We start from the raw sequence: 57,671 nt of genomic DNA on the forward strand, positions 1-57,671 counted from the left end.
TTCCCTTTAGTTCAACAACCATTGTTTCCTGTAGCTTAAGTGGTAACAACTCCTCCTTATTCCCACCCCTAGAAACAATCTGTTGAATAGCAAGTAAGATTAAAATGCTGATAAATTCTAAGAATCGAAGAATAGGATAAAGGTCAGGATTTCATAGATTTCAATCATTACTATAACAGTGATTATTATTTCAGCAATAGCAATAAAATACATTGATTTATTTAATCTTTTCTTATGAACCAAGTACAATAGAAAAGCAATCAATACTGAAATTATAAGTGAAACAATTGACGGAAAAATTAGAAACTTACCAAATTGTAAACTAAAATTTAAATTACCAATTAGAAAAAAATAAAAGAAGATATAATTTACAAAAGAAATAAATACTATAAATTTCATCTTAAAAAAATTATCTAATATTTTCATCTGTTCCCCTCCTTTTAAATAAAAAATAATAAACTGCCTTTTTTATATAATCTTAGAAAATTGACCAGTAGAATAACTGGCCAACTAGAAAAAGCTATATTTAATAAACGACCTCTCTAATCTTAACCTTGTTCAACTATCCTTACCCTTTAGCTCAATAAGTGAATCAAACAAAAAGGTGCATTAATCCTGCTCTTGGACAACGCACCAAATTAGTTAATGAGACAAAGTTCATACTAATTCCGTTATAAATATCTTGGAAAATTCACTCTCAAGGATTATTCGGCTTAACTTCTATAAAAATCATCAACGATCCCATATCAATTCTAATACTCGCAAATTCCCTAACAAAAATAAAAATAGAGATTGGTAAGTTAATCATTCCACTCCATTTTCTAAAATGGTGAAAGTCCTTTTTTCACAATTAATTTCTGCCTTTGAGCCATATGGCAATATAAATTTCGGTTCGGTATGACCAAAATTTAAGTTATAAAGAATTGGCAGATCTTCCAGACCAAATTCCTTCATGACATTTAGAATTTCTTCTTTATACTCGTCATAATACTTCTCATCTTTTGGTTTACCAAAAATGATTCCATTTGCTTTTCTTAGAATGCCTTGTACAGCATAATTTCTTAGCCAATACTTAATTAGATCGGGTTCTGGTTTGTCTTCCGAAGTTTCAAAGAAAAGTATGCTATTTTCCCAATATTTCTCTTCTGGCCAAAGTTCTGTTCCTTTTGCAAACTCTAAGACTTCAATACAACCACCTATCAATTGTCCTTGTGCCACACCTGATCCTTGAAGTACCTCGTAACCTGAATTTTTTCTCATCGTCCGTCGGAGTTCCTTATTCTCTTCTATCCATTCTAATCGCTCACTAGTCCATTCATTAGCCGGATGAATTTCGCCAATAATCTCATTTGAAAAAATCGTTCGATTTACCATTTCAATCGTATATGGATTCATTTCCACGTTTTCAGCAAAATCGGTTAATATTGCTGGTCCATAAAAAGAAGAAATTCCTGCTTTATGACAAAATAAATGAGAAACAGTCACATCAGAATAACCCATAAAGATTTTCGGATTTTTACGTATCACATCGAAATCAATATACGGAAGTAAACGAATACTATCTTCTCCGCCAATATTTGCGATGATTCCTTTAATACTCTCATCCTTAAATGCCGTCATCAAATCTTCAGCACGAGCTTTTGGATTTTTATAAAGATATTCTCCTCCTTTCATACTATTTGGCATTGGGATAACCTTCAGACCAAAAATTTCCTCTAATCTATTCACTCCTTGTTCATATCTCCATCTTAGTTCCGGTTCACCCGCTCCTCCCCAAGAAGGACTTACTGTTGCAACACGATCTCCCGGCTGCAATTTTTTCGGCTTAATTAACACATTAACTCCCCCCTTATAAACTCTATTATTTATGTATGTACTATGGATTTAATTTCTATATAATCTTCAAATTACCTGCTGCTATACTAGTATATGACATGATTTTGTGTAATGTAATTAAAGGACTTCTTTTCAACTAAGCATACCCGTTAGTCGAAATAAATTACTTTTAAACAACGATGCCAACAATACGTCTTATACGTTTCTTGCTATATTTATCTCACACTTTTATTACTGACTGATCCATCTCCCAATCTTGCTTATTTAATTCTCTTATTATGAAAGCTGCTTCTATTTTTTATTTCTGAGTCATTTCTTCTCGTTCAATAAATATAAATTCCTCACCAAGTTCCTCTGGGAAAAGGTACCTCCACCATTCAGTTCATCGTGGTAATTTTTTAAGTAGTATAAAAATGTCTCGATACTCATAAAGGTCTTCTTTGCTATGTTCAATATTCGAGGGGAGAGTATTTTAATTTTCATCGTAGTTAATAAAGGTGCTTTTTAATAATGCACAGTTTCTTCGTAATGCTTTATAAATTAAATTTCACATAAAAATTTAGAGTTATGCCAACCTATATCCAAGGAGGTGAGATACTTATGAATAATAAAGTAGATAAATCAATTGAATTATCAGCATGGATCATAACGTTGCTATTATTAATTAAATATGTTCCTAAAAACAGAATACGGGAAGCTCATATATCCTTTTTGTTTAAACAAGTCATTACATGGCTTTTCGGTTTACTTGTAGTTGAAAAAAATCTAATTTCTTATCCTAATCGTCTATTCTTTAAAAAAGCAATCAAATCTAGCTTTACATTTGAATACTTTGTTTATCCTGCCTTATGTTCATTATTCAATTTATATTATCCAGAAAAGAGTAATAACGTTGCAAAACTAATTTATTTCTTTATCCATACATCAATAATCACAGGTTTCGAAATAATTGCTGTTAAATACACTAATATAATTAAGTATAACAATTGGAAATGGTATTGGAGCTTTATTACAATATGGTTAACTTATTACATATCACGTATTTACCACAGATGGTTTTATAAAGATAAATCTAAAAACAAAAGAGTTTTTTACAATATTTTAAAATAATTAAAGGAGTAGACCGTAAATTTAAAATTTCCTACTCTTTTTTTGTTGTACCATATGAGTCTACTACGTAATAAGAAATGACGAGTTCTCATTGCACCATCCTTATCCTTTAATGAAATAAGCGAGCTATGATTAGCATAAAAACTAATTAAGAAATCAGAGAAACAGTTAATTATTACGAGTTAGTCAAATTAGAACGAAAAAGCCATATCATTGATATGACATCCATTTAGTTCTTGCTTCAATACTGCTAATCGTTATTTCCACTAGCCCATCTCGTGTTTCCCTTCCTTACTTCTTCATATGTTCTATCAATTCAAAACCATTCATATTTCTAATTGATACGATTTTGCCATTGTCATCTATATTAATTCTTCCAGTTATAATCTCCGTATTAGTTTGATCATCTTTGCTGTATTCCACTTTAACTTCGAAGTCGTATGCTTTATTTTGGCTTTCTGCCTTTTGAATTTCAATTTGTAATGGTTTTAATTGATACCCATTCGCAGTTGCTTCTCTTAGCCAAATTAAAACGAGATTAGATCTAATTAATCTATCTAAGTCTGTAACGAGTGGCTTATAATTCTCTTCTAAGTACGATTGTAATTCAGGCGGATATGCACTTTCTTGCTCAAGTGCATTTATTAGTTCATCATTAGGTCCTGTGAATTCATTTTCCAAATAAGTTTGGATTGTTTTCACATTCCTATCACTTTCTTCCGAATAACCTGCAATAAAGATAAAGACGGATATTAAAACAGCGATACTAAAAATCCCAATTTTCCTCATATATGCACCCCCTTTTATAATTCTCACTAATAATCTACGAACTAGATAAGAATAAGTTTCATTCCAATATAGTTAAGCTCATAATAGTATTGTACATAGGAAATATATGCTTCTTTATTAAGTTATCCTTCCCCTTTAGTTGAACAGATTCTATAAATATAGCGTCAATCCCATCCAGGTCAATGTTATAAATGAGAACTTCTATTTTCTAGTTTTGAATAAGAAAAGGGACCATATAGGTCCCTTTCTCTGCATTTTATTACTACACATTTATATATTTGATAACAGCCATTTCTTTTCCAAACCTGTCACCATTATCAATAAATCCTAAACTGGAATATAACTGGTGAGCTCCCTTATTTTCCGGATGATAACCAACTGCAATTTTTTTGGCATTAGGTAATTTACCTATTTCAGAAATCATTAACTCGGTTGCCACTTTACCTACGCCTTTACCTTGGAAATTCTTATCAATCATTATTCGATATACCCAATAAGAATCAAGTTCTTCTTTTACTGAATTATACATTAAAAAGCCTACTACCTTATCTTCAAAATAAATAGCATAAGGTTTTAAGGTAGGTTCGAACTTTGATTGAGAAATCGAAATTGCATTTGATTCTATATACTCTTTTTGCTCATTTAATAATTCTAATTTACAACATTCATACCAGTTTTCTACATTCACTTCTAAAAGTTTGATATTAGTTTTTTTCACAGATTTTCCCCTTTCAAATATGGGGACACTAAACAATCCTGTTACTTAGCGTTATCCCCTATAAACTTAACGATAAGAACTCTTGTTTTGTTTGTCATAATGACCGCCTCCATAAACAAAATTGTCTGTTAATAATACTACATTTATCATAATACCATAAATTATCGTAAAAAAATTTGTTTATTCCCTGTTAAAATAACATTCTCCTTTAATTCAATAAGAATATTCACTATTCCTCTTTCAATTAGATGTCCTTTTTCAACAATTCTTCACGTTACTACAATGGATATGTTTGATTTATTGCACGTTTAAAGACGAATAGAGCCATAATGATGTCGACCATCAAATAGAAACGCAATGATACTCTCATAATATGGTATAAATTTTTTTAATTCGATTAGCTTTATGATTTCCTCTTTAGAAGCCCATTTGGCTGCTTGTACCTCTTCTTCCTGTAACGTCAATTCATTTAAATTAATATCATATTCAATTAAATAAAAATCATCAAAACCACGTTCAAAATTAATAGTGAACTGTGGACGAATCTTTTCAAAGTTATAATGAATCCCCAACTCCTCGAATAACTCTCTTGAAGCAGCCTGCTGACTTGTATCGCCTGCAACCGCACTACCACCACAAGTTATATCCCAAAGGTTCGGCCATCCTTGCTTAAAGGGCTGACGTTGCTGAATGAGCATTTCACCTTTTGAATTAAATATACATACGTGTACTACTAAATGAAACTCGTCTGGTGTCATTTCATCTCCACGAGTTATTTGTTTCTCTATTTTATTACGATGCTTATCAAATAAATCCCACTTTTCCATTGCTAAACTCCTTATGTATACTTTTGTAACAAGATTTCTAGTATACTATATAATTATTTATATTAATGAGTTTCATAGTAAATATTTAACTAATTTGGAATATGTAGATAAATCTTTCCTGTTACTTTAATAAGAACATTGTGACAGTATTGCAAATCCTATGATGATTATTAATACCGTAAAAATTTTAGTGAGACAGCCACCTTTTACTAATACTAAAGGATCTCCAATCATTGAACTGTTAATTGCATCAGAGTAATTGCCCATAGGATTGTTTTCAAGCTCTTTTCTCCGCATTTTTTCTTGGTCATCTATACTCACTAAACCATCCCCTTCGATATTCACCTTTAATATGAATTATTAAATGAAAATGTTTTTGTTTCACTATACATGCCCTTATGTAAAAACAAGCGTTAATCTCTAAGAGATCAACGCACTGATTAATAACCTAATTTTAGAAATGCCCTCCACCACTACCTTTGTTATCTCCCATTACATAATTCGAATCTTCACCAGGCTTGGCATTTGGATTAGTTGGTATGTGAGGATTATTCTTAATTTTTTTATTTCGCTTGTCTATAAGAAATGCAATCAACAAAACCGCAAGAATGAACAATAAAATAAACCACATTATTAACTTCACTCCTTCACCCTTTAAGTTAAATTTTAACATTAACTCAAGCGAAGTGACATAAGATTCTGATTTTAACTAAAACATCCGTTACTTTAAGTATAATTCTTCACAAGCAACCCTTCTGGTTAACAAGAAATTGTTACTAAATAACTTAGAATAGATTAAAATCTTACTTAGAGTTGTTTTTAGAATATTTACTGAGGTTTTGAAATTGATCTTACCTTCCATAAAAGAATACCCATTGACGCTATGATTAAAATTACTCCAAAAGTTAAAAATGTATAACCTGTTGCCATTGCATCTGTCCAATGGACACCATCATCATTAAATTGAATGCCTAAAAAGGTTATTGCAATACCTTCTCCATCTAATATTGGAAATCCATTTTCACGAGATTGAAACATTGAATATAATCTTTCAACCGCTCTAAATTCATAAATTGCTGCTACACCTATGACTAATAATATATTCTGAATTAACACTGTTTTAAGTTTCATACTATCCCCCTCAGTTATGGTCTTACAATGTTAAACAATCCTGTCCATTAGCTCATTATATAAATTCAATAAGTAGGTGGATTTAATCCTTATAAAATTAATCCACCAAATGTTTTTAATTATGAATCAAAGATATAAATATTACTAAATTTATTATTAAAGGCATCTTTTATTCTTTTTATGTTCCAGGGATGAATTTGAGTCGGTAATTCATTTCTATTAAAGAAGGCTAATTTTTCAATTTCTTGATTTGGTCTCCATTTTATTTGATCTATTAATTTAACTTTGAATAACAGTACCAAATCATCTTTTAATGGTGAAGAATAAACGCATATTAGGTTTTCTACCTCTACTATACATCCAGTTTCCTCGAACACTTCTCGAATAACACCTTCGATTGGTGACTCGTTCTTTTCTAAATGTCCTCCGGGTAGTGTCCAATTTCCTGACCCATAATTAATCTTTGTTAATAATATTCGTTCATCATTATCAAATATAGCAGCAAATACTCCAACTGTTGGCATTTTTTATCTTCACCTCTATATTTAATATTAAACAAACTAAACGTTATTCCTTCTTCCACTAAACTTACCGTTAATTTAATAAGAAGTACTTATAAATTGATTTATTATTGGTAAATCAGGTGGACTAATGTTTGAAGGAAGTTCGATGACCTTAAAAAACTTCAATTCTTGTACTTCACTTTCTTCTTTTTTCAATAGACCATTATAATCACTACATACATAGGCAGCTACTACATTATATACTTCATCCCCATGTGGATACTTATAGTAAAATTCAGCTCCAGAGTAGACATTAAATAATTTTATTTTTTTTGCAATTAGCCCTGTTTCTTCAAATAGTTCTCTCTTCGCAACTTGTTCAAGTGTCTCACCTATTTCCAAGGAACCACCAGATAACCCCCAACAATTATTATCTTTGCGAAGTTGTAATAGTATCTCGTTATTTTTATTAATTAGGATCACACAAGCCCCAGCCATTATTAGAGGACGGCTACCAACCAACTTTCTTAATTCCATTATATAGCCCATATTTATCCTCCATCTTTATCTAGTTTACTATTTTACGTTACTTCTTTACCTTAACCTTACATATTAATAATTCATCAATGTTATTTCTTTCTGGGTATCGAAGTTGTAATATAATCTTTGTTGAGCTTCATTTTTCCAATGTATAAAATCTGTCCGAGATGTTCCGAAAAATGAGTAGAACATTGTAACAAAACATCCAAAACAGTTACATTATTGTTTCGAACTTTTTGTAGCCTTAATAGGCCCTCGCAAGTTAACTTCTTAATTGTTACTTCCAGGAAGTGAAAATTTCTTTGTATTAGTTCTATCACTTCCTTTTTACTTAAAGTTTGATTAACATCAAACTCTCCATCTCTATCTCTATTATCTTCAAGACCTAAGATTCCAGCCTCAATCCTTTGATGTATATTGCCCGAAATATGCAACACCAAGTTTGCTATGCTATTACTTTCCTCATTCGGCCTCCAATTTAATTTTTCATCATTAAGTTGCTCGATAACGAATAACATTCTGCTTTTAATTTGGTCAAATTTTAATAAAAGATTATTTAATACTATTTGGTTTACGTCCAATTTTATACTCCTTTGCGATTATGTTATTCTGCTAGTCTATGTAAGTCATTAGTAATCCATTTAACTGCTTCCACTAAATCTACTGCAATATGATCTGGTTCAACGTCTTTCCATTTATCGCGATGTGTAGTGAGGGAATGCTCTCCCCATCCCGTTTTTACTAAGACTTTTTTTGTCCCTGCAAGGTTAGCAGCTATCATATCTGAACTACCTGTATCACCTACAACATAACACTTACTAAGATTTAAATTGTATTTTTCTTGTGCTTTTAACAATAGACCTATATTAGGTTTTTGACATTCACAACCATCTTCAGGCTTATGAGGACAATAGAATATATCATCCAAATAGGCAGCATGCTTTGCTAACTCATCTTTCATCATCTCAAAACCTTGTAATAATTCTTCTTCAGTAAAATAACCTCTTCCTACTCTAGTTTGGTTTGTAAAAAGGAACACCTTTATTCCTAATTCATTTAGCTGTCTTATGGATCTTGCAGAGAATTCATACATTAAAAATTCAAATGGATGTACGCCACCACCAGTACCACCAATTGTCCCATCACGATCAAGAAATACAGCTTTCATACTCAGCACCTCTTTCTACCCTTAATTAACCTTCGAGATTACAGGAAACTAAAGCAAATTATATTTTTGTAATAATTCTAGTACATTCATTTTATCTCTCTTCAGGTGAATTTTACTATATTAAGGAACCAAATAGTTAATATTTTCAATAACTTTTATAGCCTTAGACTTTGACAAGTTTATGTACTCAACTATATCTTTGAAATTATAAACTTCGAGTTTGCAATCTATATTTTCTTCTATAATTTCGAAGTCTACATACATTTCTTCTATAAACTTTTGTAGATCTTCTTGGGTTATGTCGTCTATTAATCTTGGGAGAGCATCAATTTTCAACCAATCCTTTAGGTAGATCATATTATAATGGCAAAGTAATTTGGTATTCATCTTTCTAAAATCGGAATACCATCTTTGTAGAAAATTAGGATCTAAATTTTGCTTCTGTTTCACCTCATATGGGTAGTAGATATATTCCATCCACATGCTGTCCGAAATTAAATGAGTTAAGTATCCTAATGAATAATCATCTATTTTTTCTGATATGTATGTATCAATGTATCTTTGGTAGTTTACTTGTCTAGTTCCTTCAACTACATTTCCTTCAAAATAGTGAGTACTCACTTTTCTTTCAAATGAGAAAGCAGCATCAGGAGCTATTGAACCAATTAAAAATTCCCCTTTGTTTCTTAGAAAAGTAAGTTCAGAAGCCACTAACTCGCCAATTATTAAATGCATCAATCTAGAACCCATACAACCCCTCCTTAATAAATAGCACTTTATTTTATTTTCAACAAAAAAGCTCCATTTCCTTTATTCTGGAAATAGAGCAAAAACAAACCTTCCCTATACTTCAAAAAGAACGTTCGAAAATCCTTATTGATCATCACTTCATTTATTTAAGTGGAATCCTCTTTCACAAAGTTTACTTTATTATTGAATAAATACAAGTGTCAGTTAGCTTGCTACCATCTGCGGATAAATCATCATTTCTTAAGGTTCCTTCTAGTTCAAAACCTAGTTTTTCTGGGATCGAACGACTTTTATATTGACCCAACTTTTACTATCTTTTGTGGAATTTAATATAAAGCGACATAGTACATCAAATATTTCATGTCTAATTGTTCAACCGATATTAAATGTGCATTCTCTCGAGAATTAACCTCCAGAATATTTACCATACTTTTATAAATCCTGTTCTTTGTTAATTGCCCGTGCAGCATAATAACCACTAAGTGATGCTGACAATGTACCTGGGGCAGGAAAAACTTGTTCTCCAACAATATAAAATCCAGGTAGACGAGAACGTACGCCTTTTGGCTTTAAGATGGCATTCTTTACGGTTAACGGAAAACCACCTACCCCCATCTTACCGATAAACCTTTCATACGTTCGTGGTGAGCCCGATTCGGAATATAGAAGGTGTTTCTTAACGGGAATGATTCGGTCAACTTCATGTATAATGAAGTTCGTCAGTTGTTCTTTTTTCACCTTGTAATCTTCTTTCGAATGAGATTTCCATACGTCAGCATGCGTATGAACCGATATCGTCATGGTTACTTCTTGCTCAACTTTATTACCGTGTGTATCTTTTGTAGGATGAAATGTAACGTAAATAGGACTGTGAATTGAATACTCCTCTTTCATGTGCTTCGGAACAATTTGATAAGCAAACGGAAGTTTTCGATTCTTTAAACTTTCATGTTTGATAGTTTCTGACAAAATAGAATCCACTCGAAATGCTCCCCATGTAAACTCTCCTGTCTCTGCATAGCTGGTACCACTCCAAATGAAACTCCGGAGTTGTTAATTATATAGTTAAAGGACGCTGTACATTTCTTACTTTCAACACGCCATTTTTTCTGTTGCTCATCAAAATGTATGTTTTGTACAGGTGACGCTAACACAACCTTTCCACCCAATTCCTCAATTTTTTCAGCCAAAGCTTTACACAGTTGTCCTAATCCACATTCTAGTGAAAAGCTGCCCTTTCGATAAATAGATAAAGCAACGCTTGATGGCAGCATGGCCGCTTTTTTCACGTCAATCTGTACAGCATCAAGCAGCTGCGCATTTAATAACTCTCTTAAAGGTTCATATGAATTCAACTTAAATTTCCTCATGAAGTCTTCAACTGTCCATGTAGCGTATCGTGCTAAACGAAAAATAGAAGCAGGGTTATGAATCGCATATCGTGGAAGTTTGCCAAAATCATATACTCTCCGAATTGGCAATGATACCCCACTTTCCGTGACCGCTAATACATCCTGACTAAGTTTATGTAATTCGTCCCAAAAAGCGATAACCTCACTCTTTTTTTCAGGAAATGCCTGCTGTAGCTCTCTTTCCCACTGGTGTCCATCCTTATAGATGGAAACTTTCCTATCTGATAATATAACATCCATTGGATGTACTAGTTCATCAACAGGAAGGGTAATTTGTAACTCATTCAGCATCCTTCGAAGTAATCCTTGCTCTTCTAATCCGAACGCTATAGTTGCTCCGGTAGGAACCTTCTTCCTTTTCGAACATACCAGCCTGCAGATCCACCAACAGTTGTCGCCTTTTCTACTACCGTTACATCGAAACCCGCTTTTCCTAAATATGCTCCTGCTGTTAATCCGCCAATCCCTGCACCTATGATGCAAACCAAATTAGACATCTGTAATTCCCCTCTTCTTCACTCGTATCGTCAAGCAACCCGGCAACCTATTAAATTCATCCTCAGTGTAACCTTTATTAAATTGGAATAGTATTTATAATGTGTTGTCTCCTATATTAATTCCGTTGAAACGAACACTAGCTATACAAAAAAATAAGCATGACCCTTTTCGGACACATGCTCACTTACACTAGAATGATAAAATTAAGAAATAATCCTATGATAAAGCAATAAATAGACATAATATGAAAGTAAAACCAGCTAATGGTGTCATAATATATCTTTCTTTCTTACTTCGAGATAGTAGATTTGCTATAGTATTTAAACCGAGGAAAATTGTAATAACCCATACTAATATATTTGTAGATAAAAAGTCTAAACCATTAATGATATTCGTATGTTGTAGAAATACAAAGCCTATAAATATGAGAATCAAAGCATTAACAACACTCACTATACGGAACTTATTAGGTAAAACCTTATAATATCCACCCATTGCAAATTCACCATAGGGAAATCCAAGTGAAAGTAACACCTGAAACACTGCTATTGACACGCAAAAAACCGCAATAATGATTGAAGATATGTTGATTAAATCCAATTCCATTCATTAACCTCCTACTATTAATTACTTCTTTTGTTTTCCTTACCAGATAATTCTTTTAACAATAATCATTTAGATTCTCATAAATTTGAAAACAAGACTGGATAGTATAAACGATACTACTATTATTAATGGTGTAACAACAAAGGCAGCCAACAAATTTGTTTTGTAGTTGAGTGGAACAAATGCATCCCATATCTCAGCTACTACTTTCCACAAAACACATAATATTAAAAAGGTTATGCCTAAATAAATAGCTTTTTCAATGATAATTTTCATCAATTCTTCATTTCCCTTTTATTTACTTTACTAGTTAATTCTATATTTAGTTCTATTTTCCTCTTCAATATGAGAAGGAGATCCATGCTCCCTTTACTTGAATAGCGTTCTTTATCTCTTGACGAATGACCATATAAATAAAAACCATAGAATAATAGCAATAGCCAGAACAAATAATTTCAAAACAGCAAGTTCGCCTAAAATCATTAAAACCACAATTACACTAAATAAAATTGCTAGTAGTAAGGAGGTTTTTACTTTCTTTTTTTTCGCTAAGAAAAACTGCCAAATACAAACTACAATTCCAATAACAATCAATAAATTATACATAGCTTTTAAACTCCCTTTAACCTTTTCGAAGAAACCTAGATACAAGTACAATTGAATACATAAGTAATAATTCCAGAACAACTGCTATTAATATCTTAGTCTCTAACACTTTGATTACATGTATTTTCCTACTAAAATACTTCTTCACAATAAAAATCCTCAGTCCTACGATCGCAACAAATCAGCATATAATTCAACTTAATCCTTTACGATTCAACGCCCCTAATAGCTAACCTCACTTTAGTCCAACATTACGTAGATACCTTCTTATAAAAATACCTTATTACAAGTAAATAGATTGGAAATAGGATAAGTACAAATGAGATATTGAATAACCAGGGGATGGTACCCATATATGCTTCTCTTGAAACTTGATCAAACCAACGTATGATTGCAAATAAGCTTATTATGCTTAATACACATAAGACATTGAATCCAATAGTAAATTTCTTAGTTATCTTAGCCAACAAAAATCCTAATACTCCGCAGCATAGTGCTGCAGCTACTAAAAATAAAGTATACCAATTTAAGATTTCTTGAATCTCCATTTGATTTGCAAACTCTCCAATTTCTTCAAACTCCACTTTCCTTCTCTCCCTATCAACGACAATGTAATTACTATTATTCTACAGAAAAGAACACTATCCTTTAGGATAAGTAGTTCAGTTTTGGAGTACAAAATAAGAAATATCAACACTTTTACCATACGAATTCCTAACATTATTCGTATGCTATTATTTTTTATTGATTTAAAGGCACTTCCTTCAATAATTCATTGTTTTTCATAGTTAAATTAGCATACCTTTTTACCAGAATGAAATATATTTTGTAGTCTTGTTATTTTAGGCGCAATTTAACTTACAAAATCATATAAAAAAGCCAAAATGAATTATTTATTCATTACGGCTTTTCAACTAAATGTTTACTTTCTTAGTTGAGTCGTACTGTCTCATATAAGAGACCCGAAAGTAACATCCTAAAATGGGGTTTTAAGCTGATATGATTGTCCAATCAAAACAAAAACTTTTTAGTATACTATCTTGAACGTAAATTTATATGACAGGATGGTGATAAAATGGGTATAATGATGAATTGTTGTCCTAAATACTTTTTTAATCAAGAAAGATTACCTATCGATATACCACCAGGTTCCCCTGGTGTAGAAATTATACAAGTAAGCGTTACTACAGTTTTACCTAATGAACGAGTAAGACTAGATTCTATGGCTTATACTTCAATTAGTACGGTTGGTGAGGGTGAAAGATATGGTTATCAGCTAGTATATGATTTATTTAGAGATACAACTGTAATATCGGAAATCTCTTTAACTCACACCAATCAGGTGAAACAAGAATTGACTACCGCTCCTTTTATTGAAGATACTCCCAATATAACCTGGACGGATGTACCTGGTTTACCGGGCACATATATTTACCGCATTATAGTTCAACGGCTTGGAACTGAAGAAAATATTGCCGACGTAACTGTATTTGATAGGTCAATTGATGCAATCGTGTTCCCGCCAGTAAATCCTTAGAGATGATAAAAAGTTGTGCTTATTGGATTAGGGCACAACTTTTTTTCCAATCTCACATACGAACGCCGTATAGTTAACGATAGTGCGTAGTTTAGGTCTATTGTTCGTTATCCTTCTAATTTGATTATAAGGTATTTTTAAAATAATGTGTTATTTCTCTTGTTAATTTACTAACGGTTTGGGATACGAACTACAACGTAAAAAGCAGTTCAATTTTTGATGCGAATTTGAATTTTGAACCTCAAAACTGAACTACTATCCTTTAGGAATAGTGCTTTTTAAAAAATTTTCTTCTTGTAAACTCCCCTGATAGCAATTCATGAAGGGAAAAGGTTAAGGCTTCACCACAGAAAATGAAAATGGCCTTAAGCTGTCTAAAGGCAATCCTGTCAACTAACAGATTTATAGTTTTTTGTATTGTGGATCACTTCATTTTTTTACTAATTCGTATATTTTTGCTTTGTTCAACGTTCGTGTGGAGAGTATATTCATTTTCATGGTAGTAGAGGAACATCAGATAAGTCCTTGTCCAGTATTCTTTTATAATCATTGGCTAGCATGATTAAGAAAAGCATTACTGTATATCAATTTGCTCCGGAAACTCAAATACTTGACGCAGTTCAATCTGACCTTCCCCATGTCCTTGTGGGTCCGGCATCTGCATTGCCCATTCGATGGCTTCTTCCCTCGACTTCACATCAATCAGAATGAAACCGGCAATCAATTCATTTGTGTCGTAAATGGACCATCCGTAACCACCGGCTTTTCTCCTTGTTTTGGATACGAAAGGCGAATTCCATTTGAACTTGGATGAAGTCCTTTAGCCATAACCCGCACGCCAGCCTTCCCTAATTCCTCATTGTACTTCGTCATGGCTTCTCTCAGCTCTGAGCTAGGAAGATTTCCGGCTTCCGAATTCTTCGAGGCTTTGACAATAATCATAAACAGCATAAAAGTTCCTCCTTAGTTACAACGAATCGATATCACCGATCCAATCCCCTTTTTCCACTAACCTCATCCAATATGTAAAGAATACAATTATTACAAACTATCACTTTTATTACCATCAGTAAGGTTAACCAAGAGAAATATCTTTAAATTCTTTAAAGGATAATTCCTTTGTTAGTGTACTTTTCATTTTAGTTCCACACTTCTCACTACATAGAGCAAATATTCCATCGGTACCTTCATTTTTAGCATCAGAACCTTTTGCCGTGACAATCATTGGGACACTCGTATTCCTAGTACGAAGACCTACTTGTATAATCGTTCCTTCTGACTCAGTGTAGTCTATACCATCTGCAAACTTAACACTTAATCCAAAGACTGGTTTATCATCTTTAATCTTTTTCATACACCAAGCACATCTCAACACATAAATCACACCTTCATAGTTATTAAAATATTACTACCATTACCAAACTATCTTTCCCTTTAATCGAATGTAACATAACATAATAATCTATCGAAAGAATTGATCTCAGAATATGGTATTATTTCGGTATCATTTTGGATTCTATGGTTGAACCATATACCCTTTATATTTATATATTTGACATCGATTTATCTATACCTTACACTTCAAGTAATTTTACTATAGTAAACGAAAGGATGATAAAGTTGGATCCTATTAATCTAAAAGAGAAAGCCGTTTCCTTTTTACAACTCGTAGCATCTGGAAAAGTTCGAGAAGCATATGAACGATACATAAGTGGAGAATTTCGCCACCACAATCCCTATTTCAAGGGAGATTCCGAATCTCTCATGATGGCGATGGAAGACAATGCACTTGCAAGTCCTAACAAAGTATTGGATGTTAAATTGGCTATTCAAGAGGGAAATACGGTTTCCGTCTACTCTCATGTGAAGCAAAATCCTGATGACCTTGGAGGAGCCGTTGTGCATATCTTTCAATTCCACCATGACAAAATTGTTGAAATGTGGGATGTTGGACAAGCGATACCAGAAGATTCACCAAATGAAAATGGCATGTTTTAAAAAGCAAACAACCTCTCTAGTCGAACTAAGAGAGGTTGTTTTATATTTATTTCATTGATTCAATATTTTTCCGTATTTTCTGAAGGGCATACCGTCTCCATGATTTAACCGTTTCTTGCCCTACTTGCTCTATCGAAGCGATCTCCTTCTGCCCTCTCCCTTCAACAAAGTACAAAATGACCCATTTTTTCTGAGTTTCTGTTAATCCCTCACAATATAAGAGAATCGTTTCTATTTCGAGCGGGAAGTCAGGATTAGGATCTTCTGTTAGTTCAACCATGGCATCTGTTAGTGTTGCTTGTCTGTCTTCATATTTCTTTGCTTTTAATAAAAGTGTCAGCATCTTCCCTCGTACCGTTCGATACGCAAATGTTCGGAAGGTCACGCCTCTCGATGGATCAAATCTTTTGTATGCTTCCCATAAGCCGATAAGTCCTACCTGGTAAAATTCATCTTTGTTTTTGAAAATGTGTAACTGTTTGATGCAATAGTGGAGTAGCCACTCCTCTGTATCGAGTACTTCTTGAAAAGTTAATTCCTTTGTTTCCAAAACAAATTCCTTCCAAAAAGCGCGCCTTTTTCATGTATTCCGCGGTACTTTAATGGTAAGGAATTGTTTCGATTTTTTCATATCGTCTTTCTATGAGTATAGAAGTTTAGTAGTTGCTTAAACTATCAGTTTTCCTTAAGTGAAACCGACAGTTTAAGGATACCCACAGACGGGGAATTATGAGATAAGGTGAAAATTGGATAAATAAAATAGCCGCATCCCTTATTAGAGAAATGCGACTTTTCCTTCAACTATCTTAACATCTTACGTATTTGCGTTTGAATCCAATCCTTCCTCTATCCACTTCTTTTTGAATCGTATCAGAAGCGAGCAGAATACTGCTTTTCTTATCAGCCTTCTTCATTTCAACTGGACCAACTGCTTTCGCAATTTCAACTGCCTTTTCATGTAGAGGCAAATATGAAATTCCGACTGTATATATAAAATTGTTCATCGCCGATTTTGCTCGGTCTGGAGCATGATGAATCGTTTGTAATGCTAGATCTAGCATACGGCTAATCTTGTCTGTCTCAAATTCAGAGTCCTTGCGATTCCCAAGCAACCAGCAATAACAACTCCAACCTGCCGACATTTTTAACTCTTCACCACTAGCAATCCATTTATCTGCCACTTCCTGCGCAATATCAGTTTCCGCTAATGTTACCGCCACCACATAATCAGAAATCATATAAAAATATGCTCCGTCTATCCAACGGTCAAAATCAGCTTCAGTCATTGCTTGTGGGTCTGCAATGACTCCTGCAAAATACATCGCATCATAATTCCCAGTAGCGTATAGTTGCTCTGCTAAGGCCTGATTTTTCTTGATTTTCTTTGCAATCGGCTTCATTGCCCCTGTTGCCACACCGAAAAGTGGTTCATGAGCTCCATTGCTCATGTACATTTTTTTGGAGCGTTCTTTGCCAAGTGCTTCGAGCTCCTGCATGACTGTTTCAAGATCCATAGTACCATACTTCCTTTCTGGTAAAACATTATGCCTTCATTATATCATTAACTACTAGTTTGAGCTTATTATCGCCAAGTAGTGCTATTGTTCAGTCTTGTAATGATCGTCTTCTTTACTTCTGTATTCTAAAAGATCGCCTGGCTGACAATCCAATGCCTTACAAATTGCCTCTAACGTTGATAATCGAATCGCTTTTGCCTTTCCATTTTTTAATATAGAAAGGTTCGCCATCGTGATTCCAACTCTCTCCGAAAGTTCAGTTACACTCATTTTCCGCTTCGCCAGCATTACATCAATATTAATTATTATCGCCATGTTATTCACCTCAGACCGTTAAATCATTTTCTGATTTTATATCAATTGCTTGTTTAAGAAGTCTTTGAAGAACTGCGGCAAAAACTCCAACAACCATAGATGCTCCCACAATGACCATTCCAATTAATACAAGACCTGGTGCGTCATCCCACTCTGCGACGATAAAGATGAATGGCAGGGCAATCACAAACAAAACACTGATTACAATAGCACAGTTTTTAATTTTCTTAAGTGCCATTACTGATAATTCTGAGAATGCCAGGTTTTTGTCGATGTAACTTAATAACTTAAACGCTTGATACAAAGCAAAGTAAAACGGAATAGCCGATACATACATGATCCCTAGTATTCCAAGTATGATATAACCTAATTGAGCACCTTCCTTTGCATGCACAAATGCTTCCATCACGATTTGCGGCAGTAAAAATATACACAAAGCAAGTACTGGAAGACCAATTAATATAACAGAGATCTTTAAAAAGAGTGTTGATCCATGTTTCATATAAGACACCTCACTAATTTATTGTCTATTAAAATTTAACATATATTTTATCGTAATTCAATAAATAATTATTAAATTTTATAGTTTATTTATTGTTAAGTTAAAACGGAATACATTTATCCCCGAGGAATTACTCAGTGATTAACGGACACAAAAAAATAGACCTGCTTCTATGCAGGTCTACCTTACCTTATTTTACAGTTTAAACGAACTCTTCAACGAAACAACCAAATTAAACACGATGTTATCTTTAGTCGTATGTTTCGGATCGACATTAAAGTATCCATGTCTAAAGAATTGTAGCTTCGTTTGCGGCTCGATATCCTTTAAGTTCGGTTCTATAAAGCCATTAATGATTTCCAGTGAGTTCGGATTGATTTGGTCTAGGAACGTTTTTTCTACAACTTCTGTTTCCTCTGTAGACGTTTCTTCGCTTTCATCCGTTAGTAACGGCTCATATAATCTGAATTCAGCCGGTACAGCTTGAGTTGCTTCTACCCAGTGCAGTGTTCCTTTTACTTTACGACCAGTAAAGCCTGTTCCGCTTTTCGTTTCTGGATCGTACGTGCAATGAATTTCTACTACATTTCCGTCTTCGTCCTTAATTACTTCTTCACACTTGATGAAATAAGCGTGCTTTAAACGCACTTCATTGCCAGGGAATAGACGGAAGTATTTCTTTGGTGGGTCTTCCATGAAATCGTCTTGCTCAATGTAAATTTCTCTTGAAAATGGAATTTGTCTCATTCCCATCTCAGGAACTTCAGGATTGATCTCTGCATCCAGCATTTCCACTTGTCCTTCTGGATAGTTCGTGATTACAACTTTCAATGGACGTAATACGCCCATTGTTCGTGGTGCTTTTAGTTTTAAATCCTCACGAACAAAATGATCTAGCATTTGAGAATCAACAAATCCAGATCCCTTAGAGATACCTGTTTCTCTAACGAATTCACGAATTGCTTCTGGTGTATACCCTCTTCTTCGTAAGCCGGAAATCGTCGGCATACGCGGATCATCCCAGCCGTCAACAATTCCTTCTTCCACTAGTTGCTTCAGCTTACGCTTACTCATTACAGCGTTTGTAATGTTTAAACGACCAAATTCAATTTGTTGTGGAGTAGTAGTCATTTCACATTCTTCCACTACCCAGTTGTATAATGGACGTTGATCTTCAAACTCCGTTGTACAAATCGAATGTGTTACATCCTCGATTGCATCCTCTAACGGATGAGCAAATGCATACATCGGGTAAATGCACCATTGATCGCCCGTGTTATGATGAGTGGCATGAGAAATACGGTAAATAACAGGATCACGTAAGTTAATGTTAGGAGAGCTCATATCAATCTTCGCTCGTAATACCTTCTCTCCGTTTCCAAACTCGCCTTTACGCATGCGGTCAAACAGGTCTAAGTTTTCCTCGATTGAACGGTTACGATATGGACTTTCCTTTCCAGGCTCCTTTAACGTACCACGATATTCACGAATTTCATCTGCAGATAAATCATCCACATACGCTTTGCCCTTCTTAATTAACAGGACTGCTTTTTCATACATTTCTTGGAAATAGTCCGATGCAAAAAACAACCCATCCCAGTCATAACCAAGCCATTTTATATCCTCTTTAATCGCGTTGACAAACTCAATATCTTCCTTAACCGGGTTGGTGTCATCAAAACGAAGATTCGTCTTACCATTAAATTCATCAGCCAGGTCAAAGTTAATCACGATTGATTTCGCATGACCAATATGTAGGTATCCATTCGGTTCTGGTGGGAAACGTGTCGTCACATGTGTTCGTTTACCAGTCTCTAAATCGTTTACGATGATATTTCGAATAAAATTGGAGGAATTATGTTCCACTCTTTCTCAACCTTTCTGGGTCTTATATTTATGCCTATTTAATATGGAAGGCTATGTAATAGTCACTATTTTACCATAAAACTTTAAATAGAAAATAGAGTCTTATAAAAAGCTGCCTGAACCGTTTGTACTAGTACTAGCTCATTGTCACATATATTAGTAACTCAAACAATCTCTATCCATCAGCAACAAATATAAGACACAATATGATATACTATTTACAGAATTATCTAAATTTATTTCAAGGAGGAGTCTATGTATCAATTAAGCGAAAAAGAAATGATATTTATTTACACAGGTCCAGATGGATCAGGAAGAAAAACGTTAGCCAACATGGTGTCCACTACTTTTGACATGGAGACCGTCCCATCGTTCACCACTCGTTCCCCACGCCCTTATGAAACGAACGGCAAGGATTATCACTTTATAAAAGAAGAAACCTTTCTCCAAATGAAAGAGCAAGATGAATTTATTGAGAGCGTCAATATACATGGCTACTATTACGGAATTCGTGAAATTGATATCCGAAGAATTTTTGAAAAACATAAAGTCATTTATTTAACGTTGAATATAGAGGGTGCACAGTTACTAAAAGATTTGTATAAAGATCAGGTTGTCAGACTGTTCATCTCCGCTAATCGAGACACGGTCATTCAAAGACAAAAAGAACGTGGCGACGATGAAGAAGCCATCAACTACCATATGGCATACTACGATAAAACGATGTCCTATAAAAAACAATGTGAACATGTATTCGAAAACTACGATTTACCTCAAGTATCCTTCCAAATTAGTGAGGTCATTGAATCTTACTTAGATCGAAATTTAACGGTAACGGATTATTAGTTGAAAAATAGAGTGTAGGCATGAAATATCATGCACTACACTCTTTTACTTTAATTTTTGTTTAAAAACTCCCTCATAACCTTCACATACTCTTCTGTCTCTTCAATATACGGCATATGTGCACTATTTTCAAACACATGGAATTTGCTGTTTGGTGTTAGTGAATGGAAATATTCAGTTGAAGCTGGAGTTGCTTCATCGTAGCGGCCACATGTATATAATGTAGGAACTTTAATTGTTGCTAACTGCCCTGTACAGTCAAAACTTTTAAGATTCCCTGTTACATGAAATTCAGATGGTCCCCACATGATGTTATAAACATGAGGATTTTGATACTGCTTTCCTTCTTTTAGGAATTCAGGGTATGGATTTAATCGACAAACGAAGTGTTGATTGAATACCTTTGTTGCCTCTTTGTATTCTTCCGAATCAGTCGTTCCATTTTCTTCACATGTTTTTAACGTTTGTTGAACTTCTTCTGGAAGAAGCTGACGATTTCGTTCCTGATCTTCTGCCCACAGTGGTGCACTTAAGCAAGGGCTTGAAAAGATAATGCTCTTCACTCCATCTGGATTTTCTAAATAATAAGCAGCAGCAAGAGTTGTTCCCCAAGAATGTCCTAAAATATGAAACTCCTCGAGAGATAGACTTTCACGTATTTGCCCTAATTCTCGTACAAATCGATCAATGTTCCATAAAGAATCGTCTGCTGGACGATCAGACTTTCCACATCCTAGTTGGTCATAAAGTATAACCGTGCGATCTTCTGCAAGCACGCGTAATCCTTGCATGGAATAAAGAGAAGAACCAGGTCCTCCATGTAACACAATAACCGGTGTATTGTTAGATGAGTTTTCATGCATTTGATACCACACATTCCCACCTGTTACTGGGATAAATCCTTCTTTTACTGTCATATGTATCTCTCCTTTGTACTTATAGTATAGCTTGATAGTTTGCTAAGACCAACGTATTTCCAATTATTCAACAGAAATAGGTTAACTCAAATAAATAACTAACCAAATTACAAATAAAAATAGCAAAAGAGGCTGTGACATAAGTAAAATAAATCATCCTCAAAGGTTCATAATTATATTATCATATCTATTAAATAGTATACTTTGTTATTTATTAATTAGTTAAGATGGAAGAACAAGTTCGTTCCATTGCGCTGCAGACACTCGCCGGATACCGCAGGGAGGAAGCTGATGGTTATTTTCACTATCGTGAAAAAACCTACCTCCTCGCTACGCCTGCGGGGTCTCAGCCTTTCCTCTACTTCCCGCAGGAGTCGAGTGTCTTCCGCTCCATTCCACTAGTTTTTATAAATAGTATGCAAAATCATACAAATCTAAACTATAAATAAAGACCCGAACTAGTAGGTGAAAGATTCATTGAAATATCGCCTATTAATTCGGGTTAATCATTGACTGAAATACTTATGTCCCAGACTCTTTTGGTGTAACTTCATACACTTATGTCAAAGCTAGCAGTAAAAATTGTTTTTTCGGATTAAGAACTATATTTCACCTAATTATTTTTATGTGCTTTTGGATGATGTTTTAAGTAGATAAAGACCTTGGTTACTACAATTGCCATAATTAAGATCCCCAAGTAATTAAGGAAGAGATAAAAATAATTCATCCCTCCATCTAGTTTGATTAAGTCCCATGCAGCCATGACCGGTTTTAATATGAAAGAGAAAATAGCACTCGTTACTATACCATAAAGGAATACATTCTTATTGTTATTAATACACCATTGATACACTAGCATAAAGGTGACAGGGACGAGCGAGGCATCTAAGGCAAAGTTAACTGGCATAATAGGTATGATCTGATAAGGATAATAGACGTGACCTGTCCTCATCGCAATAGAATCTGAATAAGTAAACCAAGTATGTATATTAAATCCATAAAATCCAATTTGAAAAACCTTTGTTCTATCGATTTTAAAATAGATGATAACAAGAGGCACAACTAACATTAAGGCAATGACCCAGAACGGCTCTGTACCTACATGCGAGAAGTCCTTCCAATAGTCCAACCACATGGGGACAAGCTTCTCTTGTAAATTCAGTATCTCATTTAGTCTACTTGTTTGCTCTTTCGTCATCAAGACACATCCACTCCTATATTCCTTTTAAGCTACTATTGGAGAAATTCACAAACTCCAGTTTTTTAAGTCCTTTTTAGAATTCTAGCCATTGGAAACCAAACACAACATATGTATAACTTCAGCTAAATATCAAACCTTTGGTCATCTTACGTCATTCATAGTATGTCTATATATGTTTTACGTTATTTCGTTAAAAAACCATAAGATATAGAAATTAAAACGGGCTTAGAATGTGTCCTATGTAAACAGTATTCCAAACACCGTTATTTCAACTCCAAACGGTGTTTGAGAACAAGCAGTTTATTGAGTTTTTTCTATCTCACTAGCATTTATTTGTATACTCACTCTTTCAAACAGGTGCACTATTATAGTTTTTTTAGCATTTATAAACTGTTTGAAGAAATAGCAAACGTATGTAGATTTAAAAATTGAGTTGCCCACATTTATATCACAGCTAACGCCTTATTCATTTTACTGGCATAAAAAAAGACCAGTACCCGTTACTGATCAATATCTGTATAAAGTAATACCCCTGTTTCAGCTTTGCTTCTTGTCGTGTTTGAACTTTTATATAAAACTTCTTTAAACAGCAGTAGAAATAGTCATCGATACAGTTATCAAACGCCGTGTTGAGAAAATTGTTGACTTCTTGTTTCAGGGCAATTAGATTATCAAACACGTCTGCATTTTCTATAACACTATCAATCTTCAATGTGAATTTCACTTGGTGAATGTACATTTGATGACCTTTATACTGAATATCGCACGTCAAATAAAGGTGCAAGAATGTCGAACACCTTTCAATCGCTTTCCAAACACGTTTCGAACAAGTTTAACTTCCTCTATTTTATGTGTTTGATAAATTGTTGCGACACCATAACGGAACTGTGTGAGTAAAAACAACAGCTGTTCAAATGCTTTGCTGTTTGAAGTACATACAAGCTCTGCCGTGATATTTGTTTCAAACAGGTAATACGGAAGACGGTGAATTTGTTACAACATACTTGCGGCGCAGCATACGTACTCGGCCGAAATTTGAATGTTTGAAATACGTAAATCATCCTACAAACGTTGTGGAAATTTAAATTTTCTTTTTAAAATTACAAATCTATATACAGATTAGTGATGGGAATGAGGTTAATCATTTATTTTTTTATTAAAATTTAAATTCCCATAAACCTAGCTGCCCTTTTGCAGGGATAAACTCATCTAGCATCTTCATATCCTCCACGACCCACACATATCCTCCAACAGTAAAATCACCCAAATAATAATCATTTCCGACTACAACTTCACCATTTTCCAATATTGCATGATCTTGATTGTTTTCTGTAATCCGAACACAATCTTTAAGAATACAAGTAGCGATGATCACCCCTGTTGGGAGTTCCTCCGGTGTAATACCATGTCTTTTTAATAATGCTTGAATTCCTTCTTGTCTGGATGCAACTTTATCAGCTTTTTTACTCGTATGAATCGCTAATGGACCACGATATTTTGTTTGCCAAGAACGAGTTTCGTACTTGTTTTCCCCTAATGCAAATAGACTTGCCCACGGTTGAATCATTGATAGTACTTTAATTGCTGACCCTCCATTCGCCTTTTTAAATATAGAAGCTATTATCACTTTTACATATCAATAAACTTTCTCGTTGCCAATATTAGCAAATCCAATTGTTTTTATACGTAGTTATTTTTTATCCATTTTGGATAGATATACATATACTTTTACTCATTTGTATTTGCATACTTTTGAGAAATTCAAACTAGTAATTTTGTATTGATTGGGAATACTACATTTTAATCCTTTTTAAAGGAGACTACTTGTCACTGAATAAAAAATACAAAAGGAGGAGTTCAATTCATGTCATTTTTATGGAGTTTGATTGTTGGTGGCATAATTGGTTGGATAGCAAGCTTAATAACAGGTCGTGATATTCCTGGTGGGATCATCGGAAATATTATTGCAGGTTTTATTGGGGCGTGGTTAGGTTCACTTATCTTTGGAGATCTTGGACCAGAAATAGGTGGCTTTGAAATTCTTCCAGCCATTATTGGATCAATCCTTTTAGTCTTAATCGTGAGTTTTGTTCTTAGAAAAATGGGCCATAATCGTAAACAAGGTCATTCTTAATATTATAAGTAGAAAAGTTTAAAAACACCTCAGATTATTCTTCCTTAAACCGTTCCGTTTTGAGGTGCATATCACGTAACTGGTACTGAAAATGGCGTGCAAACTGACAACAGTTTTGACACGTCATTTTTAAATTATGGAGTTTTTTGAGTCCTGAAGATATAAAGCGTCTTATTGAACTAAAGCACCCGTTACTTTAAGTGAAGGATTTCTCAAACTTCTTTTCAATTTAAATTTTTTTAATCGTTTCTGAAAACGAGCTAAAGAAAACTAGAAAAGCTGCCTAAGGCAGCTCAAGGTGTTTGTTACTCTACTTATTAATGGTTATCAAATTCTATAAAATAATAATCTTTCCCTACCAATGTTGGTGGATCATTTTGTTTCCTTTTTAAAAAAAATATAGATGGTTATGTTGTTTTCAAGTAACCTTCATTTTGAATTTCTATTTTTAGTTGGATATCCATTTTCATGTTCTTATAATAATCAGATCTCCAGTTTTTTAATTCTTTTCGTGGTATTTGGTTTCTATAAAATTGCCCTACTCCAAAAATATCCGCTTCGCTCTTTTGAAGTTTCAAAAACAACTCTTGGAATCTTTTAGAAAGTACAGTATTCATTTCTTTTTTTATTAAATTTGAAGATGGGTCCCCTTTAGTTTCTATGATTACAACTTTCATCTTTATCAAACTTATCATATATGGAATTCTATTTTGCAGAAAGCTTTCGTGTGCAATTTTAGAACTGAGAATCATGACAGTGGCATGTTCCATTACTTCAATCTCACCATGACTACTCTCACCTTTAAAAACATTGTATAAAAGGGTTTCATTTGAACTGATTTCCTCTACCATTTTACCGTTTTTTAAAATTGCTGAACCTACCTGTTCCATAGGTGTACTTTTTCCAGAACGGATCATAGGTATAGCTACATCATGTGTATAAGAATGTATCCCTCTATATACTTCCCAGATTCTTGTTAGAGCAATATCAGGATTCCATCCGGCATTTTTTTCGAAAAAGTTATATGTACTGAGTCCTTTTTCTGCAGTTGTTTTTTCTATTTCAGTGAAGAATTCATTAATATCTTGATCACAAACTGCAACTAATGCCTTGGGAGAAACTTCTCTTGAACGCATAAAACCAGCGATTATATCCTTTACTCCATCTTCTGCTGTTCCCCTCTGAATTAAGATAAGCTTTACATGGAGTAAATCAACATCGCTTTCCATATTTTTGCTGATTGTATCCACTGCTTTGGAAATAGTTTCCTCTTTTGCAGAAACGATTTTAGTTTTCTTACTACCACCTGTAGGCTCAGGAATATCCAACATAACCATGTACTCATTGTCAATTTTCTTTATACCTACTGCGACTGGGAGTAAACGATGATTTATATCTTTGTTGTCCCAGCAACCTGTTAAGATCCAAAGCATTAGTACAAAACAAAAAGTTAAAGAATAAATTCTGTTATGTGGTTTCATTTGTACCCTTCCTTTTAAATCTTTTTCCAAGATAGTAAATATAAAGTGGCACTATAATTAAAACGTAAATCCTTAAGAAGGAATTCATAAACAGTATATCCTCAACATCCTTCCAGTCAGGAATCCAGAAACATACAGCAAAAGCAAAAACAGTTATTCCAATTAAAAAGTAATTAGCGCTTCTTTTTGGAATAAAAAAATTAATTATTCGGATTGCTTTCCACATTACGAGAGAAATATACAAGAAAATGAATGATATGAGGCTTAGGAGAAAGAACATCGTAACTCGGTCAAACATAAACCAATCAATATTTATTGAATCTAGTATCACTACAAAGGGAAGAAACGTTGTTGATGCAGTCGCCTGACCCAAAGTTAAAATAGGTATATATACTGAAAAGAGAAAGAAAGGAATAAGAAATACTGCGGATAGTGTTATATATTTTCTTTCATAGGAAAAATAGGGTTGTACAAAACCAAGAAAGATAAATCCTCCAGAGAAAGCAAAATAACTCTCCAAGTATTCAGGTTTAAACAAAAAGCTTAGATCGGTATCAAGTGGTAAAGCATATCTCCAATCTACATTCTGAAAGGATATTATAAAGACGAATAATATAATCGGAATAAATAATAATGCTAATAAAAGTGCGGTTCGAATAATGGTTTCAATTCCCTTTGCGGCAATGTAAGCAGAAACAAACAACAATAAAAGAATAATTGCCCATAATGGGGTATGCGATAGAAATACCAAGGTTATGATTTCAGAATAAGCTCGGGTTGTAATAATAATAACGATAATTAAATATAGCAGAATGGGTGTAAAAAAGAGAAATGTCACACCTTTCCTTCTACCTGAAAATATGCTTAATATATCTTTTTTTGGAAAGAAACTTAATCCTTTCATATAAATTAACAAACATAAAAAATGAACAATAATTCCAACCGAAATTGGGAACCAATGTCCCTGGTCTGTACTTGCAATAATATCAGCAGGGAACATAAAAAAAATTAGTCCCAGGTGGCAAATAACATACATCATCATTACATGCAAACTTTTAACCACTATTATCTTTCCTTTCAATGTTTAAATAAAGATATGACTTTCCAAAGGTAGTTAAGCTTGCAAAATAAGAACAAATTAGCACAATACCAGTAACGAGACCTAATACCCCGTATAGTGAAGAGAGGATTATGTTGATATATTTGAATAACCTGATTGATGTCGTACTTTGGGTTCCAACAAGTGTTGAGTTGGCAATAGTAGTAGCTGCAAGAATAATAATTAAAAGATTACTAACTAATTTAGCTTCCACAACTGCTTGACCTAATATTATCCCCCCAACCATCGTAATCGTTTGACCGACTGATTTTGGTAACCTTACACTTGCCTCAATTATCAATTCTAATACTATCAACATTATTATTACTTCAACTAAGGCAGGATAAGGTACTCCCTCTCTGCTTTGGGCGACTGAAAGTGCAAGCTCAATCTGTAATACTTCAGGATTAACTGCTACCAATGCTACATACAATCCTGGTGCAATCAAAGCAACTAATATTCCAATGATTCTTAAGAAACGTATTGCTATCATAATTGGGAATGGAAAATTACGATCATTTTCAACTATGAACATATCCCATATTAAATTAGGAAGTATTAATGCAAAAGGAAGTTGGTTTACAAATAAAATAACTCTCCCCCTTTTAAGGAATTGAGAAGCATGAAAAGGAAGTTCTGTAGTATTAAATTTAGAAATTGTGTCCCATGAAGAAAACTCCAGCATTTTTGATAAACCCTGTAAATCAGTAATTTCCAAATCATTATTTTTTTCAATTAAACTTTTTATATTATCAACTAACTTTTGATCCACTTTGTCATTTAAATAGAGCAAGGAAACATTAGTTTTCTGAACCATGCCTGTTGAAGTGGTGTGAACAATAAGTTGTTTTGAAATAAGTTGTTTACGCAGTAAACCGATATTCGTATCAATATCCTCTGTAAAGGAATTTAAAGGACCTTGAATTACATTTTCATTTGTTGGAATTTCTATTGAACGATTTATCGATTTCGAAATAGGCTCGTAGATAATAAACTGTTTAGTATTTTCAATAAATATAATGAGTTTGCCTTCAAGTATTGATGATATAGCCCTTTTTGTATCATTTTCAAAAACATCACCTATTAAATTAAATAACAATTGTGTCGTTTTTCCTTTTAAAATTAGACTTTCTGTTTGTTTTTGTAGTGTTGTTTTTGTCTTGGTAATATCAAGTAAAGTATTTAATCCTAGGAATACAACCTCTTCTTCTATGAGATAATCACGTTTTATAAAAAAATCATCATTATCCCCTAGAGCTATTTTTATATCCGTTATCAATGTTTCCATGAAATTTATCCCTTCACTTTGAGTTATGTTTAAATTTCGCATATTTTGTTGTTAATATTCAAAGGTGAAGTAGATATTATTCTATTTAATAGGTAATTTATTATCATCATAACCTTTGGTAACTATAAAAAAGCATTAATCCTTCTCGGATCAATGCTAGCATATAATTCTCTTATTAAACTTAACTTACCCGTTAGTCAAAAAGTCCCTACAAGAAAAACAATAGAAACTTATACTATCATAAGGAAACAATAACCTAGTTTAGCAAGTTTTCTTTTAGTTTTTCTGCATTTTCTTTGTCTAATTTTCCATACCCTTCTTTTTCATTGTTGCTAATAATTGTTGCAGTTTCATTACTGTTAAACCAAATTCTATATTCATATAGCCTTTCTGGCATATTCTTATCGAATGAATAAAATAAAGCAGCTAATAAATCTTCTTTTCTAGCCATTTCTGCTTTAGTGTTTGGCTCCCAATTGACTTCTATAAAAGTTTCCTTTATTAAATCTATCCGTTCCATATCTGTAATCATTATAGTTTCTTCATAATTACCTTCTTCACTTACTTTTTGAACTTCGATTCTTTCTAATTGACTATTTCCGTGCCCGTCACAACCAGCTAAGAGCATTAAGAGGATAGTTAAATTTATAATTTTTTTCATCTCTTTGCACCTCCTTAATTATAGACGGTTATAATTATTAAAAGTTCTATTATTAAACTCTTTCCGTTAGTTGAGTAAATCCATAAAGTCTCTAAGTACCATAGGAATCCACTTCTTAGGATGAATAATTAGTTGAAGATCTAACTTGATATCCCTATGCGCAAAGGGGAGAACAACCAAATCCCCTCTTTCGATTTCATCTAAAACAGTAATGCGAGGAAGTAGAGAGATACCAAAGCCTGTCATCAAACAACGCTTTATTGCCTCTGGATTTCCTAACTCCAAACCGATATTATAATTGATATTGTTTTCCCGAAGTAATCTCTCTAGCATAATCCTATAGTTACAGCTTGCTTCTGGCATAATCCATTCCTTATCAGACAGATGATCAAGTGTAATTGTTTGGTAGGATGCATACGGATGATTCGGATTAGCGACTAGAACGAGTGGTTCCTCTCTTATTTTCACATAACAAAGGTTCATATCAGTTGGTTTGTTTTCATATAAAAGTCCAATATCAAACTCTCCATCCCTGACTTTTTCGACAATAATGGGTTCTTGGTCGGGTTGAAGTCTTATACTCAGTGACGGATATCTTTGGCGAATCTTTTGAATAAAGGAAGGAAGATAGTATGTGGCTATCGAATCAATAGTGCCTATTGAGAGTGTACCTTCTTCCAGAATACTCAAGCGTTCCTTTGATTGTTGAAACAAATCAAGAATTTGAACTACTATTCTTAATAACTCCTCGCCAGCATTAGTTAGAGCAAGACCTTTCCCATATCGTTCAAATAACTTAACTCCATAGAATTTCTCTAATTTCTGAATTTGCATGGTTACACTTGATTGAGCGTATCCAAGCTCATGTGCTGCTCTAGTAAAGCTTTTATGGGCAACTACTGCCCGAAATGTTTGGAAATACGTGATATCCATATCATGACCTCTTATCAAAATTTTTGATAATACCTATCACTAATTATAGCTAACTCCGATGAGTAGTACCATGATATATTGAAATCAATTAAATTTAGGGGTGATTTTAGTGTTAAATGAGAAGAATTTTTCAGGTATATACGTACCAACGGTGACACCGTTTAACTCAGTCATGGAAGTAGATTGGGATTCTTATAATAGGTATTTAGAGGCTTTATTACAGAATAATATCCAAGGTCTAGTGGTCAATGGAACTACTGGAGAAGCCCCGACATTGTCTTGGGAAGAAGTAGTAGCCCTAGTCAAAATAACAAAGGATCACGTAAGGAAGAGTTCTAAACGGATCCCAATAATTGTTGGAACAGGAACCAATTGCACCTCCACTTCTGTGAAAAGAACAGAAATTGCCGGTGAAATTGGCGCTGATGCAGTTCTGGTGGTAACTCCTTATTATAACCGCCCTTCACAAGAGGGGGTACTTTCACATTTTCGAAAAGTTGTGGAAGTCGGAGTTCCAGTTATTGCGTATGAGGTCCCTTCCCGAACTAGCATTGATTTATCTTCTTATACAGTCCAGTCAATATTAGATATGAATGGTGTAATTGGTCTGAAGGACAGTACCAGAAATATTGACCTTATCTCTAAAATAGATAAAACAAAACCCATCCTTTGTGGCGATGATATTAATTTTTATTCAATGTTAGAAAAAGGAGCTTCAGGAGGAATTTTAGCGTCTGCAAATATCCATACAGATTTATTTCTGGAGGTTTATAGACTTTTCAATCAAAATCAAGTGGAATCGGCCAAAAGAGTATTTGACTCTTTGGAACCATTAATTCAACGATTATTTCAAGAATCAAATCCCTCACCACTTAAGTGGGTACTTGCAAAACAAGGTATCTTAGCACATGACACCTTGAGACTACCAATGTGTCCTATAAGTAAAGAATTAGGAAAACAGTTGAATAATTTACTTGAGGATTTCACTCATTAATTGAGCGAGGCTGCCGGTGGATTTGCAGGCTGCCTCTCGTTCCATGACAATATTTAGCTTCATACGTTGCGTCTGCACATATAGGTGTAATTCAACAATGGTTGAATAGTGGAAGGAAAGAATCTCCTCAAGAAATGCTAGAATTTTATCGACCATTACAGTTAATGGTCCCTTCTTTGCTGCTGGGTTAAAAAAATAATAATTTATAAAAGGGACAGTACCTATCTACCCCTCTAACTCGCAAATGAGAATAACATTTACAAACGAAAGTAAAAATAAGTTCCAAGCATAGACTAGAGTATTATCTATGTTCTCTAGATAAATCGGAGGTACTTATGTTTAATATAATTAATCATGGATTGACATTTTTTTCCTATTTTTGTTTTCGTGTTTTATCTTTAATTATTTTATTATGGAAGATGCAAGTAATTTTTATATACTATATATCTTTTGTGCCATTTTTTTGGGAATTGGATTTTATAATAGTCCTCTTTGGATTATTTACCTATTAACAACGTTAGTGGTAGCAGGTAGATTTTTTTTAATACCTGATCCTTCACGGAATATAGTTACTTTTATTACATATTTAGTTACCTATTTATTAATAGCAATGATATCGGTTGGACTAATGAAGAATGTTCAAAAAGTGAAAGAGGAAAATAGACAATTAACAAAAGTGTTAGCAAATGCATTGGTTTCTAGGGATCCCTATACATTGCATCATTCTGAAAACGCAGCAAAATACTCTTTAGAATTAGCAGAAGAGATGAACTTGTCAAAAGATATATGTGATTCTATACGCACCGGTACTTTATTACACGATATCGGAAAGATAGGAATACCAGAGAATATATTAAACAAGGATGACAAGCTTACAGATCAAGAATATAAAATAATAAAAGATCACCCGCAAATTGGGTACAAAATCATCGAGGATGTTTCAATTTTCAACGAAAATGGAGTGTCTGATATCGTTTTATATCATCATGAAAGATACGATGGTAAAGGCTATCCAGAAGGACTTAAAGAAGATGAAATACCATTAACACCTAGAATTGTAGCAGTTGCCGATGCTTTCGATGCGATGTCGTCCAAACGTAGTTATCGTGAAGAACTTGACCATGATTATATTCTTAATGAAATTAGTAAAGGTAAAGGCACACAATTCAATCCTAAAATTGTCGATATCTTTCTTAAGAACTTCGCACAAAGGAATACACACCAAAAGGAAAGGTAAAAAGCTGTACTTCCTTCTTCAAGTACAGCTAATTTTATTCTATTTTATAGGTCTCTATAAACTTCCATGCTTCCAATTTAGTTATGTTTAACTTTATCTATTAACATTCATGCCTAAGAAGCTAAGCGCCTGCCTGACATCAGAAAAAACTCTTAATTCCCTTGGATTAATGCCCAGTTGTATCGCTTCCATTGCCAATTCAGATCTTATTCCAGTGAGGATACACTCAACTCCAAGTAACTTTAATACATTGGTAATATTAAAGAGGTAATTAATAACGATTGAGTCTAGTTTGTAAATGCCTGAAAAATCTATAATTAAATTTCTAACATTTTGTTTCTGTACATTGATTGGTACTAACTCTAATAGTTTAATAGTGCGCTCTTGGTTGATCTTACCCAACAATGGAAGAACTGCAATTCCTGCCATGAGTGGAACAATGGTTGATGCTAAAGCATCTATTTGTTTATTCATTTCATTATGTTCTTGCTCTTGTACTTTTCTCTCAGTGATATCATTTACATAAGTTTGAATGGCTTTTGTATCACCTATCTTGATGGGATGGCAATATAACTCAACATCCACTGTCGATCCGTCCATTCTAAATATCGTCTCTTCAATTAGTTCTGCAGGCTCGCTGTAGGCTCCAGATATTCTCTTTACAATTGCAGGTTTAGATGTCTCTTTGAATATATCAATCGGACTGGCACCAATTACGTCTTCCTTTGATGCTCTAAAGAACTTTTCTGCTGCTTCATTTATGTAGATAATCTTCAATTGAGTGTGAACAATTAATGGGTTTAATGAATACTCCATCACTTCTTTATAATTTATATCTGATATTGATTCATTCAATGTATTTCCTCCTAAATATGCAATAAATGAAAAAATGCCACTTATGGTAAAGGCAATTACTTATACTATAAAAGCCTCCATAAATGACATATAAATCTTAAGTATGATTATATTATTAAGGTTTTATTTCTCTATTTCCTATGCTATCACAAAAAGAGTCTTAAATACTGAAAATTTTATACCTTTCAACAACATTAGCAAATAACCTATTCAGTATCAAATATAGATTTCAATTATGATTCTTATCTTCACTGAAAACTATAAATGAAAATCTACTTCATCACTAGGTAATACCTCTGCAAACCATCGTAAAACATTATTATGGTGGTTCATAATTTGTTGGGCAGTAATCTCCTCTGAATCCCATGTACTATGAGAATCAGAAATTAATATTACTTTATATCCCATACTGAACGCTCTCCTACATGTCGTATCAACACATACTTCTGTTTGGATACCTGTTATATATAAATGGCCAATATTACGTAATTTCAATTCTTCTTCTAATGAAGTATGATGAAACGAATCTGGGGTCGACTTTTGTATGATTACATCTTCAACTTGTGGAAAAATATGAGAATGAATTTCCCAACCAACAGTTCCAGTCTCTAAAGGTCTTCCAGCTGGAGCATTGTGTTGAACATATATAATCTGTGTATCAGTAGCGCGTGCTTTCGTTATTAAATTGCTTATTTTATCTAATAACGTTTTTCCTCTGTATACTTCTTTACCTTCAGTGAACATTCCATTTTGAACATCAATAATCAATAAAGCACTCTTCATCATTTACCTCTCTAAGTAAAAATCTTTCATATTTTTATCAATAACTTAACACACTTGTTATGTATCTCTAAATCTAGGATTATTGTTTTTCCAACTCCTAAGAATTTATGATGCCAATGTTGGATTATTAAATGGCCTTCTTCTAATAAGTATGATAAACGCCTAGTCCCAATTCATAATCACACTTCAGTAGCTTGATTTGAGCAATTAAAAAATTTCACCTAAAAATGATTGTACAGCTTTTGGCAATAGCTGATAGATTAATCCTTCGAATTTTAGATCAAGTAAACCCGCAATCACCAAAACAATGATGATTGTAGAAACAATAAACTTCTTATTCATTCTTTTCAAGATGTCCCTCCTTTCTCTTCAAGTGTATAATGAAATATAAAATTTTTACACTTGAAGAAATTTAACATTAATCCGATTCAATTCGATAAACTGTACAATGCTCCTTGTACGTATTTTCGTATGTACTCATCAACTAATTCAGTAATAGATCTAGCTTAATTGTTATGATTTCCTACACTCAATAATATCCTGAAGAATTTCAACATGCACTGAAGCCCAGGCTTTCTCTCGAAAATGAAGAATAACACTTACTGTAAGGGTTACGATATAAAAAAAACCAAACAAAAGAAAATGCAGACTTCCTTCTCTAAATAGAAACTCTTGAAGCTGCTTTGAAAAGAGGAAAAAGAACCAAGGTACTGAAGTGACAAATATAGGGATGATTCCAGACGCCTGTTTTTCTTTTATCATTCGGAAATAAATAAGTTTGAGAATTGCTGTTTCATTGGACTCATAAAAGGAGATAATCTCCTGGATCTCCACTAATTCTTTTTGTTGTTTTAAAGGCTTCCTGCTTGTATTAAGCCTTAATAGTTTTTTATAAAGCTTATGGGCATCTCCGCGAAAAGACAATATTATCACCTGTTTTTAAGAATGAGTACCTATTATTTCCTTTTTAACTATAAATATGTGCCTTAATATACTGACGCGATATTTTTATATGAGCCTTCTAAAATGGTCATTCTGTTAGGCCCTTGGAATATCCCATCCTTTTTCATATCAATCCTTCTAATTAGTCACCTATAACTTATCCGTAGTGCAAAGCAATAATAAAACTTAGCCACATAGAATCCCTTATATAAATCAATACTATTAGTAAAAAAGTGGAGGTACTATGAAAAATTCCAAAACACAACAACTACTAATAGGCAGCACCTTATTATCCAGTATATTTAGCATAGCAATTGTGGTATTAACGATATATCATCATATCACGATAAATAATCAGCTTAATGAGTTAAAGAAGGGTTAGTACTAACTAATCCTTCTTTTACTGTGCCATAAAGGAACATTTAAATATAACTTCCCCTTATCTCATTACTTAAATTAGGTAGTATATTAATTCTTGGTAGATGAGTATTCTCTTCATGAATAAAGTTTTATCATTGTTGTCCTTTAAAGTCCGATAAATCCTGTAATACTTCTTTATGATGATGATCCCAAAACTCGTCCGAACCAATTGGCAGACTATCGAGCGAAAAAAAAATTAGCATTTTGAGTTTCATGCGTTTCCTTTAAGAGTGTCCCACTCCACTCATCAACTAAAAATAAAAACTCAAACATCTGATATTCATCCCCAAAATGATTTACTATTGATTTATGAGGTCCTGTATAGATTGCTATTAATGTAGCCTTTTGAACATCTATTCCAGTCTCTTCTTTAACTTCTCTGGTAAGAGTTTCATAAATGGACTCGTTCAGTTCCATTGATCCTGCAGGCATTCCCCATTGATTTCTCCTCTTCTATCAATGAAAAGAAATTTTCCTTCCTGATCCTGAATTATTTTGCACGAACTGAGGGGTGAATTAACTTTTTACGTCCAATCAACTCTCTTAATTGTCCAACATATGAATCTTTCCAACTACTATTTGACACCCTAATTCCTCCAATTGCTGTCCCACCTATTATTTTAATTACTTCCACAAAAAAGAGCATTAATCCTTCTTGGACTAATACTCTTTATGAACCCCTTATTTAAGTATAGAACTTGTACTTTTACAGGTATTTATCTAAGACTAGATCACTCTTGTCGCTATTACTCAACGAACTATCCTATTTAATATTGTAATCCGTACAATATCCTTTACATCTAAGGAATTACTCGATGCTACCCCCAGCTTGCATATACCGAGCAGAAAATTCTTGATAAAACTGATTCGTAATGGCGGCATCATGAATGATTAACATATTCTCATCATTGACATTGTTTCCATTATTACTCCAGTTAGTTGAACCAACAATAACAGTTGGATCACTCGTAGTATCAGCATCGATTAGCATTGTTTTACTATGAAGCTTTCGCACTTCAGTATCTTGATAGACTGGTGCAGGGTTTGCCCACCTTGTATTCGGGTTACCTAAGCTAGTTTGAGAAGCTGTCCTTCCTGTCATATCAATACTAGCCGACCACCATTGATTCCAAAAACTTGAATCAAAGATCCCCTTTATATCAAATCCTGTTAAAGTTCCCTCTAAATCGTTATAAGAGTTCTCCCACTTATATTTAAGCTCATCAACTAGTGATTGATCACTCCAAGCAAATATAGAGAAATACGCATTCAATTGTGCCTCGTTTTTCACTAACTCGGTCATACGTCCTAAAGCATTATCTCCAGCCGAAAAATAAACTTCTACCTTTTTTCCGTTTATATCAACCACATGAGGTGTATTGTCTATTTTACGCGTGCTGAAGTTGGATTGTATTGGATCAGGAATTAACGTATTAGATCCCCACATTTCATTAAACTCCGTGTTATAAATGGAAGCTAAGTCTGGCCAATTAATTTCAACGATTTGATTTTGGTTTCCATCTAATATACCTTGATTCATGTTTTCATCAGTACCGTATAAACCTGTAACAGTAAAGTTCCACGTACCAGTAAATACCCATTGGTTATCAACGATAGCAAATTTATTATGCATTTGGTTTGTTGGTCCATAATAAGAATTGGTTGACTTTACTTCGGCATCGACAAATAATCGTCCTGTAACGATGTTACTACCAATTTCTACAGTCACTTCATTTATATCACTTGGCGAAGCAGGCAGTCCAAAGCTTGTACGTTTTGTACTGTCCTCCACTGCTAACATTGGTGAATCAGATAAAACCACAATATCATCTGCTGTCCCAATCACTTTATCTTGTCCACGCACCATTTTTTCAATATATAAGCGCATTGTTTCATATCTTTCTGCATAATGTGGATCTGCTGAATCTTTGGCATCTGCAATGACACGAACATCAATTCCATCTGCTGCACGTTCTACAAGTGTATCTACTACTCTTGGAAGGTTTATTTCATATGTAGCAAAATCAATACTACTTGTTGCAGCGTTAAGTCGATTGATTAATATATTTTCAAAATTTACGTTGTAATTGGCAGCATTGCCCGGTAATGCATATTCCGTCAATGCACATTTATTAAAATAAATGTTAATGGCACCAACTGCTTCTGATACATTGTTAATTCGCTCTGTAGTATCAGTGCAAGAGTTTGTGGTTGATGAAGGTGGGGAAACATCAGTACCACTTTCATCCGTAGAGCCACTTCCATCACTAACGGTTGAATTCATTCCTTTAGGAGTTCCTACTCCATCAGCGTAAGCTTGAATCGCTGTCGCCCAATTTGAAGAGATTGTTCCTGATTCATTTGAATCAACTCGTTCCATCGTCGCCTTTTTGTCATTGTCTCCTGAATACCATGCATCAACTGTATCAATGACAACCCCAGAATGGTCCGTTAGAGTTAAAATCTCACTAGTGTTACCAAGTGTTCCACTATAAATATAATCCGCACTTTTAGATGTGACTGAATTATCATCTGTTCTCTCGAGTAGAAAGTAGCCATGAGCAGGAATTGTTCCAGTTAAAGATAGTACCGGATCACCATCTGTCGCCTTTAATTGCCAACCATCCAATGAAAGATCTTGACTTGAATTGTTATAAAGTTCGATCCATTCATCACTATAACTGTTTAACGTTCCCATCCATGCAATTTCATTTACTACGACTTCTTTTAAGTAAGATGAGTTCGAATTTCTAGTCTTTGGACTACCATAACCATATCCATAGTCAGAAGTTGCTGTGTTCCAATTTGTAGGTTCTGTTCCACTAATAGAAGGATTGATCCTCTCCATGGTCGCCTTTGTCGTGTTATCACCGAAGTACCAACCATTTACTTGATCTACTAGATTCCCCTTTGCATCGCGCAACTCTAGAATTTCAGAGGTATTAGACAAACTACCAGTATAAATAAGGTCAGCTGTAATTCCTTCGACAGCACTATCGTCTGTTTTTTCTAATAGATAGTAGCCTTTTGCTGGAATCACGCCTTGAAGATTGACTGAAGGACTTCCATCCTGCGCTGTTAAGGTCCAACCTGTTAGGTCCACATCTTGTGAAGAGTCATTATATAATTCCATCCACTCATCACTATAACTAATTGTTGTACCCATCCATGCAATCTCGTTAATCGTAACACCACTCAACAAATTCGCATTTACTTTTAACGACTGAAATAACGGTAATAAAAGAGAAAAAAATAATAATGACACAGATAATAATTGCGTAGTCCTTTTCAAATCAGTTCCTCCTTAATAATAGTCAAACAAACTCTATTATAAATCGATTGTTCTTTTAAATTTATAAAAAATTATAAATTTTTAAAAGACTATCCTAAAGGACTAAAGTTTTTACGAAATTATCCAAATAAATAAGGTAGAAAGCCTATTTGACTTTCTACCTTATCTATCATTAGTTAAACTAATTCATCAAAAAGCGTTATTCCTTCTAAAAAATTTCATCAAAAAAAGGTGCAACATTTTGTTGCACCTCTTACAAATTAGTTATCACCTTTGTTTTCTTCTCGCTGCTTCTCTTCAGCCTTTTTAGCTTCTTCTCGCTCTTTCTCTGCAGCTTTTTTAGCTTCTTCTCTTTGCTTTTCCTCAGCTTTTCTTGCTTCTTCTCTTTGCTTCTCTTCAGCTTTTCTCGCTTCTTCTCTTTGCTTCTCTTCAGCTTTTCTTGCTTCTTCTCTTTGCTTCTCTTCAGCTTTTCTTGCTTCTTCTCTTTGCTTCTCTTCTGCTTTTTTTACTTTTTCTTGTTCTTTATTTTCTTTCTCTTTAGTAGCTTCAGCTGTTTCTTTTTCTACCTCATTGATTATTTCCTCTACATCTCTAGCTTCTTCGTCTTTAATTTTTTGTTCTTTCTTACTTAATTCCTCTTCTAGTTTCGCCATTTCACGGTTAGCTTCTTCAGTGGAAATTTGTCCTGATGCCAATTTTTCTTCAATTGCGCTCATTTTATCTGCGAATTTGGCATTAGCTTCTTCTAGCTTCTTTGTTTTCTTTTCTAATTTTTCAAATGACTTTTGAATATTTTTCATGATTGCTTGTTGAGCCTTCTCATTATCTATATTCTCTAATGCAACTAGTAGAGAATCAATGTTATTTGCTAGTTTACTCTCTACAATATCTTCAGTAGTAGCATCTAGATTACCTTCAGTTACTTCTGTATCTTCATTTATTAATTCTACCTCAGAACCTGTTTCTTCTTGAGATTCTGTTAAAGTATCACTTGCAAGGTCTTGAGTATAAATTGCTTCTTGTAGAAGATCTTGTGCTTCTTCATATTTTCCTTCAGCAAGTAATTTATTTGATTCAGCAATGCGTTCAGCTGCAAATTCAGCTAATAGACTAGCTTCTTTATAATCATCCATAGTTACTGCAAGTCTTACTTTCTCCACCATAATTTTTACGAAATAAAAGAAATCTCCTGGAACTAATGCTGGCTCCTCCACTTGTACAACTTCATCAGTTGTTTCCTCTGTTTCTTCTTCTACTACTTCTTCTCCAGTAGTAGTTTCATCAAGTATTACCACTTCTTCTTCATTAACAGTCTCTTCTGATTGAGAACCATCATTAAGAGATACTTCTGTCAGTGTTTCTTGTTGTTCTGCTTCATCTCCATTAGCAAACGCAGTAGGTGTTGCAAATGAAAACACAAGTGCTGATGTTAATGTACCACTAATAATTGACTTCTTTAACTTTCCATTCTTCATTTGATATTTCCCCCTAAGATTATGTATGCTAGACTATTCGACCAAAGCCGACAAATATATGTCCGTCTTTTTAAAAATAATATAATATCTTTACAGGTAATAGAATGTGAAATAAATACCAAAAGACCTAATGTAAATTTACATTAAGTCTTTTCTTGAATTCTCCGTTAGAAATTGTTGTGAACTATTGAAAAAAAAGTTACTTTAAACTGCTGGATATAAACATTGAGGCATCTTGATTCATAAAAATACGATTTTTATTTAAAATTATTGCTACATAATGGTCATTTTAACAAAAGCAAAACCTTAATGCACGATTCTCCTCTCAAACCTGTTCGTCCAAGCATCGGTTGGCGGGGAAATCAATAAGTATGCTAATCCAATATTTTTTTGTTAATACTATTAATCAGCAGCAATTTAATTTTCGAAACAAGGTGACCTACATGACAACAATTGAAAAAATGGATAAACACGCTAATGAAACGCAAGAAATCGCCAAACAAGCGATTGACCTTTGGCAACATGAAGTTGTTTTCTCTTGGCGATGGTGGTTGGGTGTAATTATTACGATATTTACTTGGTTGTTTTGGATAAAATATCACAATAAAGAAAGTCGGTATAGGCTATTGTTAGCTGGTTTTTTTGTAACAACAGTCTCTATTTCCTTTGATGCTCTCGGTGTACAATTAGGACTGTGGTCGTATAGATATGAAGTTTTTCCAACTATACCAGCATATTTACCTTATGATTTAGCACTTATGCCGGTAGTTATTATGAGTATGATCCAATATAAACCTTACTACTCACCATTTAAAAAGTCCTTCATATTCGGATTTTTAACAGCTTTTGTAGGGGAACCTCTGATTGTTTTAACTGATATTTACAAAATAGAAAAATGGCATTTTGCCAATTCAATACCTATTTACATATTCATTTATCTTATAGCCCATTGGTTAACAACTAGAAAGGAATTTAAAGAGGTAACCTAAAACTACTTTCTAAAAAAATATATCAAATTTTATTACGTCTATTACTTAAAGGTGTTTTCTTTCTTTTATTTACTTCTATGAAATAGTATGAGTCTGCTTTGTGATAAATTATATTGTTGTTGAAAAAGAAAAGAGTTGCATATCGAACTCTTTTCTTAACTCTAGCTACCAGATTATTATGGTATGTAACGATAAGCCTTACCCTGGAAATTTAGTAATCCGTGTAAATCTTAGACCTTTAGTGATCCACGGAATCCTCTTGAAGCATAATAGGAGTCTGCTCCATTATGGTACATAAAGACAGTATCGTAGCGACGATCACAAAAGATGGCACCACCGAGTTTTCTTATGTTTGCTGGTGTTTGTACCCAGCTTGACGTTTTCCGATCGAATTGTCCAATCTCCTGCAACGCTCGATATTCCTCTTCCGTTAAGAGTTCAATCCCCATTGCAGTAGCCATATCCATTGCGCTATTTTCCGGTTTGTGTTTTTTCCTTGACTCGAGTGCTTCACGGTCGTAACAAAAACTTCTTCGACCTGTAGGACTTTCCGCTGCACAATCATAAAAAATGTATTCGTCCTTCTTTTCATCATATCCTACAACATCCGGCTCACCGCCAGTACTTTCCATTTCATTAAGCGACCACATTTTTTCTGTATTCGCTTCAAGTTTTGCTTGGACTTTAGCCCATTCAATGCCTTCATGGCGGTTCATATTTTTCTCAAAACGTGCTTTTACTACTTCAATTAATTCTTGACGCTGTTCTAGAGACAACTCCTTATGATCGTTGACATTAGTACTTTTTGTCATGATAGTTCCTCCTAATTATTAACTTATAATGATAAATCGTTATTATAACTACATTGGTAGAAGTCAAGTTTGCCACAAATAAGCTATTACAACCAACATTTATTGAACCTACTTTTATAATAGATGAATTGACTATTTCTAATCAAATTATCTATCATCTCTATACTTCAATAAGGAAATTATTATTCCTTCCGAGAATATACACATATTTCAATTAATCAAATATGATTGCCTAAATTGAGAGTTAGTGCGCTAATGATTCTGTTAAAAGAATCATTAATAGGAAATTCATTCTTCAAATCCCTTGCTTATTAACAACTACAACAAAAAAGTGCACAACTCCTTCTAGAATTAATGCACTCGAAATATCTAATCAAGAAATTTTCAACCATACAACTTACATGACTTGCGATAACCTTTTAGAATGTCTATTCCGTAAGAATAAACCTGAATAAATCAGAAGCATACCTGTCATGATGATAATACCTATATATACAGACATCATCATAGGGGCGAAGAATGCACCTATAATGATGGTAGAACGAGCAATGAGGTCAGCTCCACTATAGGATACATTTGAAAAGGCAGAATAGGATCCCCTCTTATCATGTGGAATCATATTTGCTTGCTCAGACTCCCTTATTGGTGAATAAATCAGTTCACCAATAGTTGCAATAAGATTGAATCCAACTAAAAGATACCATGTGTTTGCCGACGTGACGGTCACATATCCGATGCCATATAAAGTAAGTCCAATGAGAATAGCTCTTCTCATAGACAGGCGGTCTGTTAGCTTATGTATAAAAAAGGTGAAACAAACAACAAGCAGCATGTTTTGTATGTTCAACAAACTTAACATCCTCACCCCGGATAGCTCAAAATTCCCGATATGAATTTCTTTAAAACTTTCTGATAATCGAATGCCAATATAACTATTTAATGAAAACTCAGCTGCAAAAATAAACGTTGAACCGAAGACAACTTTTACAAATGCAGAGTCTTGTAAAGCGACTCTGTAATTATGAACGAGATCCACAAATACATTGTTATGTTTCTTTTCTAGCTTTTCCTTTTCACCTTCTTGAAGCCATATTGTGTATGCAACCGGTATGATAACTGAAGATATAGTAAGTAACACAAACAGTTCAAGCTGGTAATTGACATACAATAATCCACCTAAAACTGCACCTAATGCCATTGATAAATTGATCAACCAATAGTCAAGCGTATATACAGCTTTCCTGTTTTCTGCAGTGGTTGAATCAATAATAATTGCATTCATGGACGGCCTACCTAGACTGCTTGTAATAACAAAACCGATATACGCAATCGCAAATAACACGATGAATTTTTGTACTGGCACTAAGCTGATTGTCATAATTAAAAACATGACACTGCTTAAAATCGATGTACTCACTAACACCTTTTTACGAGCAAACCGATCTGATATATACCCTCCAATGAGATTCACAATAAACCCAATCACAACCGTTAAAGCTAAAAACACACCAGACCATACTTGATTCATTTCATGTGCAAAAAATAACGCCATAAACGGCATAACAGCTGACGATACAATACGGTTTAAAAATGAAGTAATTAACCTCACCTTTATGTTTGTATGATAACTTTTCCATCCCATGTTGTTCCCTCCCTTTGTATCTTGTATAGTAAACTAGACAGAACAATTTAAAAATGGACACTTTCACAAATGATGTCCCCTTTTAGATAGGAGGTTCAAGTTGGATAACAAGCTGCTTTTACTTTGGAGATATTTCCCTTCAGGACAGGTGATGATACACAACATCGCTGAGAAACTGGAAGTTAGTACGAAGCAAGTGAACAGATATTTAAAGAAGTGGACTCATGAAGGCTGGATGCTCTTTACCCCAGGACTTGGCAGAGGAAACTTCTCAAGCTTGGAATGGCTTCAACATGTGGAAGAAGTCTATGAATCAATGGTTCTAGAAAAGATGGAAAATGAACCCCTAGAAGCCATTAGTAAGTATTTAATGTTTGATTGGTCATACAATAGCAAAATGAAGTTAATGACTAAATTTAATAGTAAGATTGGGTATGTGCATCAATCTCAGGATAAATTGATTGTACCGAAGAGACACCCTTTTTTAACTCTGCATCCTTTAGAAGCAGCTGATGCCAGTAGCGGAAACTTAATCGCAAACGTTTATAATCGTTTAGTGAGCATGACGGAACATGGAGAAATGGTGCAGGAGCTTGCTCATAGTTGGGACGTGACACCAACAAAATTACGACTTTATCTTAAAAAAGACGTGAAATTCCACGATGGTTCTATTTTAACTGCTGATGATGTTGTGACATGCTTAGAAAAGCTACGAATACATAAAAACTATCATCATTTCTGGTCACCTATTGAGAAAATAGAAGCTATTGCACCTCTCATCGTTGATCTTCACTATCCAGGTGGCTGTAGTTACGCATTACAAATGTTATCGTCAATGTGTGCAAGTATTTATAAAGAAGACAAAACTAAGATATATGGAACAGGTGGCTTTATTGTAGAAGAAGACAATTTACAAAAAACGAGTTTAGTAGCCTTTAAGGAGTATTTTCAAGAACGACCGTTACTTGATGCGGTTGAATTTGTACGAGTTCCAAAGGATTTTAATATTATCTATCATGCATCAACAGATGAAGAAAAAAATCCTGCGTCCCAAATTGAGAGTGACTTTGGATTTGCGGCGGTCATTATGAATCCGAATCGCAACTCACTCATTCAAAAACCCAAAGTGCGAAATTATTTACGTCATTTACTTGTGAAAAATCGGAACACCATGAACCAATATGATTCACGCTCCTTACCTGGCCAGGGAAGCTGTATGACCGGACAACAGCAGGAGTTAGACTGCCCTCATGTCTCGCGGCCTTCTTTTGAAGACCCGATTATCGTAAGAGTAGCAAGTCATACCGAAACAAGTTCGAATTGGCTCATCGATACATTGAAAAAAGACGGAATTCCTATAGAAATTAAACATATCAGTTTTTCAGAATCAGCCAATAATGATCCGGCTATACAGGATGTAGATCTTTTTATGCATGGTGAAGTGTTTGAGTTAAGTCAAGAACTCTCTTTCTATAACTTTTTAACAAATGGATTTTCACCGTTATCTCCTATTCTTACAAAAAATCCATATTGGGTGCAGCACCTAGAAACCTATAAGCACACTCCGTTTTCCAAATGGCTGCCACTCATTCTTGAAACAGAGAAGAAGTTAATAGAATCTTCTATTATGATTCCGCTCTTTAATGAGAAAAAGCAAATACCACTTGCTTCTCATATTACGAATATTTCTATTAGTCATTTTGGTTATATTGATCTTTCGAAACTATGGCTTCGGCCCGAACTAAATTCATAAATCACGCTAAGTAAGAACAAATTAAAAGGGGTAGCTCCAATCAGTTACTCCTTACAAACTAGGATATGTGCATTCACAAGAGTCCTTACATCATCATTCCCATTACCACATTAATGATGAGTATCATCAGTAACAGACCTATTAACAGCCTTTTTACCGTAACTTTGACGCTTTGTTTTCTTTTTGAAAGTAATAATAATAAAATGATTAAGCATAATACAACGGTCGTTTGCATGAATTTCCCCTATTTCTCTCCACTCGTATTTTCTATCACATTGCCATTACCGGAACTTGTAAATAAACCTGCAATCACAGTAATAATACCGCCTATCAGTAACATGAAATTAAATACCATTATACTTACTTCTACATTCAATCCAATCGGTAAACCGTATAATGTTAGTAATACCAGAAAGATAGGACAAAAGATACCGAATAACATTAATACACTACCTACTAGTAATCTTTGTTTCTTCTGTTTTTCGGTCAATCCTAAACAAACACTTATGATTAAGAGTCCAAGAGCTAGTAATACGATCATTAACATGTACATTCCATCCTTTATCGTTTGTATTGGTCTTTTATATGTTCGATTATTTTTTGAAATACCCTTCTTGTTGCTAGTAGCAAAAAAATAAACGTGAAGAATCCTTATTGAATTCATACACGTTCACTATACGATACTTAATGACACACCTTCAGTTCTTCTTCTATTTTCTTTCTCAGGTCATTCATATATTTAAGCTCATTCGACAACGTGTTAAAGGTGACTGCATTTCTTTCATCAAGTGCTTCATTCACCTTATATTTTAAGTAATTATATTTTAACTCAAAGTCTAATAAAGAGCAGAATAATTCTTGCTCATAATAGTGGATGAAGTCTTCCGTGTTTATGTATAGTTGATGTTCGTTACTAAAATCAATTAAGAAATACCAGCCACGTCCTTCAACAAACTTTTTTTCTTGCGCAAGTGTTAGCACAGACCCCTTTTTCACCGCTATTTTTTCTAAATCTGGGCAATTTGTGCAATGATGACAATCTATATGTATTTCACTCGTTTTTAATATAACAAAGGTATGATTCAAGCCGAACATCCTCCTTTTACTCATCTATTTTCCGTTTGATTTTGTGGCAGAGTCAATGTTTTAGGAAGGGGGTCCATTTCATTCACTCTGCCTGTAGGATTCAATATATTGCTTTGTTTTACTATAAATGATAATGATTATCAATGTCAATAGTTAATGCAGCAATTTGATGAAAAAATAAAAGACCGTACACTTGTTGTCGCACAGTCTTTCAGTAAATATCTTTATTAGATATGATAACTAGAAGAAATATCAATTTCCTTAATATCCTCTACGAACATCAACCTGATTTTTTAAAGGTTGCTTATCTTCTATTCTCTTCAACGTCTCAACAAAACAGTCTACTGCTTCACGTGGTGTTGTAACCGCAGAGATATGTGGTGTGATGATCACTCGTGGATGGTTCCACAGTGTATGATTTTGAGGAAGCGGTTCCTCGCTGAACACATCAAGTACGGCAAATTTAACAGAATTTGTGTATAAGGCGTGAAGCAAATCTTCCTCATTCACAGAAGCTCCGCGCCCTACATTTATAAAACCAACATGAGATACATGAGAGAAAATCTCTTTATTGAACACTTGTTCTGTTTTTTCGGTAAGAGGTAATGTATTGATGATAAAGTCCATCTCTTGAAGCTTTGAAAAATGATGTTCAAATGAAAAAACCTGTTTAAAATGCTTTTTTTCTTTTCCACTTAATGATACTCCATACACCTCTACTCCAAACCCAGCTAGCACTTCGGCTGTCTTTTGACCAATTTCACCTGTTCCGTAAATCATCACCTTCTGTTGTGACAACAGTTTAGGTGCCCGCGGCTGCCATGTTTGGGCTTGTTGAAGCTGCTTGAAATGGTCGTGGCATTGAAGATCTTTTAATATGTAGCTTAAGCAATACTCTGCAATTCGTTGCCCGAAAGAACAAATGGTACGCGTTAACAGTACATGCTGTGGCCATATTTTTTTATGTAAAAATCGATCCACTCCCGCTCCTAATGAATGCACCCATTGTACTTGACCATAGTCGTACTGAGTAGATAAGTTAAAGCCAACAAAGCTGTCAGCCCAAACGAAATCTTCATTTGTCACATCTTGTTCTGGTAGAAAGCGAAAGTTGTAGTGTAATTTCTTTTCCTGAATCAAAGTTTGTAAGTCTTGATACATTGGACTTACGACTAAAATATTACGTATATTCATGGTTTCACACTCCTATTGATGAGCTTTATCCGATAAGCATCCACCTATATTCTACCATTAACTTTATCATAGGAATGTACAGTTTCCATTTTCTCTTTTGCATTCAGCAAAGATAACTATGTTAAGATTGGAATACAGAGTTTTCTCAATTTAGGAGGAATTCAGTTGATAAAGATTATGAAGCATTTCGTGATAATGGCCTTCACACTTTTGGTCTTCACAGGATGTAATACCGACCAAGCAAAAGTCACTCAAGAAGATGTGTTTTCCTACAAAAATTCGTATGTTGGTGATAATGGTGCAGTTGGCTCTATTACGAAGGCGTTACCAAGTCCTGCCGGAGAGCATGTAAGTAGCTTGGAGCTTCAAACAAAAGTACTACCTTATGGCCTCATATTAAACTATGAACATACTGATTCAGCAGAAATGGTAGAAATCAATTATGAAGAAACCGGATTATTTAACGCAACGTATCTCTTTTGTTTAATTCAAAATGTGGAATGGGTTCAGTTCAATTTTGCTGAGAAACAAATCAGAGTGAATCGAGAAGAACTACAGAAATGGTATGGAAAAGACTTGTGAGAATTTGAAACAGAGTATGAATTAACACAATTTGCACAAAAGCATTTGGAAGATGAAAAACGTGTGAACGACTATTTTACTACTAACAAAAGCCAGTAACTTTGTTGTTACTGGCTTTCTTTATACCCTTTGTTTAGTTAATAGTTGTCGTCATCACTTCTATATTCGATCAAATCTCCTGGCTGACAGTCTAAAGCTTTACATATCGCTTCTAACGTAGAAAGTCGAATGGCTTTGGCTTTACCATTTTTCAAGATTGAAAGGTTCGCCATAGTAATTCCAACTCTCTCCGATAGTTCGGTTACGCTCATTTTCCTTTTCGCTAGCATTACATCAATGTTAATTATTATTGCCATATTATTCACCTCAGACGATTAAGTCGTTCTCAGATTTTATATCGATCGCTTCTTGTAATAGTCTTTGAAGAACCGCTGCAAACACTGCGATAACTAATGGAGCAAAAACCATAACCATCCCCACTAATATAAGACCCGGTGCGTCATCTACCTCTGCTAAAACATAAACGAATGGCAGGGCTATCACATACAATCCGCTAATGATTATCGCACTTTTTTTGATTTTATTTAAAGCCTTTACCGATAATTCTGAGAAAGCTTCGTTTCTGTCAATATACGTTAACAGGTTAAATGATTGATATAAGGCAAAGAAAAATGGAACTGCCGAAACATACATAATGAGTAATAATGCATATACAGCTAAAGCTACATCTGAACCACGTTCCATTGCTTCATTTGCTTCATTCGCAATCTGCGGTAACAAAAATAAACACAAAGCAAGAACCGGAATACCAATAAAAATAACAGCTACCTTTAAAAAGAGTGTTGAACTAGGTTTCATACACAGCACCTCATTTAATTATTTTCATAAATAATATATCACGTTGTTTATCGTTTTACAATAAAATAATAACGTTTTTAATAACATTATTATTGTTTTTATCTCACCAACCATAAAAAAGGCACAAATTGCTTCGCAATTCGCACCTCAATACAGAGTTATTATTTTGCTTCAATGACAGCTTCGGCTTTCTTTTTTACGTAAAGTTTTTTTGATAATAATGTTTGTAGAATTAAAAACAAACCACCTACAACCCAATATAACGGCATTGCAGCAGGAGCAGTTAGTGAGAAAATACCCATCATGATTGGTGATAAGTAGCATAGCAGTGCCATCTGTTTTTTCTGAGCATCATCCATTCCGATTAACGAAATCTTAAACTGAACAAGATAAACGACGGCAGCAATGATTGCCATTAAGATGTCTGCTTCTCCTAAGTTAAACCAAAGAAACGAATGAGTCGCAATTTCAGGTGTACGCAAAATCGCATAGTAAAAGCCCATTAATATTGGCAACTGAATCACCATTGGGAGACATCCACCTAATGAAGCAAGCGGATTGACACCGTGCTTTTGATAAACAGCCATCATTTCTTGTTGCAGCTTTTGTTTCGTTTCCGCATCTTTTGCTTCTTTCATCTTTTCTTGAATTTCTTTTACTTCTGGTTGCACAACTGCCATTTGATCCTTCATCACTAGTTGTGATTTAGATTGCTTCAGCATCAATGGCATTAACCCTAAACGAATCAACAGTGTGACAAGAATGATCGATAATCCGTAGTTTCCTTGAAACAAGTTAGCAATCGTCGTTAGCAGAAAGGAAAAGCTATACACAAAGTAATGATTAAAAAATCCTGGTGTTTCATTTGTGATCGCTTCTGTATTTAACCCACAGCCACTTAACAGGGCTAGTAATGATATTCCTACTAAAACAAATACAAGTTTACTTGAAATGAATGCAGCTTTCTTTTCCATTGAAATCCTCCTAGGTTGTTTTCACGTTTTGAGAAAATAACAAGAAGGACGTGAGATGGTACGTCATCTGGTGATTCCATTCGTTTGGTTGTTCTAGTCATCCAACTCCGGATATCATCAGTTCTTTGATTAACAATTCTTAATGAGGAAAGATAGAAACCATTTTGTGTATCGCGATACGGCTTGTGCACGGAGTATGAATCGATTGACGTGCTTTTATGAAAATAACCATACGCAACAATCGTCGCAAATGTAACAAAAATACTAACTAACGCCATAAACTGACTAAACTCTTCTGTTAACTCGAGAAACATAAGCTGCATTCACCTCCTTTATCTGTACTTGTATTACGAATGGTATTGTAGAACGTTTCAATTTCATTCTATTTTTTATTCTTACTATATTTCATTGCCTCTAATAAGCTCATACAATCCTCAGCAATTATCATTTCATCGTCTACGATTGCATACGGCGAAAGTTTACACTCCTTACATCTACTTTGACACTCATATTCTTTATAGTGAATGTCTTTTGAATTTAAGAACTCTTCATAACTAGGAAAATGCTCTTCTCCAACAAATTGTTCAAGATTTTTTTGGCAAAATTCAATTGTCGTTTTCTTTTGTTTGCTTAGTAGTTTATTTAGTAACTTCACTGTCAAAACATCCCTTTAATTTGCATGTCTTCTAAGAAATAATTGTACCACGAAACAACTTCTATTTCTTATATCAAGACTTATCCATAATATCTATTATGTACCTATACTTTCCAAACCACATTCAACTTTCCTACCCAAAGTCAAACATGATTAAACAACAACTAGAATATGATAGGAACAATACCAAGTTAGAAGGGAGAACTTCATGATACAAGTTGCCGGGATGCCTTTTCAACCAATTGATATGAACGTTGGCAGTATGGAAGAAGAGATTCTTAAAAAAATGTCAGAAAGTCAGCTCTTATATTCCTTTACTTCTAACCGTGATCTTTTGTTTGACCTCACCCTCCGAAGAAACATAATAGATAGTGCGAATGAAATGAATAATAGTAAAGCTGCCTTTACAACGTTTCAATACTCACAGTGTAATGTCACCTACTGGAATTTAACAAATACAGGTGGATTCTTATTAAAGCCTTATGTACGCCCCTCGGAAGCGATTATGGACATAAATCAAAATAGTTCACTATATGCATTCGAATGTGCAACAGCTTGTATGATCGTCTTTTACCAGGCAGTGTTAAAGAGTATTGGTGTACTTCATTTTGATTCTCTCTTTCAAAATATGTATTTATATAGCTGGAACGGTGATGCTGACTTAGGAATAAACACCTCTCATGCGAATCATTTTTTACCAGGAGATGTTGTTTATTTTGATAATCCGGACTTTCATCCGAATACACCTTGGTATCGAGGTGTAAATGCAGTTGCGATGAGTAACGGAAAATTCTTTGGACATGGTTTTGGTATTTTGACAGCTGAAGAGTTGTTAAGTTTTTTGAATTCATTTAGACTTCCAGCGAGTCTACGACCCGCTTATTTAACTAGCTTGGTTACAAAGATCTCCCTTCTTGATAAGTTTTGATTTTAAAACACCCAATTAAAACAGCCCGTTTTTTCATTCTTTCGACCTTACTAATCTAATACACAAATTGTCTGGAGCAACCCGTGACAGTTACCCATTTTCTAGGTTTTTGGGGGCAATTTGAAACTAGGTGAGTATAATGTAGTGAAAATACACTATATAGAAAGGAAGTTTGATCATGGCGGCTAACATCAATGCTGCACCTATTATGGGTGCTAACGTAAACGCTGCGCCAGTAATGGGCGCTAATGTTCCACCACAACCCACTTATCTTGCTCCAAGCTATGGCTATGCTTGTCCTGCTCCAAGTAACGATACCTTTATCTTAATTGTGGTGTTGTTTATCCTTTTAATCATTATAGGTGCTTGCTACTATCCTAAATGCTAGGAGTAAAGCAGTTCCTTAAATAATTCGGATTACTCGCACAAGAACATATTCTTATATGTTCTTGTGTTTTTGTACATATAAACGAATTGTTTACTAAGCTGCCCTGCAGTATAACACGATTTAGACTTTCATTAACAACGAAAAATAAGCATACCAATTTGTAGGTTAATTGATATGCTTGTGTGTTTACTTATCCTCTACTTTACATACTGCATCAAGTTTTCAGGATCAAATCCAAGTACCCAATGACCATTTACCTTTGTCTGTGGTACACCCAATTGCCCTGTTTCATCAACTAGTTTTTGACCCGCTTCCTGATCTACCTGCACATTTACTTCTTTGTAAGTTAATCCTTGACCCTCAAGGAATTGTTTCATCATTGTGCAGTAGGGTCAAGTATTCGTTGTATACACCGTAATATCGTTCATTTGTTAGTCTCCTATCATTTCCGAATTTATCCCAATTCTACAGATTAAGTAACGCCGGGATGTCTTCTTACTTTTCCCTTAACTGGATCAATACATGATAGCTATTTATCTCCCATTCGCAGGTTTATTAATGGAAAAGGTATCTAGTTACATAGGATTTGTTCATTACCAAAATGGTTATAACATTCACTTTTCATTAATTGTATTTTTGATCGTGCAAACTACTACAGCACTTTATTATGTATGGATTATGAAAAGAAAGAATTAATACTACAATTTTTTTTTTGCTTATCATTACTCAAATAATAAAAAATGAGCTGCATCCTCTGCAGCTCATTTTTAGCATGTGCTAGTGTATTTTTAAATATCTATCTTTTTATTTTTACTCTTATTATGTTTAGCAATCATTTTTTTCAAATAAGGTGCTACATAATAATCTCCACCGAAACGCGCTGCATTCATTCCCGCTACTAAAATGATGATACCCAATAATGTCATCCATGGGTTTGTAGATATAGTTCCAGCAAACATAAACATGAAGTTCATTAATAATCCGAAGAACGCTGCTGCTGTGGTTAGTACACCTACGATTAAACCAAGTCCAACTAGAAACTCACCATACGGAATCATTATATTGATTAATCCTGCATTTGGTAACGCGAAGTTTTCTAAGAAAGCCATATACGTTGGATATAACATATCACCTGTCGCTTTATCAACTACCGGATTGCCAATTGCACCTTTTAAGTATCCTGTTGCATCAAACGGTTGATCTGCAGTAATCTTGTGCCACCCTGCACTCATCCACGTCCAACCTAAATATACTCGTAATACTAGTAGTAACCCAGCTGCGTATTTAATTTCTCTTAACCATTTCATCATTTTGTCTCAGCTCCTCTGTTGTTAATGAGTTAAGTATAAATCCGATTTACAACCTTGTATGTGAGGAATATCACAAAGACAAAAACTTTTCTTTCTTGCAATGCTTTCAATGCAATAACACTTCCTTCAAGTAAGCTAAAAAATAGAAAAAGGATACTTCAAAAGAAGTACCCTACATTTTTCAGATTGAAATTAGTATCCATAGAGTTATTTGTTCTTTGCCAAGTCTACATGATTTGTCGCTAGAGGTGGCTGCTCCAACCATTCTTTCTCAATAAGCAAGTTCATACCATCTTCAGCGAGTATACCTATTTCCGCAATCATTTTTGCGTACTTCTCAGCTAAATCTCTTCTCTGACATAATGACAAAGCCTCTCCATAGTACCCAATGGCTGAAGAAAGTAGCAAACATATAAATACCATCATCAGTTTATCAGAAAAAGGAGCAATCGTTGAATCAGTTACCTCTGAATCAAACGTTTTAGGAATGTGTAAGTCGTCATCCTTCAACATCGAGGAAAGAGTTTCGAAGTGATTTTGACAAAGCTTCTTAGCACGATTCATATATTTTCGTACATCATTAGATTGGACTACTTGACTAAACCCCAATTCTAAGACTAACTTTGCTACCGTCTTTTGAATATTAAGATAGGCTCCACTAACTTCAAGTGCACTAATAGCTCTTCGATTTCCAAACCAACCTGTTAAAAAGTTCTGTTTCTTTATAAACTCAACTTTCGGATGATTATTAAAAGTTGGTGGTTTGCTAATAATTCCTTTATTTTCAAGAACACTAGTTGCAGCGTTATACAATTCAACCGTTTCTGCTAAAACTTGTTTGAAGTATTCCCTTTGGTCTTTTCTAATGGAACATCCCATCGCACCAGCATATCTCGTCATACCATGAATAGACATAACTTGAATAAATAGTATGATATACGTATCAGTAAATAAAGCGGGTGCTTCGATATTTACATCTTCATCCGTAAAACCTATTGGGATTGGATAGTTTTCTTTTTCGAAAAATTCTTTAATCTTTTGAAGGTGACCTTCTGATAGTTCAAGTGCAAATTGAATTACTTCTTTTATGTCCTTGTCTTGTATGTTTTTAATAAAATATTGAAGCAGACAGCGTGATAAACTGTCATTCAAGTATTGTGACCAAAGATTTGCAAGTTCCGAAGAAGTCAACCTACTATTATGTATAATTTCTTTCACACTCCTGCCTCCATACTGTTTATTGATAGTTTGTCCTTATGTAACGATCATTTATAGCACCAAGGTAAAATTCCCCTATTAACACATAGGATAGAGTTTGTATGAAATTAGATCTTTCTAGCAGATTTAATTTTTTTAAGAATTAACAATGTCTGTCCAAGACTACTGATAAAAACAATAAAGGCAAAGCCTAATTGAATATATTTAGTTTCCCTAGCATTTTTCTTTATTTTTAATGATTGTGATTGAGAAACTGTAACGGCCATGATCAATTGAATAAAACTAACGAGAAGGAATAGCATATTCGTGCTCATGTTCTTAATCGTATACAATTTACCTGCACCTACTTTCTTCACAATTGAATCGTGTTTATTATATTTCGCTTAACAAAACAAAATATACGAAAACAGCTACGGTTTCTTGTATAAATTGTATATAAAGAAACTATTGATCCGAAACAATTCCCTCTTCAAACGCAATGTCTTGGTATTGTGTTATTCCAAATTTTTTATAAGTAATTCTGAGTGTCTTGATGTCATTTTCTACCATATCATATTACTGACCTAATTCTACTCGAAACACTAAGTGAAACTCTTCGTCAATTTGAGCACCTTTTACAGGAAATAACTCCTCATTCAGTCCCTGGTTCATCACGTATTCCTCTTCTAGCGCTCCAATTGTATCTGTCTTTGCCAGAAATGGTTGGATGTAAACTTCAGTTTCATCTTTCTTTACAATTGTTCCATCTCTCTTTATTTATTCCACATTTTCAAGTGTAGGGCTTCCTATCCCTTCCCACACAAATCTAAATCCGATATAGAAAACTATTTCGTCTTCAAGTTTTTCTTGTACTATCGATGAATGCATGGTGTTAGTGAATTTCCCCTCATGACCTATAAAATTATATCCCCACATACTACCAATGACTAAAATAATCATAACTACTATGATTGCAATTATTTTTTTCAATTATTTTCCCCCTCAATAGTTGCTCATTTAGTACTATATATTCAGTAAAAAGGTGTATTAATCCTTTTAGATCAATACACCTACTATACTATTATCTGGCAATAAAGGCATAGACTGACAATGGTTTCGTGTCGCTTGTTGCAATAGAATTTTCCAATAATTTGACTTGAGATTGAATCAGACCGACTAGTTTCTTGGGTATATTCTCTACCTCTTTAAGCTCAACGTCTATATCTGATAAAACCTTATCAATTTCCCACTGTGCATCTTGTAATTTTGGTGAATGAATGGTTTCTTCTTTCAATACGCTCCACCCTACTTCTTCGGCAATAGACTTTAAATCGTTTGGAATAAACAGTGTTCTTACATTTGACTCACTGCTTTGTTTAAACGTTTCATACTGAGCTTGAATTAAAATCGATAATAAATGAGGATACTGTTCGATCGTCTGAATGTTCGCATTCCATTCTGCAAAGCAAAGCTGATTCCCCCATTTCCTTACCTTACTTAGCATCTTACGTAATTCATTAGATGACCCTAAGTACCAAGAACTATGTGAAAATACTACATAATCAAAGAATTTTTCCGGAAAATCAATCTCTGGTAGTAGTATATCTACTTCATAGTCCATTTTAATCTGTTTCCCTAACGCAGAATTCATTAAAAAGTTTGCTGAATCTCCTACAGAAATAGGACTACCATAAGTAGGTGAACCAATATCAATACCTTGTACGAATCCTTTTTCTCCCACATAATACGCCAATACGGCTGTTGTATCTCCTTGCCCACAACCGATTTCTAACACTTTACTTCCATCATGTATTCCCCAAAAATTCACTAACTTCATTCGGTGTTCTGTTTGCACTCGTTGAATATCACGCATATCTGTACGAGAAGCCATACAATTTAATATAAGTTCTATATTGTCGTTCATCGAACACCTCACCCAGCTTCCTTAAAGTTCTCGGCTATTTTTATAAACTCTTCTTTAGTGACTGAGAACTGATCATTTGTGAAAATTTGAAGATCATAGCTTACTTTCCCTTCACTCCAACGAATGGATCCATTTTCATTATAATAGATCCCTTTATTTCGATTCACTTTAATTAATTCTTCTTCAATCGGAAATCGATGATCACTTATTTCGTAAACCCCGTCTCCACCATAGCCAACGATAACGACTGCAAGTTCATTATTGGAACCAATAAGTTCAATCTCGTATCCATTGTTATCATAAACTGTGCGAAACGTATTCATTTTAATTTCTTTTACGCTAAATGGAAGATTACTAGGTACTTTGAATTGAAAGTCATTTTTATTAAGTTCGGTTTCAATACTAGAGTAATCAATCTTTGGTTCATTAAATCCTGTAAGGATTATTAGTAGAAATAGGAGTAGCCACATCTTATTCATACTGTACCGTTACCTCCTATACCAACTTTTCTAAAAATCTCTGAACTTCCTTTGGACTTTTCAAAATAATGATCTTCTTGTCATCAGGTAATTGTTTTAATTGTGTTAAAATA

General features: G+C 34.1%; 69 protein-coding genes and 5 pseudogenes (1 of these 74 running past the window's edge). 13 read left to right on the plus strand and 61 right to left on the minus strand.

Annotation, left to right across the window (positions count from 1 at the left end):
• Positions 1 to 804: 804 nt before the first annotated feature.
• On the minus strand, positions 805 to 1,836 hold the full coding sequence (locus JR050_RS08895; RefSeq protein WP_204203156.1) for an LD-carboxypeptidase: 1,032 nt from the start codon (positions 1,834 to 1,836) through the stop codon (positions 805 to 807).
• A gap of 600 nt (positions 1,837 to 2,436) precedes the next feature.
• Here JR050_RS08895 and JR050_RS08900 point away from each other — a divergent pair.
• A complete protein-coding gene (locus JR050_RS08900; RefSeq protein WP_204203157.1) occupies positions 2,437 to 2,946 on the plus strand; it encodes a CBO0543 family protein in 510 nt (169 codons plus the stop codon).
• A 291-nt stretch (positions 2,947 to 3,237) separates the two neighbouring features.
• Here the strand turns inward: JR050_RS08900 and JR050_RS08905 are convergent, their stop codons facing one another.
• The 18 genes and pseudogenes from JR050_RS08905 to JR050_RS08990 form a co-directional block, all read right to left on the minus strand.
• On the minus strand, positions 3,238 to 3,735 hold the full coding sequence (locus tag JR050_RS08905; protein WP_204203158.1) for a hypothetical protein: 498 nt from the start codon (positions 3,733 to 3,735) through the stop codon (positions 3,238 to 3,240).
• Positions 3,736 to 3,997: 262 nt separating this feature from the next.
• A complete protein-coding gene (locus JR050_RS08910; RefSeq protein WP_204203159.1) occupies positions 3,998 to 4,453 on the minus strand; it encodes a GNAT family N-acetyltransferase in 456 nt (151 codons plus the stop codon).
• Between the two features lie 308 nt (positions 4,454 to 4,761).
• Entirely contained in the window at positions 4,762 to 5,280 is a 519-nt protein-coding gene (locus JR050_RS08915; protein WP_204203160.1) for an NUDIX hydrolase, read from the minus strand.
• A gap of 126 nt (positions 5,281 to 5,406) precedes the next feature.
• Entirely contained in the window at positions 5,407 to 5,601 is a 195-nt protein-coding gene (locus JR050_RS08920; protein WP_204203161.1) for a DUF6366 family protein, read from the minus strand.
• A gap of 133 nt (positions 5,602 to 5,734) precedes the next feature.
• On the minus strand, positions 5,735 to 5,923 hold the full coding sequence (locus JR050_RS08925) for a hypothetical protein (protein WP_204203410.1): 189 nt from the start codon (positions 5,921 to 5,923) through the stop codon (positions 5,735 to 5,737).
• Positions 5,924 to 6,108: 185 nt separating this feature from the next.
• Positions 6,109 to 6,411 carry a hypothetical protein gene (locus tag JR050_RS08930; protein ID WP_204203162.1) on the minus strand — a complete coding sequence of 101 codons (303 nt, stop codon included), beginning with the start codon at positions 6,409 to 6,411 and terminating at the stop codon, positions 6,109 to 6,111.
• 119 nt (positions 6,412 to 6,530) lie between these two features.
• Positions 6,531 to 6,935, minus strand: coding sequence for an NUDIX hydrolase (locus JR050_RS08935; protein WP_204203163.1), 405 nt, complete (start codon positions 6,933 to 6,935; stop codon positions 6,531 to 6,533).
• Between the two features lie 75 nt (positions 6,936 to 7,010).
• Positions 7,011 to 7,463 (minus strand): NUDIX hydrolase, encoded by a 453-nt coding sequence (locus JR050_RS08940; protein ID WP_204203164.1) that lies wholly within the window; start codon positions 7,461 to 7,463, stop codon positions 7,011 to 7,013.
• A gap of 80 nt (positions 7,464 to 7,543) precedes the next feature.
• The gene (locus JR050_RS08945) at positions 7,544 to 8,035 is read right to left on the minus strand and encodes a DUF1572 family protein (protein WP_204203165.1); all 492 of its coding nucleotides are present in this window, start codon (positions 8,033 to 8,035) and stop codon (positions 7,544 to 7,546) included.
• Between the two features lie 23 nt (positions 8,036 to 8,058).
• On the minus strand, positions 8,059 to 8,622 hold the full coding sequence (locus tag JR050_RS08950) for a D-glycero-alpha-D-manno-heptose-1,7-bisphosphate 7-phosphatase (RefSeq protein ID WP_204203166.1): 564 nt from the start codon (positions 8,620 to 8,622) through the stop codon (positions 8,059 to 8,061).
• Positions 8,623 to 8,742: 120 nt separating this feature from the next.
• A complete protein-coding gene (locus tag JR050_RS08955) occupies positions 8,743 to 9,372 on the minus strand; it encodes a zinc dependent phospholipase C family protein (RefSeq protein ID WP_204203167.1) in 630 nt (209 codons plus the stop codon).
• Positions 9,373 to 9,544: 172 nt separating this feature from the next.
• Positions 9,545 to 9,664 (minus strand): annotated as a pseudogene (locus tag JR050_RS08960) (GNAT family N-acetyltransferase); the annotation flags it as partial.
• A gap of 140 nt (positions 9,665 to 9,804) precedes the next feature.
• Positions 9,805 to 10,341 (minus strand): phytoene desaturase family protein, encoded by a 537-nt coding sequence (locus JR050_RS08965; RefSeq protein ID WP_204203168.1) that lies wholly within the window; start codon positions 10,339 to 10,341, stop codon positions 9,805 to 9,807.
• Positions 10,311 to 11,075, minus strand: coding sequence for a phytoene desaturase family protein (locus tag JR050_RS08970; protein WP_204203169.1), 765 nt, complete (start codon positions 11,073 to 11,075; stop codon positions 10,311 to 10,313). The genes JR050_RS08965 and JR050_RS08970 overlap by 31 nt, the downstream gene beginning before the upstream one ends.
• Before the next feature lie 35 nt (positions 11,076 to 11,110).
• On the minus strand, positions 11,111 to 11,281 hold the full coding sequence (locus JR050_RS08975) for an FAD-dependent oxidoreductase (protein ID WP_204203170.1): 171 nt from the start codon (positions 11,279 to 11,281) through the stop codon (positions 11,111 to 11,113).
• A 217-nt stretch (positions 11,282 to 11,498) separates the two neighbouring features.
• Positions 11,499 to 11,888, minus strand: coding sequence for a hypothetical protein (locus tag JR050_RS08980; RefSeq protein WP_239454235.1), 390 nt, complete (start codon positions 11,886 to 11,888; stop codon positions 11,499 to 11,501).
• Between the two features lie 387 nt (positions 11,889 to 12,275).
• On the minus strand, positions 12,276 to 12,494 hold the full coding sequence (locus tag JR050_RS08985; RefSeq protein ID WP_204203171.1) for a hypothetical protein: 219 nt from the start codon (positions 12,492 to 12,494) through the stop codon (positions 12,276 to 12,278).
• 251 nt (positions 12,495 to 12,745) lie between these two features.
• On the minus strand, positions 12,746 to 13,078 hold the full coding sequence (locus tag JR050_RS08990; protein ID WP_204203172.1) for a hypothetical protein: 333 nt from the start codon (positions 13,076 to 13,078) through the stop codon (positions 12,746 to 12,748).
• A 500-nt stretch (positions 13,079 to 13,578) separates the two neighbouring features.
• On the opposite strand from JR050_RS08990, the gene JR050_RS08995 reads away from it, so the two are divergent.
• A complete protein-coding gene (locus JR050_RS08995; protein ID WP_204203173.1) occupies positions 13,579 to 14,031 on the plus strand; it encodes a hypothetical protein in 453 nt (150 codons plus the stop codon).
• A 574-nt stretch (positions 14,032 to 14,605) separates the two neighbouring features.
• On the opposite strand, the pseudogene JR050_RS09000 reads toward JR050_RS08995, so the two are convergent.
• The 3 genes and pseudogenes from JR050_RS09000 to JR050_RS20295 form a co-directional block, all read right to left on the minus strand.
• A pseudogene (locus tag JR050_RS09000) lies at positions 14,606 to 14,982 on the minus strand (YciI family protein).
• Between the two features lie 124 nt (positions 14,983 to 15,106).
• Positions 15,107 to 15,385 (minus strand): hypothetical protein, encoded by a 279-nt coding sequence (locus JR050_RS09005; RefSeq protein ID WP_239454236.1) that lies wholly within the window; start codon positions 15,383 to 15,385, stop codon positions 15,107 to 15,109.
• Positions 15,386 to 15,465: 80 nt separating this feature from the next.
• Positions 15,466 to 15,576 (minus strand): annotated as a pseudogene (locus JR050_RS20295) (HAD family hydrolase); the annotation flags it as partial.
• A gap of 75 nt (positions 15,577 to 15,651) precedes the next feature.
• On the opposite strand from JR050_RS20295, the gene JR050_RS09010 reads away from it, so the two are divergent.
• Positions 15,652 to 16,029 carry a nuclear transport factor 2 family protein gene (locus JR050_RS09010; RefSeq protein ID WP_430392873.1) on the plus strand — a complete coding sequence of 126 codons (378 nt, stop codon included), beginning with the start codon at positions 15,652 to 15,654 and terminating at the stop codon, positions 16,027 to 16,029.
• Positions 16,030 to 16,075: 46 nt separating this feature from the next.
• On the opposite strand, the gene JR050_RS09015 is transcribed toward JR050_RS09010, so the two are convergent.
• The 5 genes from JR050_RS09015 to JR050_RS09035 all read right to left on the minus strand — a co-directional run bounded on the left by JR050_RS09015 (position 16,076) and on the right by JR050_RS09035 (position 20,229).
• On the minus strand, positions 16,076 to 16,579 hold the full coding sequence (locus tag JR050_RS09015; protein ID WP_204203176.1) for a sigma-70 family RNA polymerase sigma factor: 504 nt from the start codon (positions 16,577 to 16,579) through the stop codon (positions 16,076 to 16,078).
• Between the two features lie 256 nt (positions 16,580 to 16,835).
• Positions 16,836 to 17,543: a DNA alkylation repair protein gene (locus JR050_RS09020; RefSeq protein ID WP_204203177.1), complete on the minus strand. Its 708-nt coding sequence runs from the start codon at positions 17,541 to 17,543 to the stop codon at positions 16,836 to 16,838.
• 84 nt (positions 17,544 to 17,627) lie between these two features.
• Positions 17,628 to 17,861, minus strand: coding sequence for a helix-turn-helix domain-containing protein (locus JR050_RS09025; protein WP_204203178.1), 234 nt, complete (start codon positions 17,859 to 17,861; stop codon positions 17,628 to 17,630).
• Positions 17,862 to 17,871: 10 nt separating this feature from the next.
• Positions 17,872 to 18,363: a DUF2975 domain-containing protein gene (locus tag JR050_RS09030; protein ID WP_204203179.1), complete on the minus strand. Its 492-nt coding sequence runs from the start codon at positions 18,361 to 18,363 to the stop codon at positions 17,872 to 17,874.
• A 195-nt stretch (positions 18,364 to 18,558) separates the two neighbouring features.
• Entirely contained in the window at positions 18,559 to 20,229 is a 1,671-nt protein-coding gene (locus tag JR050_RS09035) for a glutamine--tRNA ligase/YqeY domain fusion protein (RefSeq protein ID WP_204203180.1), read from the minus strand.
• A gap of 255 nt (positions 20,230 to 20,484) precedes the next feature.
• On the opposite strand from JR050_RS09035, the gene JR050_RS09040 reads away from it, so the two are divergent.
• A complete protein-coding gene (locus JR050_RS09040; RefSeq protein WP_204203181.1) occupies positions 20,485 to 21,075 on the plus strand; it encodes a guanylate kinase in 591 nt (196 codons plus the stop codon).
• A 50-nt stretch (positions 21,076 to 21,125) separates the two neighbouring features.
• Here JR050_RS09040 and JR050_RS09045 read toward each other — a convergent pair whose 3' ends face one another.
• From JR050_RS09045 to JR050_RS09055, 3 genes are all read right to left on the minus strand, one after another.
• Positions 21,126 to 21,992, minus strand: a complete 867-nt coding sequence (locus JR050_RS09045; protein ID WP_204203182.1) for a proline iminopeptidase-family hydrolase — start codon at positions 21,990 to 21,992, stop codon at positions 21,126 to 21,128.
• 613 nt (positions 21,993 to 22,605) lie between these two features.
• Positions 22,606 to 23,190: a CBO0543 family protein gene (locus JR050_RS09050; RefSeq protein ID WP_204203386.1), complete on the minus strand. Its 585-nt coding sequence runs from the start codon at positions 23,188 to 23,190 to the stop codon at positions 22,606 to 22,608.
• A 1,159-nt stretch (positions 23,191 to 24,349) separates the two neighbouring features.
• Positions 24,350 to 24,775 (minus strand): ASCH domain-containing protein, encoded by a 426-nt coding sequence (locus tag JR050_RS09055; RefSeq protein WP_204203387.1) that lies wholly within the window; start codon positions 24,773 to 24,775, stop codon positions 24,350 to 24,352.
• Between the two features lie 282 nt (positions 24,776 to 25,057).
• Here JR050_RS09055 and JR050_RS09060 point away from each other — a divergent pair, with 282 nt between their 5' ends.
• Positions 25,058 to 25,327, plus strand: a complete 270-nt coding sequence (locus JR050_RS09060; RefSeq protein WP_204203183.1) for a GlsB/YeaQ/YmgE family stress response membrane protein — start codon at positions 25,058 to 25,060, stop codon at positions 25,325 to 25,327.
• 407 nt (positions 25,328 to 25,734) lie between these two features.
• Here JR050_RS09060 and JR050_RS09065 read toward each other — a convergent pair whose 3' ends face one another.
• From JR050_RS09065 to JR050_RS09085, 5 genes are all read right to left on the minus strand, one after another.
• Positions 25,735 to 26,808, minus strand: a complete 1,074-nt coding sequence (locus tag JR050_RS09065) for a Ger(x)C family spore germination protein (protein ID WP_204203388.1) — start codon at positions 26,806 to 26,808, stop codon at positions 25,735 to 25,737.
• Positions 26,795 to 27,871, minus strand: a complete 1,077-nt coding sequence (locus tag JR050_RS09070) for a GerAB/ArcD/ProY family transporter (RefSeq protein ID WP_346726731.1) — start codon at positions 27,869 to 27,871, stop codon at positions 26,795 to 26,797. The genes JR050_RS09065 and JR050_RS09070 overlap by 14 nt, the downstream gene beginning before the upstream one ends.
• Complete coding sequence (locus JR050_RS09075) at positions 27,864 to 29,195, minus strand: spore germination protein (protein WP_204203184.1); 1,332 nt, start codon at positions 29,193 to 29,195, stop codon at positions 27,864 to 27,866. Before JR050_RS09075 ends, JR050_RS09070 begins: the two co-directional genes overlap by 8 nt.
• A 256-nt stretch (positions 29,196 to 29,451) precedes the next feature.
• Positions 29,452 to 29,856, minus strand: a complete 405-nt coding sequence (locus JR050_RS09080) for a hypothetical protein (RefSeq protein ID WP_204203185.1) — start codon at positions 29,854 to 29,856, stop codon at positions 29,452 to 29,454.
• A 66-nt stretch (positions 29,857 to 29,922) separates the two neighbouring features.
• Positions 29,923 to 30,789 carry a LysR family transcriptional regulator gene (locus JR050_RS09085; protein WP_204203186.1) on the minus strand — a complete coding sequence of 289 codons (867 nt, stop codon included), beginning with the start codon at positions 30,787 to 30,789 and terminating at the stop codon, positions 29,923 to 29,925.
• Positions 30,790 to 30,898: 109 nt separating this feature from the next.
• Between JR050_RS09085 and dapA the strand changes: the two genes are divergently transcribed.
• From dapA to JR050_RS09100, 3 genes and pseudogenes are all read left to right on the plus strand, one after another.
• Positions 30,899 to 31,783 carry a 4-hydroxy-tetrahydrodipicolinate synthase gene (gene dapA, locus JR050_RS09090; RefSeq protein WP_204203187.1) on the plus strand — a complete coding sequence of 295 codons (885 nt, stop codon included), beginning with the start codon at positions 30,899 to 30,901 and terminating at the stop codon, positions 31,781 to 31,783.
• Positions 31,784 to 31,830: 47 nt separating this feature from the next.
• Positions 31,831 to 31,982: pseudogene (locus JR050_RS09095) on the plus strand (TetR-like C-terminal domain-containing protein); the annotation flags it as partial.
• Between the two features lie 264 nt (positions 31,983 to 32,246).
• Positions 32,247 to 33,020: an HD-GYP domain-containing protein gene (locus JR050_RS09100; protein WP_239454237.1), complete on the plus strand. Its 774-nt coding sequence runs from the start codon at positions 32,247 to 32,249 to the stop codon at positions 33,018 to 33,020.
• A gap of 93 nt (positions 33,021 to 33,113) precedes the next feature.
• On the opposite strand, the gene JR050_RS09105 is transcribed toward JR050_RS09100, so the two are convergent.
• The 7 genes and pseudogenes from JR050_RS09105 to JR050_RS09135 all read right to left on the minus strand — a co-directional run bounded on the left by JR050_RS09105 (position 33,114) and on the right by JR050_RS09135 (position 40,787).
• Positions 33,114 to 33,875: a PAS domain S-box protein gene (locus JR050_RS09105; protein WP_204203189.1), complete on the minus strand. Its 762-nt coding sequence runs from the start codon at positions 33,873 to 33,875 to the stop codon at positions 33,114 to 33,116.
• Positions 33,876 to 34,133: 258 nt separating this feature from the next.
• Entirely contained in the window at positions 34,134 to 34,661 is a 528-nt protein-coding gene (locus tag JR050_RS09110; RefSeq protein ID WP_204203190.1) for a cysteine hydrolase family protein, read from the minus strand.
• A 204-nt stretch (positions 34,662 to 34,865) separates the two neighbouring features.
• Positions 34,866 to 35,009, minus strand: a complete 144-nt coding sequence (locus JR050_RS09115; protein WP_204203411.1) for a hypothetical protein — start codon at positions 35,007 to 35,009, stop codon at positions 34,866 to 34,868.
• A gap of 162 nt (positions 35,010 to 35,171) precedes the next feature.
• Positions 35,172 to 35,591, minus strand: a complete 420-nt coding sequence (locus JR050_RS09120) for a hypothetical protein (RefSeq protein WP_346726732.1) — start codon at positions 35,589 to 35,591, stop codon at positions 35,172 to 35,174.
• Between the two features lie 606 nt (positions 35,592 to 36,197).
• Positions 36,198 to 36,455: pseudogene (locus JR050_RS09125) on the minus strand (NUDIX domain-containing protein); the annotation flags it as partial.
• 373 nt (positions 36,456 to 36,828) lie between these two features.
• A complete protein-coding gene (locus JR050_RS09130) occupies positions 36,829 to 39,312 on the minus strand; it encodes a phospholipase D-like domain-containing protein (protein ID WP_204203192.1) in 2,484 nt (827 codons plus the stop codon).
• Positions 39,313 to 39,572: 260 nt separating this feature from the next.
• Positions 39,573 to 40,787, minus strand: a complete 1,215-nt coding sequence (locus JR050_RS09135; RefSeq protein WP_204203193.1) for a DUF5667 domain-containing protein — start codon at positions 40,785 to 40,787, stop codon at positions 39,573 to 39,575.
• A gap of 443 nt (positions 40,788 to 41,230) precedes the next feature.
• On the opposite strand from JR050_RS09135, the gene JR050_RS09140 reads away from it, so the two are divergent.
• Positions 41,231 to 41,776: a CBO0543 family protein gene (locus JR050_RS09140; protein WP_204203194.1), complete on the plus strand. Its 546-nt coding sequence runs from the start codon at positions 41,231 to 41,233 to the stop codon at positions 41,774 to 41,776.
• A 230-nt stretch (positions 41,777 to 42,006) separates the two neighbouring features.
• Here JR050_RS09140 and JR050_RS09145 read toward each other — a convergent pair whose 3' ends face one another.
• Entirely contained in the window at positions 42,007 to 42,588 is a 582-nt protein-coding gene (locus JR050_RS09145) for a DUF4256 domain-containing protein (protein WP_204203195.1), read from the minus strand.
• 397 nt (positions 42,589 to 42,985) lie between these two features.
• On the minus strand, positions 42,986 to 44,230 hold the full coding sequence (locus JR050_RS09150; protein WP_204203196.1) for an MDR family MFS transporter: 1,245 nt from the start codon (positions 44,228 to 44,230) through the stop codon (positions 42,986 to 42,988).
• 100 nt (positions 44,231 to 44,330) lie between these two features.
• On the opposite strand from JR050_RS09150, the gene JR050_RS09155 reads away from it, so the two are divergent.
• Positions 44,331 to 45,983 (plus strand): ABC transporter substrate-binding protein, encoded by a 1,653-nt coding sequence (locus JR050_RS09155; RefSeq protein ID WP_204203197.1) that lies wholly within the window; start codon positions 44,331 to 44,333, stop codon positions 45,981 to 45,983.
• A gap of 85 nt (positions 45,984 to 46,068) precedes the next feature.
• Here the strand turns inward: JR050_RS09155 and JR050_RS09160 are convergent, their stop codons facing one another.
• The 4 genes from JR050_RS09160 to JR050_RS09175 all read right to left on the minus strand — a co-directional run bounded on the left by JR050_RS09160 (position 46,069) and on the right by JR050_RS09175 (position 48,263).
• Positions 46,069 to 46,218, minus strand: coding sequence for a hypothetical protein (locus JR050_RS09160; protein ID WP_204203198.1), 150 nt, complete (start codon positions 46,216 to 46,218; stop codon positions 46,069 to 46,071).
• 9 nt (positions 46,219 to 46,227) lie between these two features.
• The gene (locus JR050_RS09165) at positions 46,228 to 46,530 is read right to left on the minus strand and encodes a hypothetical protein (RefSeq protein ID WP_204203199.1); all 303 of its coding nucleotides are present in this window, start codon (positions 46,528 to 46,530) and stop codon (positions 46,228 to 46,230) included.
• A gap of 137 nt (positions 46,531 to 46,667) precedes the next feature.
• Positions 46,668 to 47,069, minus strand: coding sequence for a hypothetical protein (locus JR050_RS09170; RefSeq protein WP_204203200.1), 402 nt, complete (start codon positions 47,067 to 47,069; stop codon positions 46,668 to 46,670).
• 261 nt (positions 47,070 to 47,330) lie between these two features.
• Positions 47,331 to 48,263, minus strand: coding sequence for a D-2-hydroxyacid dehydrogenase (locus tag JR050_RS09175; RefSeq protein WP_204203201.1), 933 nt, complete (start codon positions 48,261 to 48,263; stop codon positions 47,331 to 47,333).
• Between the two features lie 165 nt (positions 48,264 to 48,428).
• On the opposite strand from JR050_RS09175, the gene JR050_RS09180 reads away from it, so the two are divergent.
• Positions 48,429 to 48,845: a DUF4825 domain-containing protein gene (locus JR050_RS09180; RefSeq protein ID WP_204203202.1), complete on the plus strand. Its 417-nt coding sequence runs from the start codon at positions 48,429 to 48,431 to the stop codon at positions 48,843 to 48,845.
• Positions 48,846 to 48,982: 137 nt separating this feature from the next.
• Here the strand turns inward: JR050_RS09180 and JR050_RS09185 are convergent, their stop codons facing one another.
• The 5 genes from JR050_RS09185 to JR050_RS09205 form a co-directional block, all read right to left on the minus strand.
• Positions 48,983 to 49,201 carry a helix-turn-helix domain-containing protein gene (locus JR050_RS09185; protein WP_204203203.1) on the minus strand — a complete coding sequence of 73 codons (219 nt, stop codon included), beginning with the start codon at positions 49,199 to 49,201 and terminating at the stop codon, positions 48,983 to 48,985.
• Between the two features lie 10 nt (positions 49,202 to 49,211).
• A complete protein-coding gene (locus JR050_RS09190) occupies positions 49,212 to 49,703 on the minus strand; it encodes a DUF2975 domain-containing protein (RefSeq protein WP_204203204.1) in 492 nt (163 codons plus the stop codon).
• Positions 49,704 to 49,864: 161 nt separating this feature from the next.
• Positions 49,865 to 50,677, minus strand: a complete 813-nt coding sequence (gene yidC / locus JR050_RS09195; protein ID WP_204203205.1) for a membrane protein insertase YidC — start codon at positions 50,675 to 50,677, stop codon at positions 49,865 to 49,867.
• On the minus strand, positions 50,629 to 51,000 hold the full coding sequence (locus JR050_RS09200; RefSeq protein WP_204203206.1) for a hypothetical protein: 372 nt from the start codon (positions 50,998 to 51,000) through the stop codon (positions 50,629 to 50,631). Before JR050_RS09200 ends, yidC begins: the two co-directional genes overlap by 49 nt.
• 59 nt (positions 51,001 to 51,059) lie before the next feature.
• Positions 51,060 to 51,332, minus strand: a complete 273-nt coding sequence (locus JR050_RS09205; RefSeq protein WP_204203207.1) for a DUF1450 domain-containing protein — start codon at positions 51,330 to 51,332, stop codon at positions 51,060 to 51,062.
• Positions 51,333 to 51,540: 208 nt separating this feature from the next.
• On the opposite strand from JR050_RS09205, the gene JR050_RS09210 reads away from it, so the two are divergent.
• Together JR050_RS09210 and JR050_RS20510 are read left to right on the plus strand one after the other, a co-directional pair.
• Positions 51,541 to 52,260, plus strand: coding sequence for a protein-glutamine gamma-glutamyltransferase (locus JR050_RS09210; RefSeq protein ID WP_204203208.1), 720 nt, complete (start codon positions 51,541 to 51,543; stop codon positions 52,258 to 52,260).
• A gap of 178 nt (positions 52,261 to 52,438) precedes the next feature.
• On the plus strand, positions 52,439 to 52,648 hold the full coding sequence (locus JR050_RS20510; RefSeq protein ID WP_283244063.1) for a YjcZ family sporulation protein: 210 nt from the start codon (positions 52,439 to 52,441) through the stop codon (positions 52,646 to 52,648).
• A gap of 197 nt (positions 52,649 to 52,845) precedes the next feature.
• Here the strand turns inward: JR050_RS20510 and JR050_RS09220 are convergent, their stop codons facing one another.
• The 8 genes from JR050_RS09220 to JR050_RS09255 form a co-directional block, all read right to left on the minus strand.
• A complete protein-coding gene (locus tag JR050_RS09220) occupies positions 52,846 to 53,028 on the minus strand; it encodes a glutaredoxin family protein (RefSeq protein ID WP_430392874.1) in 183 nt (60 codons plus the stop codon).
• Positions 53,029 to 53,436: 408 nt separating this feature from the next.
• Positions 53,437 to 53,958: a DoxX family protein gene (locus tag JR050_RS09225; RefSeq protein WP_204203210.1), complete on the minus strand. Its 522-nt coding sequence runs from the start codon at positions 53,956 to 53,958 to the stop codon at positions 53,437 to 53,439.
• Between the two features lie 207 nt (positions 53,959 to 54,165).
• Positions 54,166 to 55,176, minus strand: coding sequence for a DUF3231 family protein (locus JR050_RS09230; RefSeq protein WP_204203211.1), 1,011 nt, complete (start codon positions 55,174 to 55,176; stop codon positions 54,166 to 54,168).
• Between the two features lie 107 nt (positions 55,177 to 55,283).
• Positions 55,284 to 55,508, minus strand: a complete 225-nt coding sequence (locus JR050_RS09235) for a hypothetical protein (protein WP_204203212.1) — start codon at positions 55,506 to 55,508, stop codon at positions 55,284 to 55,286.
• Positions 55,509 to 55,932: 424 nt separating this feature from the next.
• Positions 55,933 to 56,145: a hypothetical protein gene (locus JR050_RS09240; protein ID WP_204203213.1), complete on the minus strand. Its 213-nt coding sequence runs from the start codon at positions 56,143 to 56,145 to the stop codon at positions 55,933 to 55,935.
• A gap of 91 nt (positions 56,146 to 56,236) precedes the next feature.
• On the minus strand, positions 56,237 to 57,079 hold the full coding sequence (locus JR050_RS09245) for a class I SAM-dependent methyltransferase (RefSeq protein ID WP_204203214.1): 843 nt from the start codon (positions 57,077 to 57,079) through the stop codon (positions 56,237 to 56,239).
• A gap of 8 nt (positions 57,080 to 57,087) precedes the next feature.
• Positions 57,088 to 57,558, minus strand: coding sequence for a hypothetical protein (locus JR050_RS09250; RefSeq protein WP_204203215.1), 471 nt, complete (start codon positions 57,556 to 57,558; stop codon positions 57,088 to 57,090).
• Positions 57,559 to 57,574: 16 nt separating this feature from the next.
• Positions 57,575 to 57,671 carry the end of a DNA topology modulation protein gene (locus tag JR050_RS09255; RefSeq protein WP_204203216.1) on the minus strand. Its footprint extends 410 nt past the window's final position, so the window shows 97 of its 507 coding nt (coding positions 411-507); the start codon falls outside the window, past its right edge — the gene reads right to left on this strand; it ends in the stop codon at positions 57,575 to 57,577.

It is taken from the genome of Bacillus suaedaesalsae (assembly GCF_016890225.1).
Taxonomy (GTDB): domain Bacteria; phylum Bacillota; class Bacilli; order Bacillales; family SA4; genus Bacillus_BS; species Bacillus_BS suaedaesalsae.

Excerpts from the sequence above, each read along its gene's own strand:
- JR050_RS08900 (WP_204203157.1), top strand. The coding sequence starts at position 2,437 with ATGAATAATAAAGTAGATAAATCAATTGAATTATCAGCATGGATCATA.
- JR050_RS08905 (WP_204203158.1), bottom strand. The coding sequence starts at position 3,735 with ATGAGGAAAATTGGGATTTTTAGTATCGCTGTTTTAATATCCGTCTTT.
- JR050_RS08915 (WP_204203160.1), bottom strand. The coding sequence starts at position 5,280 with ATGGAAAAGTGGGATTTATTTGATAAGCATCGTAATAAAATAGAGAAA.
- JR050_RS08930 (WP_204203162.1), bottom strand. The coding sequence starts at position 6,411 with ATGAAACTTAAAACAGTGTTAATTCAGAATATATTATTAGTCATAGGT.
- JR050_RS08935 (WP_204203163.1), bottom strand. The coding sequence starts at position 6,935 with ATGCCAACAGTTGGAGTATTTGCTGCTATATTTGATAATGATGAACGA.
- JR050_RS08940 (WP_204203164.1), bottom strand. The coding sequence starts at position 7,463 with ATGGGCTATATAATGGAATTAAGAAAGTTGGTTGGTAGCCGTCCTCTA.
- JR050_RS08950 (WP_204203166.1), bottom strand. The coding sequence starts at position 8,622 with ATGAAAGCTGTATTTCTTGATCGTGATGGGACAATTGGTGGTACTGGT.
- JR050_RS08955 (WP_204203167.1), bottom strand. The coding sequence starts at position 9,372 with ATGGGTTCTAGATTGATGCATTTAATAATTGGCGAGTTAGTGGCTTCT.
- JR050_RS08970 (WP_204203169.1), bottom strand. The coding sequence starts at position 11,075 with ATGCTGAATGAGTTACAAATTACCCTTCCTGTTGATGAACTAGTACAT.
- JR050_RS08975 (WP_204203170.1), bottom strand. The coding sequence starts at position 11,281 with ATGTCTAATTTGGTTTGCATCATAGGTGCAGGGATTGGCGGATTAACA.
- JR050_RS08980 (WP_239454235.1), bottom strand. The coding sequence starts at position 11,888 with ATGGAATTGGATTTAATCAACATATCTTCAATCATTATTGCGGTTTTT.
- JR050_RS08985 (WP_204203171.1), bottom strand. The coding sequence starts at position 12,494 with ATGTATAATTTATTGATTGTTATTGGAATTGTAGTTTGTATTTGGCAG.
- JR050_RS08995 (WP_204203173.1), top strand. The coding sequence starts at position 13,579 with ATGATGAATTGTTGTCCTAAATACTTTTTTAATCAAGAAAGATTACCT.
- JR050_RS09005 (WP_239454236.1), bottom strand. The coding sequence starts at position 15,385 with ATGAAAAAGATTAAAGATGATAAACCAGTCTTTGGATTAAGTGTTAAG.
- JR050_RS09020 (WP_204203177.1), bottom strand. The coding sequence starts at position 17,543 with ATGGATCTTGAAACAGTCATGCAGGAGCTCGAAGCACTTGGCAAAGAA.
- JR050_RS09025 (WP_204203178.1), bottom strand. The coding sequence starts at position 17,861 with ATGGCGATAATAATTAATATTGATGTAATGCTGGCGAAGCGGAAAATG.
- JR050_RS09030 (WP_204203179.1), bottom strand. The coding sequence starts at position 18,363 with ATGAAACATGGATCAACACTCTTTTTAAAGATCTCTGTTATATTAATT.
- JR050_RS09040 (WP_204203181.1), top strand. The coding sequence starts at position 20,485 with ATGTATCAATTAAGCGAAAAAGAAATGATATTTATTTACACAGGTCCA.
- JR050_RS09045 (WP_204203182.1), bottom strand. The coding sequence starts at position 21,992 with ATGACAGTAAAAGAAGGATTTATCCCAGTAACAGGTGGGAATGTGTGG.
- JR050_RS09050 (WP_204203386.1), bottom strand. The coding sequence starts at position 23,190 with ATGACGAAAGAGCAAACAAGTAGACTAAATGAGATACTGAATTTACAA.
- JR050_RS09060 (WP_204203183.1), top strand. The coding sequence starts at position 25,058 with ATGTCATTTTTATGGAGTTTGATTGTTGGTGGCATAATTGGTTGGATA.
- JR050_RS09065 (WP_204203388.1), bottom strand. The coding sequence starts at position 26,808 with ATGAAACCACATAACAGAATTTATTCTTTAACTTTTTGTTTTGTACTA.
- JR050_RS09075 (WP_204203184.1), bottom strand. The coding sequence starts at position 29,195 with ATGGAAACATTGATAACGGATATAAAAATAGCTCTAGGGGATAATGAT.
- JR050_RS09080 (WP_204203185.1), bottom strand. The coding sequence starts at position 29,856 with ATGAAAAAAATTATAAATTTAACTATCCTCTTAATGCTCTTAGCTGGT.
- JR050_RS09085 (WP_204203186.1), bottom strand. The coding sequence starts at position 30,789 with ATGGATATCACGTATTTCCAAACATTTCGGGCAGTAGTTGCCCATAAA.
- JR050_RS09110 (WP_204203190.1), bottom strand. The coding sequence starts at position 34,661 with ATGATGAAGAGTGCTTTATTGATTATTGATGTTCAAAATGGAATGTTC.
- JR050_RS09135 (WP_204203193.1), bottom strand. The coding sequence starts at position 40,787 with ATGAAGAATGGAAAGTTAAAGAAGTCAATTATTAGTGGTACATTAACA.
- JR050_RS09140 (WP_204203194.1), top strand. The coding sequence starts at position 41,231 with ATGACAACAATTGAAAAAATGGATAAACACGCTAATGAAACGCAAGAA.
- JR050_RS09145 (WP_204203195.1), bottom strand. The coding sequence starts at position 42,588 with ATGACAAAAAGTACTAATGTCAACGATCATAAGGAGTTGTCTCTAGAA.
- JR050_RS09150 (WP_204203196.1), bottom strand. The coding sequence starts at position 44,230 with ATGGGATGGAAAAGTTATCATACAAACATAAAGGTGAGGTTAATTACT.
- JR050_RS09160 (WP_204203198.1), bottom strand. The coding sequence starts at position 46,218 with ATGCAAACGACCGTTGTATTATGCTTAATCATTTTATTATTATTACTT.
- JR050_RS09165 (WP_204203199.1), bottom strand. The coding sequence starts at position 46,530 with ATGTTAATGATCGTATTACTAGCTCTTGGACTCTTAATCATAAGTGTT.
- JR050_RS09175 (WP_204203201.1), bottom strand. The coding sequence starts at position 48,263 with ATGAATATACGTAATATTTTAGTCGTAAGTCCAATGTATCAAGACTTA.
- JR050_RS09185 (WP_204203203.1), bottom strand. The coding sequence starts at position 49,201 with ATGGCAATAATAATTAACATTGATGTAATGCTAGCGAAAAGGAAAATG.
- JR050_RS09190 (WP_204203204.1), bottom strand. The coding sequence starts at position 49,703 with ATGAAACCTAGTTCAACACTCTTTTTAAAGGTAGCTGTTATTTTTATT.
- yidC (WP_204203205.1), bottom strand. The coding sequence starts at position 50,677 with ATGGAAAAGAAAGCTGCATTCATTTCAAGTAAACTTGTATTTGTTTTA.
- JR050_RS09200 (WP_204203206.1), bottom strand. The coding sequence starts at position 51,000 with ATGCAGCTTATGTTTCTCGAGTTAACAGAAGAGTTTAGTCAGTTTATG.
- JR050_RS09210 (WP_204203208.1), top strand. The coding sequence starts at position 51,541 with ATGATACAAGTTGCCGGGATGCCTTTTCAACCAATTGATATGAACGTT.
- JR050_RS20510 (WP_283244063.1), top strand. The coding sequence starts at position 52,439 with ATGGCGGCTAACATCAATGCTGCACCTATTATGGGTGCTAACGTAAAC.
- JR050_RS09220 (WP_430392874.1), bottom strand. The coding sequence starts at position 53,028 with ATGATGAAACAATTCCTTGAGGGTCAAGGATTAACTTACAAAGAAGTA.
- JR050_RS09225 (WP_204203210.1), bottom strand. The coding sequence starts at position 53,958 with ATGATGAAATGGTTAAGAGAAATTAAATACGCAGCTGGGTTACTACTA.
- JR050_RS09245 (WP_204203214.1), bottom strand. The coding sequence starts at position 57,079 with ATGAACGACAATATAGAACTTATATTAAATTGTATGGCTTCTCGTACA.
- JR050_RS09250 (WP_204203215.1), bottom strand. The coding sequence starts at position 57,558 with ATGAATAAGATGTGGCTACTCCTATTTCTACTAATAATCCTTACAGGA.